The sequence below is a fragment of the Limosilactobacillus caecicola genome, assembly GCF_943192935.1.
Classification (GTDB): Bacteria; Bacillota; Bacilli; order Lactobacillales; family Lactobacillaceae; genus Limosilactobacillus; species Limosilactobacillus caecicola.
On the sequence record NZ_CALPCI010000003.1, the window covers coordinates 172,712 to 230,382 of the forward strand.

The 57,671-nt window shown below is 47.5% G+C and carries 55 protein-coding genes, 1 other RNA gene, 1 pseudogene and 1 other annotated feature (2 of these 58 running past the window's edge); of the genes and pseudogenes, 14 read left to right on the forward strand and 43 right to left on the reverse strand.

Translation table 11 applies throughout. The features are described from left to right. The 3 genes from groL to NFR43_RS06040 form a co-directional block, all read right to left on the reverse strand. A protein-coding gene (gene groL, locus NFR43_RS06030) for a chaperonin GroEL (RefSeq protein WP_251547455.1) crosses the window boundary here: on the reverse strand, positions 1-886 show its 5' portion. 749 nt of this gene lie to the left of the window's left edge; the window shows 886 of its 1,635 coding nt (coding positions 1-886); its start codon is at positions 884-886; its stop codon lies off the left edge, out of view. 46 nt (positions 887-932) lie between these two features. Then, positions 933-1,217 carry a co-chaperone GroES gene (gene groES / locus NFR43_RS06035; protein WP_251547457.1) on the reverse strand — a complete coding sequence of 95 codons (285 nt, stop codon included), beginning with the start codon at positions 1,215-1,217 and terminating at the stop codon, positions 933-935. Between the two features lie 197 nt (positions 1,218-1,414). Then, positions 1,415-2,065 (reverse strand): redox-sensing transcriptional repressor Rex, encoded by a 651-nt coding sequence (locus NFR43_RS06040; protein ID WP_251547459.1) that lies wholly within the window; start codon positions 2,063-2,065, stop codon positions 1,415-1,417. A gap of 176 nt (positions 2,066-2,241) precedes the next feature. On the opposite strand from NFR43_RS06040, the gene NFR43_RS06045 reads away from it, so the two are divergent. Continuing rightward, complete coding sequence (locus NFR43_RS06045) at positions 2,242-4,179, forward strand: ABC-F family ATP-binding cassette domain-containing protein (RefSeq protein WP_251547461.1); 1,938 nt, start codon at positions 2,242-2,244, stop codon at positions 4,177-4,179. A gap of 51 nt (positions 4,180-4,230) precedes the next feature. Here the strand turns inward: NFR43_RS06045 and NFR43_RS06050 are convergent, their stop codons facing one another. The 21 genes from NFR43_RS06050 to tadA all read right to left on the reverse strand — a co-directional run bounded on the left by NFR43_RS06050 (position 4,231) and on the right by tadA (position 24,652). After that, positions 4,231-4,992 (reverse strand): biotin--[acetyl-CoA-carboxylase] ligase, encoded by a 762-nt coding sequence (locus NFR43_RS06050; RefSeq protein WP_251547463.1) that lies wholly within the window; start codon positions 4,990-4,992, stop codon positions 4,231-4,233. Positions 4,993-5,066: 74 nt separating this feature from the next. Further along, entirely contained in the window at positions 5,067-8,504 is a 3,438-nt protein-coding gene (locus NFR43_RS06055; protein ID WP_251547465.1) for a pyruvate carboxylase, read from the reverse strand. Between the two features lie 157 nt (positions 8,505-8,661). Next, a complete protein-coding gene (gene tsaD / locus NFR43_RS06060; protein ID WP_251547467.1) occupies positions 8,662-9,690 on the reverse strand; it encodes a tRNA (adenosine(37)-N6)-threonylcarbamoyltransferase complex transferase subunit TsaD in 1,029 nt (342 codons plus the stop codon). 3 nt (positions 9,691-9,693) lie between these two features. Further along, positions 9,694-10,272, reverse strand: coding sequence for a ribosomal protein S18-alanine N-acetyltransferase (rimI, locus tag NFR43_RS06065; protein ID WP_251547469.1), 579 nt, complete (start codon positions 10,270-10,272; stop codon positions 9,694-9,696). After that, positions 10,244-10,972 (reverse strand): tRNA (adenosine(37)-N6)-threonylcarbamoyltransferase complex dimerization subunit type 1 TsaB, encoded by a 729-nt coding sequence (gene tsaB / locus NFR43_RS06070; protein WP_251547471.1) that lies wholly within the window; start codon positions 10,970-10,972, stop codon positions 10,244-10,246. The genes rimI and tsaB overlap by 29 nt, the downstream gene beginning before the upstream one ends. Before the next feature lie 84 nt (positions 10,973-11,056). Further along, positions 11,057-12,052: a UDP-glucose 4-epimerase GalE gene (galE, locus tag NFR43_RS06075; RefSeq protein ID WP_251547472.1), complete on the reverse strand. Its 996-nt coding sequence runs from the start codon at positions 12,050-12,052 to the stop codon at positions 11,057-11,059. 76 nt (positions 12,053-12,128) lie between these two features. Then, complete coding sequence (locus tag NFR43_RS06080; protein WP_251547473.1) at positions 12,129-13,070, reverse strand: Ppx/GppA family phosphatase; 942 nt, start codon at positions 13,068-13,070, stop codon at positions 12,129-12,131. A 7-nt stretch (positions 13,071-13,077) separates the two neighbouring features. Further along, positions 13,078-15,324, reverse strand: a complete 2,247-nt coding sequence (locus tag NFR43_RS06085; protein WP_251547475.1) for an RNA degradosome polyphosphate kinase — start codon at positions 15,322-15,324, stop codon at positions 13,078-13,080. Positions 15,325-15,327: 3 nt separating this feature from the next. Further along, positions 15,328-16,827 (reverse strand): exopolyphosphatase, encoded by a 1,500-nt coding sequence (locus NFR43_RS06090; RefSeq protein ID WP_251547477.1) that lies wholly within the window; start codon positions 16,825-16,827, stop codon positions 15,328-15,330. 142 nt (positions 16,828-16,969) lie between these two features. Beyond that, entirely contained in the window at positions 16,970-17,731 is a 762-nt protein-coding gene (locus NFR43_RS06095) for an acyl-[acyl-carrier-protein] thioesterase (RefSeq protein WP_251547479.1), read from the reverse strand. A gap of 9 nt (positions 17,732-17,740) precedes the next feature. Then, positions 17,741-18,604 carry a 16S rRNA (cytidine(1402)-2'-O)-methyltransferase gene (rsmI, locus tag NFR43_RS06100; protein WP_251547481.1) on the reverse strand — a complete coding sequence of 288 codons (864 nt, stop codon included), beginning with the start codon at positions 18,602-18,604 and terminating at the stop codon, positions 17,741-17,743. A 12-nt stretch (positions 18,605-18,616) separates the two neighbouring features. Continuing rightward, complete coding sequence (locus NFR43_RS06105) at positions 18,617-18,958, reverse strand: DNA replication initiation control protein YabA (RefSeq protein WP_251547482.1); 342 nt, start codon at positions 18,956-18,958, stop codon at positions 18,617-18,619. A 10-nt stretch (positions 18,959-18,968) separates the two neighbouring features. Next, positions 18,969-19,973 (reverse strand): DNA polymerase III subunit delta', encoded by a 1,005-nt coding sequence (gene holB, locus NFR43_RS06110; protein WP_251547484.1) that lies wholly within the window; start codon positions 19,971-19,973, stop codon positions 18,969-18,971. Between the two features lie 21 nt (positions 19,974-19,994). Further along, positions 19,995-20,315, reverse strand: a complete 321-nt coding sequence (locus tag NFR43_RS06115; protein WP_251547486.1) for a cyclic-di-AMP receptor — start codon at positions 20,313-20,315, stop codon at positions 19,995-19,997. Between the two features lie 14 nt (positions 20,316-20,329). After that, a complete protein-coding gene (tmk, locus tag NFR43_RS06120) occupies positions 20,330-20,968 on the reverse strand; it encodes a dTMP kinase (protein WP_251547488.1) in 639 nt (212 codons plus the stop codon). 12 nt (positions 20,969-20,980) lie between these two features. Beyond that, positions 20,981-21,229, reverse strand: a complete 249-nt coding sequence (locus NFR43_RS06125; RefSeq protein ID WP_251547490.1) for a YaaL family protein — start codon at positions 21,227-21,229, stop codon at positions 20,981-20,983. A gap of 2 nt (positions 21,230-21,231) precedes the next feature. Next, positions 21,232-21,831, reverse strand: a complete 600-nt coding sequence (recR, locus tag NFR43_RS06130; protein WP_251547492.1) for a recombination mediator RecR — start codon at positions 21,829-21,831, stop codon at positions 21,232-21,234. A gap of 3 nt (positions 21,832-21,834) precedes the next feature. Continuing rightward, positions 21,835-22,149 carry a YbaB/EbfC family nucleoid-associated protein gene (locus tag NFR43_RS06135; protein WP_251547494.1) on the reverse strand — a complete coding sequence of 105 codons (315 nt, stop codon included), beginning with the start codon at positions 22,147-22,149 and terminating at the stop codon, positions 21,835-21,837. A gap of 18 nt (positions 22,150-22,167) precedes the next feature. Beyond that, positions 22,168-23,886 carry a DNA polymerase III subunit gamma/tau gene (gene dnaX, locus NFR43_RS06140; protein ID WP_251547496.1) on the reverse strand — a complete coding sequence of 573 codons (1,719 nt, stop codon included), beginning with the start codon at positions 23,884-23,886 and terminating at the stop codon, positions 22,168-22,170. 134 nt (positions 23,887-24,020) lie between these two features. Beyond that, positions 24,021-24,107: signal recognition particle sRNA small type (ffs, locus tag NFR43_RS06145), an RNA gene on the reverse strand. A gap of 41 nt (positions 24,108-24,148) precedes the next feature. Next, on the reverse strand, positions 24,149-24,652 hold the full coding sequence (gene tadA / locus NFR43_RS06150; RefSeq protein WP_251547498.1) for a tRNA adenosine(34) deaminase TadA: 504 nt from the start codon (positions 24,650-24,652) through the stop codon (positions 24,149-24,151). A gap of 278 nt (positions 24,653-24,930) precedes the next feature. Between tadA and nrdH the strand changes: the two genes are divergently transcribed. The 5 genes from nrdH (at position 24,931) to thiD (ending at position 32,334) form a co-directional block, all read left to right on the forward strand. Then, entirely contained in the window at positions 24,931-25,152 is a 222-nt protein-coding gene (gene nrdH, locus NFR43_RS06155; protein WP_251547500.1) for a glutaredoxin-like protein NrdH, read from the forward strand. A 101-nt stretch (positions 25,153-25,253) separates the two neighbouring features. Then, the gene (nrdE, locus tag NFR43_RS06160; protein WP_251547502.1) at positions 25,254-27,425 is read left to right on the forward strand and encodes a class 1b ribonucleoside-diphosphate reductase subunit alpha; all 2,172 of its coding nucleotides are present in this window, start codon (positions 25,254-25,256) and stop codon (positions 27,423-27,425) included. Between the two features lie 55 nt (positions 27,426-27,480). Further along, the gene (nrdF, locus tag NFR43_RS06165; protein WP_251547504.1) at positions 27,481-28,482 is read left to right on the forward strand and encodes a class 1b ribonucleoside-diphosphate reductase subunit beta; all 1,002 of its coding nucleotides are present in this window, start codon (positions 27,481-27,483) and stop codon (positions 28,480-28,482) included. A gap of 290 nt (positions 28,483-28,772) precedes the next feature. Further along, positions 28,773-31,412, forward strand: a complete 2,640-nt coding sequence (gene adhE / locus NFR43_RS06170; protein ID WP_251547507.1) for a bifunctional acetaldehyde-CoA/alcohol dehydrogenase — start codon at positions 28,773-28,775, stop codon at positions 31,410-31,412. Between the two features lie 124 nt (positions 31,413-31,536). Beyond that, positions 31,537-32,334, forward strand: a complete 798-nt coding sequence (gene thiD, locus NFR43_RS06175) for a bifunctional hydroxymethylpyrimidine kinase/phosphomethylpyrimidine kinase (RefSeq protein ID WP_251547509.1) — start codon at positions 31,537-31,539, stop codon at positions 32,332-32,334. A gap of 82 nt (positions 32,335-32,416) precedes the next feature. Here thiD and thrB read toward each other — a convergent pair whose 3' ends face one another. Both thrB and NFR43_RS06185 read right to left on the reverse strand, forming a co-directional pair. Next, positions 32,417-33,280: a homoserine kinase gene (thrB, locus tag NFR43_RS06180; protein WP_251547511.1), complete on the reverse strand. Its 864-nt coding sequence runs from the start codon at positions 33,278-33,280 to the stop codon at positions 32,417-32,419. Between the two features lie 16 nt (positions 33,281-33,296). Then, positions 33,297-34,571, reverse strand: coding sequence for a homoserine dehydrogenase (locus tag NFR43_RS06185; RefSeq protein WP_251547513.1), 1,275 nt, complete (start codon positions 34,569-34,571; stop codon positions 33,297-33,299). A gap of 119 nt (positions 34,572-34,690) precedes the next feature. Here NFR43_RS06185 and thrC point away from each other — a divergent pair, with 119 nt between their 5' ends. Further along, positions 34,691-36,184 carry a threonine synthase gene (gene thrC, locus NFR43_RS06190; protein WP_251547515.1) on the forward strand — a complete coding sequence of 498 codons (1,494 nt, stop codon included), beginning with the start codon at positions 34,691-34,693 and terminating at the stop codon, positions 36,182-36,184. Positions 36,185-36,247: 63 nt separating this feature from the next. Here thrC and rplL read toward each other — a convergent pair whose 3' ends face one another. Both rplL and rplJ read right to left on the reverse strand, forming a co-directional pair. Continuing rightward, positions 36,248-36,613: a 50S ribosomal protein L7/L12 gene (rplL, locus tag NFR43_RS06195; RefSeq protein WP_251547517.1), complete on the reverse strand. Its 366-nt coding sequence runs from the start codon at positions 36,611-36,613 to the stop codon at positions 36,248-36,250. Positions 36,614-36,678: 65 nt separating this feature from the next. Then, positions 36,679-37,179, reverse strand: a complete 501-nt coding sequence (gene rplJ, locus NFR43_RS06200) for a 50S ribosomal protein L10 (RefSeq protein WP_251547518.1) — start codon at positions 37,177-37,179, stop codon at positions 36,679-36,681. A gap of 33 nt (positions 37,180-37,212) precedes the next feature. After that, positions 37,213-37,332 (reverse strand) — a sequence feature (ribosomal protein L10 leader region). A gap of 318 nt (positions 37,333-37,650) precedes the next feature. Here rplJ and NFR43_RS06205 point away from each other — a divergent pair. The 3 genes from NFR43_RS06205 to NFR43_RS06215 all read left to right on the forward strand — a co-directional run bounded on the left by NFR43_RS06205 (position 37,651) and on the right by NFR43_RS06215 (position 41,339). After that, positions 37,651-38,985, forward strand: a complete 1,335-nt coding sequence (locus tag NFR43_RS06205; protein WP_251547521.1) for an APC family permease — start codon at positions 37,651-37,653, stop codon at positions 38,983-38,985. A 115-nt stretch (positions 38,986-39,100) separates the two neighbouring features. Continuing rightward, positions 39,101-40,051, forward strand: a complete 951-nt coding sequence (hemH, locus tag NFR43_RS06210; protein WP_251547523.1) for a ferrochelatase — start codon at positions 39,101-39,103, stop codon at positions 40,049-40,051. Beyond that, the gene (locus NFR43_RS06215) at positions 40,032-41,339 is read left to right on the forward strand and encodes an Nramp family divalent metal transporter (protein ID WP_251547525.1); all 1,308 of its coding nucleotides are present in this window, start codon (positions 40,032-40,034) and stop codon (positions 41,337-41,339) included. The genes hemH and NFR43_RS06215 overlap by 20 nt, the downstream gene beginning before the upstream one ends. Before the next feature lie 53 nt (positions 41,340-41,392). Here NFR43_RS06215 and rplA read toward each other — a convergent pair whose 3' ends face one another. The 12 genes and pseudogenes from rplA to NFR43_RS06275 form a co-directional block, all read right to left on the reverse strand. Next, a complete protein-coding gene (gene rplA / locus NFR43_RS06220; protein WP_251547528.1) occupies positions 41,393-42,085 on the reverse strand; it encodes a 50S ribosomal protein L1 in 693 nt (230 codons plus the stop codon). Positions 42,086-42,176: 91 nt separating this feature from the next. Next, positions 42,177-42,602 carry a 50S ribosomal protein L11 gene (gene rplK, locus NFR43_RS06225; protein WP_251547530.1) on the reverse strand — a complete coding sequence of 142 codons (426 nt, stop codon included), beginning with the start codon at positions 42,600-42,602 and terminating at the stop codon, positions 42,177-42,179. A gap of 127 nt (positions 42,603-42,729) precedes the next feature. Next, entirely contained in the window at positions 42,730-43,278 is a 549-nt protein-coding gene (gene nusG / locus NFR43_RS06230; protein WP_251547532.1) for a transcription termination/antitermination protein NusG, read from the reverse strand. 112 nt (positions 43,279-43,390) lie between these two features. Beyond that, positions 43,391-43,570 (reverse strand): preprotein translocase subunit SecE, encoded by a 180-nt coding sequence (gene secE / locus NFR43_RS06235; protein ID WP_251547604.1) that lies wholly within the window; start codon positions 43,568-43,570, stop codon positions 43,391-43,393. 15 nt (positions 43,571-43,585) lie between these two features. Further along, the gene (gene rpmG, locus NFR43_RS06240; RefSeq protein WP_251547534.1) at positions 43,586-43,735 is read right to left on the reverse strand and encodes a 50S ribosomal protein L33; all 150 of its coding nucleotides are present in this window, start codon (positions 43,733-43,735) and stop codon (positions 43,586-43,588) included. Positions 43,736-43,839: 104 nt separating this feature from the next. After that, a pseudogene (locus NFR43_RS06245) lies at positions 43,840-44,328 on the reverse strand (sigma-70 family RNA polymerase sigma factor); the annotation flags it as partial. Positions 44,329-44,694: 366 nt separating this feature from the next. Continuing rightward, entirely contained in the window at positions 44,695-45,444 is a 750-nt protein-coding gene (rlmB, locus tag NFR43_RS06250; RefSeq protein ID WP_251547539.1) for a 23S rRNA (guanosine(2251)-2'-O)-methyltransferase RlmB, read from the reverse strand. Then, a complete protein-coding gene (locus NFR43_RS06255; protein WP_251547541.1) occupies positions 45,434-45,847 on the reverse strand; it encodes a Mini-ribonuclease 3 in 414 nt (137 codons plus the stop codon). The genes rlmB and NFR43_RS06255 overlap by 11 nt, the downstream gene beginning before the upstream one ends. 6 nt (positions 45,848-45,853) lie before the next feature. Beyond that, positions 45,854-47,263, reverse strand: coding sequence for a cysteine--tRNA ligase (gene cysS, locus NFR43_RS06260; protein ID WP_251547543.1), 1,410 nt, complete (start codon positions 47,261-47,263; stop codon positions 45,854-45,856). A 352-nt stretch (positions 47,264-47,615) separates the two neighbouring features. After that, positions 47,616-48,773, reverse strand: coding sequence for a PIN/TRAM domain-containing protein (locus NFR43_RS06265; protein WP_251547545.1), 1,158 nt, complete (start codon positions 48,771-48,773; stop codon positions 47,616-47,618). A gap of 21 nt (positions 48,774-48,794) precedes the next feature. Then, positions 48,795-50,168, reverse strand: a complete 1,374-nt coding sequence (radA, locus tag NFR43_RS06270) for a DNA repair protein RadA (RefSeq protein ID WP_251547547.1) — start codon at positions 50,166-50,168, stop codon at positions 48,795-48,797. A gap of 15 nt (positions 50,169-50,183) precedes the next feature. After that, the gene (locus tag NFR43_RS06275) at positions 50,184-50,720 is read right to left on the reverse strand and encodes a dCTP deaminase/dUTPase family protein (protein ID WP_251547549.1); all 537 of its coding nucleotides are present in this window, start codon (positions 50,718-50,720) and stop codon (positions 50,184-50,186) included. A gap of 122 nt (positions 50,721-50,842) precedes the next feature. Between NFR43_RS06275 and NFR43_RS06280 the strand changes: the two genes are divergently transcribed. The 4 genes from NFR43_RS06280 to NFR43_RS06295 all read left to right on the forward strand — a co-directional run bounded on the left by NFR43_RS06280 (position 50,843) and on the right by NFR43_RS06295 (position 53,902). Then, positions 50,843-51,136, forward strand: a complete 294-nt coding sequence (locus NFR43_RS06280) for a GNAT family N-acetyltransferase (RefSeq protein ID WP_251547551.1) — start codon at positions 50,843-50,845, stop codon at positions 51,134-51,136. 18 nt (positions 51,137-51,154) lie between these two features. After that, positions 51,155-51,838 (forward strand): ribose-5-phosphate isomerase RpiA, encoded by a 684-nt coding sequence (rpiA, locus tag NFR43_RS06285; RefSeq protein ID WP_251547553.1) that lies wholly within the window; start codon positions 51,155-51,157, stop codon positions 51,836-51,838. A 63-nt stretch (positions 51,839-51,901) separates the two neighbouring features. After that, positions 51,902-52,516, forward strand: coding sequence for a sugar O-acetyltransferase (locus tag NFR43_RS06290; protein WP_251547556.1), 615 nt, complete (start codon positions 51,902-51,904; stop codon positions 52,514-52,516). A gap of 48 nt (positions 52,517-52,564) precedes the next feature. Next, complete coding sequence (locus tag NFR43_RS06295; protein WP_251547557.1) at positions 52,565-53,902, forward strand: C1 family peptidase; 1,338 nt, start codon at positions 52,565-52,567, stop codon at positions 53,900-53,902. A gap of 61 nt (positions 53,903-53,963) precedes the next feature. Here the strand turns inward: NFR43_RS06295 and NFR43_RS06300 are convergent, their stop codons facing one another. The 3 genes in view from NFR43_RS06300 to NFR43_RS06310 are tightly spaced (at most 11 nt apart) and all read right to left on the reverse strand, a layout consistent with a single transcriptional unit that may run on beyond the window. Then, the gene (locus NFR43_RS06300; RefSeq protein WP_251547559.1) at positions 53,964-56,483 is read right to left on the reverse strand and encodes a M1 family metallopeptidase; all 2,520 of its coding nucleotides are present in this window, start codon (positions 56,481-56,483) and stop codon (positions 53,964-53,966) included. 11 nt (positions 56,484-56,494) lie between these two features. After that, entirely contained in the window at positions 56,495-57,373 is an 879-nt protein-coding gene (locus NFR43_RS06305; protein ID WP_251547561.1) for an alpha/beta hydrolase, read from the reverse strand. A 1-nt stretch (position 57,374) separates the two neighbouring features. Beyond that, positions 57,375-57,671, reverse strand: the 3' portion of a protein-coding gene (locus NFR43_RS06310; RefSeq protein WP_251547563.1) for a 2,3-bisphosphoglycerate-dependent phosphoglycerate mutase. It continues 381 nt past the right edge of the window; the window shows 297 of its 678 coding nt (coding positions 382-678); its start codon lies off the right edge, out of view; the stop codon is at positions 57,375-57,377.

Genomic DNA, 57,671 nt, shown 5'->3' on the forward strand with positions numbered 1-57,671 from the left:
CACCAGTCAAAACAGCGATGTCTTGAAGTTGGGCCTTCCGCCGGTCACCAAAGCCAGGAGCCTTAACAGAAACAACGTTAAAGGTTCCCCGAATCTTGTTCAATACAAGAGTTGGCAATGCTTCACCAGTAATATCATCGGCAATGATCAAAAGTGAACGACCTTCTTGAACAACTGATTGTAATAGCGGAAGGATATCTTGAATGTTACTGATCTTCTTGTCAGTAATCATAATGTAAGGGTTGTCCAAGTCAGCTTCCATCTTATCATTGTCGGTCACCATGTATTGTGACATGTAACCACGGTCGAAGCTCATCCCTTCAACTACGTCCACGCTGGTTTCAACACCACGGGAATCTTCAATGGTAATAACACCATCATGTCCAACCTTTTCCATGGCATCCGCAATCAACTTACCAACTTCTGGATTGGCGGCAGAAATGGAAGCGATTTGGGCAATGTCATCCTTGGTCTTAACTTCGTGGCTCATCTTGTGAAGAGCAGCAACTGCGGCCTTCGTGGCCTTTTCAATCCCACGACGAACACCAACTGGGTTGGCACCAGCCGTGACGTTCTTCATTCCTTCGTTAACGATGGCTTGAGTCAAAACAGTAGCGGTAGTTGTCCCATCACCAGCGATGTCGTTGGTCTTGGAAGCAACTTCGGCAACTAACTTTGCCCCCATGTTTTCAAAGTGATCTTCCAATTCGATGCCCTTGGCAATCGTGACACCGTCATTGGTGATCGTTGGTGAACCATAGCTTTGTTCCAAAACAACATTCCGACCCTTTGGTCCAATCGTCGTCTTAACAGTATCAGCTAACTTGTCGACACCGTTCATCATTGACTTACGAGCATCTTCACCAAATTTCAAATCTTTTGCCATATCTTATTCACCTCATTAAAAATGATAACTTTGCTTTGCCCCAAATTTAGTCCACAATCGCAACTAAATCCTTGTCATGAACAACCAGGTACTTGTCGCCTTGGTATTCAACTTCATTACCGGCATACTTATCAAAGAGTACAGTGTCACCAACTTTGACACTAACGGGAACCTTCGTCCCATTATCTAAAGTGCGACCGTCACCAACCGCGACAACTTCGCCAGTCGTTGGCTTGTCCTTGGCATTGGAAGCTAATACGATGCCCCCAACAGTTTCTTCTTTTTCTTCAGCGGCTTTCAGAACCACGCGATCTCCTAATGGTTTTAACACGTTAATCCCTCCATATATCTAAGTCTTTTACTAATTCACAAGATTGTAATTGAAGTTCATTAGCACTTGAACACCTCAAGTGCTAATCACATTATCTAGTATATCATCATGTTTGCTAATTACAACCAAAAGTTTGACCTTTTTTGACTAATTAAAAAGCGGGTTCGTGAAAACCCGCTTTACCGAACTGTTTCGGCCTATTTTTCATTTTGTTCGTTAACGTGATTACTTTCAATAAAGTAAATTAACGTTTGCAATTCATTGGTTAAATCAATGTTTTGCACCTGGACATTATCAGGAACCGATAACCGCACCGGCGAGAAGTTGAGAATCCCATGGACACCAACTTCGACGAGGTCGTCCGTCACCTTTTGTGCTTGGGAAGCCGGAACCGTTAAAATAACCACATCAATTTGTTGTTCCTTAATCTGCTTTTTCAACTCATCAGCTGGGTAAACCGGGATCCCACTCTTGATCGTATTGGCCAATGCCGGTTTCGGATCAAAAGCAGCACTAATCCGTAAATTGGTACTTTGGTGGAAGTTGTAGTTCATCAAGGCACTTCCTAAACTCCCGACCCCGACTAATGCGACGCTGGTCAACTTATCCTGATTCAAAATTCCCTTAAAAAACTTGATTAAGCTTTCAACATCATAACCGTAACCACGCTTTCCCAACTCACCAAAGTACGAGAAATCCCGTCGAATAGTGGCCGAGTCAACTTGCACAGCCTCTGATAATTCAGTCGAAGAGACCCGCCGTTTGTTAGCGTTCAACAAAGCGTTTAAATACCGGTAATAAACAGGTAAGCGTTTTGCCGTGGCCCGCGGTATTTTGCGAGTTGGCATACTTATTCCTCCATTCATTGAAAAGTTCATTTGTGAATTCATCCATCTGATATTTTAGCAATTATTTTGGACTTTGTGAACCTTTTTGCAAGAAAACTTCAATTTAGAAGTTCACACCATTTTATGCTAAAATCTCTTTAGAATATTATTACTACGCAAATAAACGAGGTTTTTCAATGCTATTATTGCAAGCCAACAACGTTGAACGCCGCTTCGGCGCCGACGTCTTATTTCACAATGTCAACATGCAAATCGATGAGCATAGTCGCACCGCCCTCGTGGGTCGCAACGGGGCTGGGAAGACGACCCTGTTAAAGATGATTGCCGGGATTACCGAACCGGACGAAGGAGTTATTTCAAAAGCTCATGGTTTAACAATCGGCTACCTAGCGCAGGACCAGGGACTTGATTCACAAAATACGATCTGGGCGGAACTAGATCGCGTTTTCGCACCACTTCACCAGATGGAACAATCGATCCACAACTTAGAAAACCAGCTGGCCACGATCGATAGTGCGTCGCCGGAGTACCAAAACGTTATTAAGCAATATGATGACCTGCAGACGACGTTCAAAGAACGTGGTGGATTTGAATATGCTTCCAAAATGCGCGGGGTGCTGACCGGTTTTGGCTTTGATGAAACCATGTATGATTTACCGATTAATTCCCTCTCCGGCGGTCAAAAAACTAAATTGGCCTTAGCCAAAATTTTATTGCAGGAACCCCAATTATTGATCCTTGACGAACCGACCAACCACCTCGATATGAACGTTTTAAGCTGGCTGGAAGATTACCTAAGGGGCTACAATGGTTCGGTCCTGGTTGTTTCACACGACCGTTATTTTCTCGACCGGATTGTCAACCAGGTTTACGACCTAGAAAACCATACTTTAACCCACTATACCGGGAATTATTCTGCATTTATGAAGGAAAAAGCGGCCCGTCTAAAAGCGGCCATGAAACACTACGACCAGCAGCAAAAAGAAATTAGTAAGCTGGAAGATTTCGTAAATAAAAACCTGGTCCGCGCATCAACGACGAAACGGGCGCAAGCACGGCGCAAACAATTGGAAAAAATGGATCGGATGGAACGCCCCACGACTGATGACCGCTCCATTCATTTCTCATTCCATTCTGATAAGGAAAGCGGCAATGAAGTGCTCGACGTTGATAGTTTAAAAGTTGGTTATGCTGAAAAGGTGCTTGCCGGCCCGCTAACCTTTCAAGAACGGAAAGGCCAACGAATTGGAATTATTGGTCCCAATGGGATTGGTAAATCAACCCTTTTGAAAACCATTTTGCATAAAATCCCCGCCATCAGTGGCGAAATTAAAATTGGCGCCAATGTCGAAATTGGTTACTACGACCAGGAGCAACAACAACTCCATCCTGACAAAACGGTGCTCGATGAAGTCTGGGATGACCATCCAGAAGTTCCCGAAACGGAAATCCGTTCACTGCTCGGTAGCTTCCTTTTCGTTGGTGACGACGTCTTTAAGACCGTCAAAGAACTGAGTGGTGGGCAAAAGGCCCGCTTAGAGTTAACCAAGTTGTCCTTCCAACCAATCAACTTCCTGATTTTGGATGAACCGACCAACCACCTGGACATTGATAGTCGAGAAGTTCTCGAAACCGCCATTAATGAGTTTTCTGGAACAGTCCTGTTTGTCTCCCACGACCGGTACTTTCTGAATCAAGTCTCCACGGATATTCTCGATATGTCTGCCACTGGGATTCACCACTATGAAGGTAACTATGATGACTTCCTTGAACAGACTGCGACCACTAGTGTCTCTGAACAAACACCAACGCAAAATTCTCCACAGTCAACAACCACTAAATCCGCAGCTCAGCAATCCTATCAAGCTAGCAAGCAAGAACAGCGGGCCCGCCGGAAATTACAACGGACAGTTGATAAATACGAACAAGAAATGGACGAATTGCAGCAACAACATGACCAAGTCGAAGAACAAATGGCAAATCCAGAAATTGCCACTGATATTGCAAAACTCAGCGACCTCCAAAAGCAGCTGGATGAATTGCAAACTCAATTGGACCAGGCCGAAGAAAATTGGACACTGGCCGCTGAAGAATTAGAAGAATTTGACCAATAAACACCAAACAGGGAAGCCCGACTCGCGGGCTTCCCTGTTTTTCATCATGCTTCAATATTGAACCTTGATCACTTCACCATCACTAAAGGCCTGGTAGTAATGGTCAGTGGTTTCTAAAACTAGCCGTCCCTGCTCATCAATGCCCCGCACCTGACCGGTAACGGCACGGTCGGCTAACTGGAGTGTGACCTCATGGTCGCGAATAATCAAGCGCTGCTTATACTCATCGATAAACTTGCCAGATTGATAATCCTGCTTTAAGCGCCACACGTTCTGAATGATATCTGCCGCCAGGCAGTTCCGGTCAATCGGCGTATGGCCAATGCTGGCAACTTGATTAGCGATCTCATCAGGAAAATCCACGGTACTCAAATTAATGCCGATTCCAACAATCCAGCTGAGCTTTGTCCCGGTCATTTGAGCTTCGACCAGAATTCCGCAAACCTTTTTATGACTAAGGTAAACGTCGTTGACCCATTTCACACCTAAATGTTTTCCCGGGTAATAATTTTCCAGCACATTAGCAATCGTATTCGCCAGGCCCGTCGTAAATAGCCCAGCCTTCGGCATTTCTGCAACCGGAATGTTAGGTAAACTAATACTCAAGTAGAGTCCCGTATATTCTGGTGAAAAGAACTTCCGCGCTCTTTTCCCATATCCAGCCGTTTGCTGTTCGGCGAGAAAAGCCGCTGGAACCGAATCATCACTTTGCTTGGCCCACTGTTGGGTTGATGGCACTGATTGGGCCACCAACACTTTTCCCGGGAAATGATCTCCTAAATATTGGGCAATTTGCCCTTGATCAAGTTTCATAATAACTCCTTATAGCAAACAGAAGGGTGACCAAGGAAGCGGCTAATCGCTTCTTGGTCACCCTCCCGGTTTTTTTATTCATCCGCCTTAAGTTGAATCAACAAGTCTTGGCTATCCATTACGGCACCCTCGCTGGCGTAGATTTTTTCAACCGTGCCATCAAACGATGCTTTAATCGTCGTTTCCATCTTCATGGCTTCGGTAACAATCAGGGCATCACCCTTCTTGACGTGTTCACCCTCCTTAACGAGGATTTCAACGACCGTCCCATTCAGCGGCATCCCAATTTGACCGGGGTCGCTTGGGTCCGCCTTTGGGACCTTGACCTTGACGTCGGCGTGTGTTTGATCTTCAACCGGTAATTCAACTTGTTCACCATCAACGGCAAAGAAGAGGTGCCGGTTGCCGTCAACATCCACATCAGAGATGGAGTCTAACCGCAAAATTTCGGTTTTACCAGGTGCCAAGTGGACGTGGACCGTTTCACCAGGACGCATGCCTTGGTAGAAGGTGTTCGTATCGAGCACACCAATCCGGCCATATTGTTGGTGACGTTTGTAGTAATCCAAGTAAACTTCTGGATACAGGACGTAGGAGATAACTTCCTCTTCACTTGGTTGGCGACCAATTGCTTGTTCAAGCTTGTCAGTTTCCTTGACAAAGTCCACCGGCGCAGCTAAGCTTCCTGGCCGGACGGTAATTGCCTTTTGGCCCTTGAGGACGACTTCTTGAAGTTGCTTTGGAAAACCACCGTATGGTTGACCCAGGTCACCAGCAAAGAAGTTAACAACAGATTCTGGGAAGTCCAGCGTCTTGCCACGTTCCAAGATGTTGTCAGCCGTCAAATTATTTTGAATCATAAAGATTGCCAGATCTCCGACAACCTTTGAACTCGGGGTTACCTTGACGATATCCCCGAGTAACTGATTAACCACCCGGTACATTGCCTTGACCTGTTCAAAGTCATCAATTCCCAGCGACTTGGCTTGTTGTTGCAGGTTTGAATACTGACCACCAGGCATTTCGGTTTGATAAAGATCGGGAAGTGGTGCATCAATCCCATTGGCAAAATCATCGTAGAGTGGCCGAATTCCCGCCCAGTATTGGTTAATCTTTTCAACGTTATCAATGTTCAGTTCTGGTTGCCGGTCATTACCTTCCAAGCTGTAGTAAAAACTACTCATGCTCGGTTGACTGGTGGTGCTAGACAAGGCACTCATGGCAACGTCAACGACGTCGACTCCCGCCCGAGTAGCTTGGTCATAGGTCGCCACACCATTGCCAGTCGTATCGTGGGTGTGTAAGTGAACTGGCAGGTCATATTTAGCCTTCAATTCACCTACTAATTCATAGGCAGCTTCCGGCTTCAATAGGCCGGCCATATCTTTAATGCCGAGAATTTGTGCACCCGCGTCAGCCAGTTGGCCAGCTAATTGCTTATAATAATCCAAGGTGTACTTGGTTTCATGAGGACTCAGTAAGTCACCCGTGTAACACATCGTTCCTTCAGCAATCTTACCGGTATCACGAACGTACTCGATACTCTTTTGCATTTGTTCAACCCAGTTTAGGCTGTCAAAGATCCGGAAGACGTCGACCCCGTCAGTGGCACTTCGGTCAATAAATTTCTTTAAAACATTGTCTGGGTAGTTCTTGTAACCAACAGCATTGGAACCCCGCAATAGCATTTGCAAGAGAGTGTGTGGCATCCGCTTCCGTAAAGCCTTTAACCGTTCCCATGGATCTTCGCCTAAGAAACGGTAAGCAACGTCAAATGTGGCTCCACCCCAAACTTCAGCAGAAAAGACGTTTGGTAACGCCCGATCATAAATGTCGGCTACCGGCAACATGTCATGAGTCCGCATCCGCGTCGCAAACAAACTTTGGTGTGCGTCACGCATGGAGGTATCGGTGAGCAAGACTAACTTTTGCTTCTTCACCCAATCCATTGCTGCGGCCGTACCTTCGCGATCCAGCACGTCCTTGGCATTCACAATTGGTAATAAGCCATCGGTCGTCAACTGCATTGGGGCCAACTTCACGTCAGCCTGGTTAACCTGATCACGCCGTTTTACGCCGTTGAATCCATTGACCGTCACGTCCCCCACGTAGTTTAACAGTTGCTGTTGGGTATCAGCTTGGTGATCAAACTTAAAGAGCGATGGGGTTTGATCAATAAAGGTTGTGTGGGCTTCCCCCTTTTGGAAAGTTGGGTTCTTCAAAACGTTGAGCATGAATGGAATATTCGTCTTGACACCCCGAATTTGAAATTCATTGAGGACCCGGATCATCTTTTCAACGGTGTTGTGGAAAGTCCGCGCGTGGACACAGGCCTTAACCAATAACGAGTCAAAGTAAGGGGTGACGACGGCTCCGGCATAGGTATTCCCACCATCTAACCGGACCCCGTTACCACCTGGTGACCGGTAGGTAAGAATCTTCCCGGTATCAGGCATGAAGTTGTTTTCCGGATCTTCGGTCGTGACCCGACATTGAATGGCGTACCCATTCATCGTCAGTTCATCTTGGGCTGGCAAATGCAGGTCCTTGTGTAAATCAGCCCCCGCCGCAATCCGAATTTGGGAACGCACAATGTCGACCCCAGTGATTAATTCCGTCACCGTGTGTTCAACCTGGATCCGTGGGTTAACTTCGATAAAGTAAAAGTTATCTTTGGTAACCAGGAATTCGACCGTCCCAGCGTTTTGGTAATGAACGCCCTTCATTAACCGCACGGCAGCGTCACAAATTTCTTTCCGGCGCTGGTCATCTAAGGCTAAACTTGGCGCAAATTCGATCACCTTTTGGTTCCGCCGTTGTACTGAACAATCCCGCTCAAACAGGTGCATCACATGCCCGTGTTCGTCCGCCAATATCTGCACTTCAATGTGCTTGGGATTCTCTAAGTATTTTTCAACATAGAGTTCATCGTCCCCAAACGACGCCTTGGCTTCACTTCGGGCCCGATCATAGGCGGTCTTCAATTCTTCATCATCCTTGACGATCCGCATTCCACGGCCACCGCCACCCATCGCAGCTTTAATCATAATTGGGTAGCCGTGTTGGTGAGCAAAATCCTGCATTTCTTGCATGGACTTCACCGGTTCATTAATCCCCGGAATCGTATGCAGACCGTTCTTTTCCGCTACTTCCTTAGCGGTAATTTTATCCCCAAAAATCTTGAGTTGTTCGACCGTGGGCCCAATAAACGTAATCCCGTTTTGGGCACACTTTTCCGCAAATTCTTCGTTTTCTGCTAAGAAACCATAACCAGGGTGAATGGCATCCGCCCCCGTTTGCTTGGCAACCCGGATAATGTCATCCATATCCAAGTAGGCGTCAATGGGCTTCTTGCCGGCCCCAATTTGGTAGGCTTCATCCGCCCGGAACCTATGGACACCGTATTCATCTTCTTTGGCGTAAACTGCAACCGTTTGGAGACCTAATTCGTGACAAGCACGAATGATCCGGATTGCAATTTCACCCCGATTGGCAATCAGTACCTTTTTCAAATTATCCACCGCCTTAAATAACGAACATATTTCCTACTTCAATGAATAATCATACCATAATCTGTCTGATGTGCGGGCTCAAAATGAGAAAATGATTAAAATTATTAACTATTACGTAATAAAATAGCGAACGACTCCTTGGCCGTTCGCTGTTTAACTATTTCTTGTTAACTGGAAATGATAAGCCTGGCACCGCATTCAGGTCATAACCCGCCCGGTCTCCATGTTGGTAAGCAACATAGCCGGCTGCGCCAATCATCGCCGCATTGTCTCCACAGTATTTGAGGGGAGCTTGCAACATGGCGACTTGTGGGAATTGCTTTTGCATATCCTCCTTTAACCGGTCGCGCAGGCCCTGGTTAGCCGCGACCCCGCCGGCCAAGATCAACTGTTTGACTGGGTATTCACCAAGCGCCCGCATCGTTTTCTCTGCTAGAACGTCTACGACACTTTGTTGGAAGCTGGCCGCTAAGTCATACTTATCCAGTTGTTCACCACGCTGGTCAGCATTATGACAGGTATTGATAAAGGCACTCTTTAATCCAGAAAAACTAAAATCGAGGTTTGCTTCCTTTTCCATGGCCCGCGGAAAATCAAAGGTGTCCTGGCCCTGGTGGGCCCACTCATCAATCGTTTTCCCCGCCGGATAATTAACGCCTAACACCCGACCAATTTTATCATAGGCCTCTCCAGCCGCGTCATCACGGGTTTCACCGATAATTTCGTATTCATGTTCATTCGGCATGTACACTAATTCGGTGTGACCACCGGAAACTAACAAGGCCATTTGGGGAAACTGAAATTTACCCACAAAACGGGCGGCATAAATATGTCCTTCCATGTGATTAATCGGGATCAACGGAAGATGGTGCGCCCACGCAACGGTTTTGGCCGCGGTCACCCCAATTAACAATGAACCAACGAGGCCTGGCCCATAGGTCACCGCCACGGCTGTCAAGTCATCGTAACTAACGCCTGCTTCGTCTAAGGCCTGGTGGATGCAACGGGTAATCCACTCAATATGGTGACGACTGGCAACTTCAGGGACCACCCCGCCAAACCGTTGGTGACTCTGGATTTGGGTAGCCACCACGTTGGACAGGATTTCCGTGCCATTTTTGACAACGGCCACACTGGTCTCATCACAACTAGATTCGAAGGCCAAAATTAATGTATCCTCTGCCATTTGCTATTTCCTTTCATGATCAAGTTTCTTTAACATCTCAAAAGCGTCCTCGCCATTATCAAGATAATAATGGTGACGGACTTGTGTCGTTATAAAGCCAAGATGGTGGTACAGCCGCTGTGCGTATTTATTGGAACGCCGGACTTCCAAGCTCAGGCTCGAAAAGTTATCGCGCACGGCTTTACGTTCAATCTCCTTGATTAAAAAAGTTCCTAAGCCATGCATCTGAAATGCCGGCAGCACCCCAATGTTAGAAATGTGAACGTCCCGGGCATAGTAATTGAAATTGGTCCCAATAAAGGCCACCATTGCTTGGGTTTCACAATCCACCAAGATTAAATACAAACTATCGGGACGCTCCATGTCAATTTCAAAAGAGGTGCGGTCCCAGGGCATGGAGCCATAGATTTCGCGTTCCATCTTTAGTAATGCATGGATATCCAAGGTCCGCCCCTGCAGGACCCGATACCGTGTGAGCCCAATGACCACGTCACGGTCTTCATAACTAACTGGTTTCCCACTGACGTCATCAAAAAAGACCGCCAGCCACCGTCTAAACTTCTTGAACATAGTTGGCGTCATCTTGTTTTCCTGGGTGGTCCTTCAACCAATTCACCTCAGCTTCGGTTAACCGCAGGTAGTTTGGCACAAAGTCATCCAGATCCGTCACCACTGGTTCTTGCCGGCCAAGCACCGCCAATTGATAGGTCGACGGTAATGCATAAGCCTCCGGTAACAATTGAACATTATCCGGAAATGTTGCAACAGCCTTCTGGAGTTTTGGAGTGTCCTGCCCGACTAACAAGACATGCTGGTCCACCTGTTGTAAAGTCGTCAGGAGTTGTTGAAAAGCAATGTGTTTCTCGTCAAGCGTTTTAACCAAGCGGCCATTTTGGTATTGGTAACCACCAGCAAAGACATTTCCCCGCCGGGCGTCCATAAATGGCACGATTAAATCATCCGTCATCGGCGGGACATTGGCCGCTAAAACTGCCAAGCTCGAAACGCCTACAAGTTCTTTCTGCAGAGTCATCGCCAGGGCTTTCGCCGTCGTAACGGCAATCCGCACCCCAGTATAGGAACCAGGTCCTTGAGCAACCACGACCCGATCAAGGTCAGCCGGTTCCCAGGACACTTGTTCAAACAGTTCATTAATGGTTGGTAATACATAAATACTATGGTTGCGGACCATATTCAATGTGGTCGTCGCCTTCAATTGATCATCTTCAACTAAGGCCACGCTCATCGGCTGATTGGAAGTATCAAGCGCAAGTATTTTCATATCGATCGTCCTTTCATCTAGTAAGTATCTTACCATACTCGTCAAATTAAAAGAGGCTGAGGAACTCCCCGGCCTCTTTAACAACTAGTTTCGATCATCATAACCCTTTGGATGGGTGGAGTGCCACTTCCAAGCGGTGGCAATAATATCATGAACGTCATCATATTGTGGCTGCCAACCCAAGACACTCCGCGCTTTATCACTAGCGGCAATCAGTGAATCTGGATCACCAGGCCGCCGGTCAGCAATTTTCGCCGGAATTTCCTTACCAGTCACTTCCCGGGCCGCTTCCAGCATTTGTTTGTTGGAGAAACCAGTCGATGAACCCAGGTTAAAGGCATTCGATTGGTTATTTTCCCGCAGATACTTCAACGCCAGAATGTGCGCATCGGCCAAGTCCATGACGTGAACATAGTCCCGAACGTTGGTCCCATCTGGAGTGTTGTAGTCATCACCAAAAATACTCAATTCATCACGCTTGCCCTGCGCCACTTGGAGAATAATTGGGACCAAGTGCGTTTCTGGACCGTGGTCTTCACCAATCGTGCCATCAGGAGCCGCACCGGCAACGTTAAAGTACCGTAAGGCAACAAACTTAATCCCATACGCCCGATCAGCCCATTCCATCATGTGTTCCATCATCAGCTTGGAAAGGCCATATGGATTAATTGGCTTTTGGGGATCCGTTTCTTTAATTGGCATGTGTTCTGGCACCCCGTAGGTAGCAGCGGTTGAACTAAAGACGATGTATTTCACACCAAAGTCGCGCATGGCTTCCAGGAGGGTAATCATGCCACCCGTGTTGTTATCGAAGTACTTTAATGGTTCGCTCATTGATTCAGGCACAATGGAAAAGGCCGCAAAGTGGACCACCGCGGTGATATCTTCGTTGATAAAAATCCGGTCCAAAAAGGTCCGATTGCGAATATCCCCTTGGTAGAACTTTGCTTTTGGATCAATCGCCTTCTTGTGGCCGGTCGAAAGGTTATCCGCCACGACGACATCTTCGCCATTTTCCACTAACCGCTTTACCATGTGGGAGCCAATGTAGCCCGCTCCCCCGCAAACCAAAATTGCCATTGAAAAATTTCCTCCATTTACATCTCAAATTTAACGTTATTAGTATTATAGTACATTCCCTACTGGACCGCGATTATTAATTCGGGGCCACTTCATGGTCTAGATATTCAAACAATAGTCCTTCCCGCAGTCCATTGTTGCTAAAGCGGACTTCGTGCATATTCAACTGCCGGAGCAAGGCCATCAGCGGCAAAAGTCCCCCGACAATCACATCAGCCCGTGAACTATTGATCCCCCGAATTTTGGCCCGGCCATTGCGGTCTGTGGACAGGAGTTCATGCATCATTTGATTGGCCTCTGCCGTTTGCATGGTCAGACCATGAACCGGTTGGACCGTTGCTGGGTCCTTCGCTAATTTCCACCGGTACATTTTGGCCAGGGCCCGGTTGCTACCACCCAAGGCCACCACCTGCGTGTGCCGGGCCCGGTTTAGCCATCGCTGGGTAGAAAGAACTTCGTCGACTTTCACGGCCGCATCATACAGATCGGCCGCATTAATCCGGTCGTTAAGGTGGTAATTCTGCGACAAAATGACTGAACCAATCGGCAGACTGACCAATTCTTCGGCTTGCCCCTGATCCACCAAAATCATTTCCATGCTGGCACCACCAGTATCGATAATCAGGCCATTTTCAATTTCTAGTGTTCGCGAAACCCCAACGTAATCGAGGTAGGCTTCCCGTTCACCCGAAATCACCCGAAAATCGATACCAACTTCTTTTTTGACTCGTTGCAAGAATTCGGCTTGGTTCACGGCCTGCCGCACTGCGGCAGTCGCCACGGCAATCAGCCGGACGTTCGGCAACCCGTCACAAATTTCTTTAAAGCGCTGGAGCGTCTCTAGTGTCCGTTCCATCGGCACCGGTTGGAGTACTTTGGCGCTCCCCATGTTTTCCGACAACCGGACGTATTCTTTTTCGTAACGGACTAATTTGGTCCGCCCATGCTCAAAAATCTCCGTAATTCGTAAGCGACACGAATTCGATCCCAAATCGATGATTGCTAAGTTGCTACTCATAAGTTCGTTACTCCTTTGGTTGATCCGCTGAATTATTCAAATGCAATCCAGTGACGTGCTTGGTTAACGTTTCAAAGACATTACTCAACCGCTTTTTATTCTTCCGTTCGTGTTTTTCCTGCTTCCGTAATGCCGTGGCTTCTTCCATAAAAAATTCTTGGGAATTGACGGCTGGCTGTTTACCAGGGGTCATTTTTTCATAATGATCACCGTTGAGCTCCCAGGCTTTGGTATTGTCATGCCACATTTTCTTAAAAATCTCGATAGCCCGTTGCTTCGTATCCGCTTCCGTGACGGGGAAGAGTTCCTCCACCCGACGGTTCAGGTTTCGGGTCATCATGTCGGCACTGGAGAGGTAAATTTCTTCGTGATCATTGCCCGCAAAGTAATAAATCCGGGAGTGCTCCAGGAAGCGGCCAACAATCGAATGGACGTGAATCCGCCCCTGTAATTCCGGCAGGTCGTTGCGCAGACAGGTAATCCCGCGCACAATCAGGTGAATTTCCACCCCAGCGGCGGCAGCTTCGTACAAATGCGCAATAATTTGCTTATCCGACAGCGAATTCATCTTCATCCCAATCAGGGCCGGGTTGCCGTCCTTAGCCAGCTGAATCTGTTGGTCGATTTTCTCATTAATGAATTCCCGAATGCCGTTTGGTGACACATGCAATTTGTGGAAATATTTCGGCCGGGCAAAGCCGGACAGCATGTTAAAGAGGTTAGTAAGGTCCGAACCCAATTCGTAGTCACAGGTTAAGAGCCCCATGTCCGTGTAGAAATGGGCAGTGACGTCATTATAGTTTCCCGTTCCCAGGTGCATGTAACGCCGTAGGCCGTCCTCATCACGGCGGATGACCAGAGCCAACTTACAATGCGTCTTAAGGCCCGCAAGACCATAAATCACGTGGCAGCCCATTTGTTCCAACCGCCGGGCCCAGCGAACGTTATTTTGTTCGTCAAACCGGGCCTTGACTTCGACTAACACCGTGACCTGCTTGCCACGTTGGGCTGCCATCCCCAAATACTTGATAATCGGCGAATTTCCCGAGACCCGGTAGAGGGTCATCTTGATCGCCAGGGTTTTATCGTCAAGCGCGGCCTGATGAATAAAGTTGACCACCGCTTGGAAATCATCATACGGGTGTTGCATCAGGTAATCCTTGTGCCGAATCGCCGCAAAGATATTGTCCGTCATCGTTAATTTCGGATTCAGGTACGGCTTAAATGGTGGGTAACGCAGGTCATCATGACCGACGACCAGCCCGGACAACTTTTTCAAAAAACTGAGGTCGACCGGTCCGGCAACCTGGTAAATGGCCTGATCACTGACGTGAAGGTTTTCCAAAAGGTGTTGTTTTAGCCACGGATCAAAGTTAGTGCCAATCTCGAGCCGCATCACGTGACCATGTTCCCGGGCCTTCAATTGGTGTTGGACCGCCCGCAAGAGGTCGGACGTATCCTCTTCGGCCACGTCCAAATCCATGTCCCGCATGACTCGGTAAGTGCCACTGGCTTCAATCTTATAGCCAGGGAACAGCACGCTCATGAATTCCTGGATCAGGTCATCAATCAAGACAAAGTGGTTCTTTTCCGGCAATTTTACCAGTCGTTGGTAAATACTCGGCACCCGGATCGTCGCAAACTTGTGTGGGTGATGTTGGCGGTCCTCATGCGGTTCGGGAGTCGAACCCGGAATTTCTTGGTCACCCTCCAAAATCGCCTTTTGATCCGGAGTTTGCTTCTTGCTGCGGCGGAGCTTGACTGCGATGTTTAATGACCCGTTGTTAATGAACGGGAAGGGTCGCGAAACGTCGTCCGCCATCGGCGTAAGTACTGGTAGTAATTCGTCATTAAAATACCGCTGCGTGTATTCATAATCCTGCTCACCTAAGTCAGCCTCGGCCAGGATTTTGATATCATAGTCCGCCAGCTTGGGTAGAACATGGTCGTTGTACACGTCGTAACGTTGTTCCACCATCCGGTGTTCTTTCTCGTTAACCGCCACTAATTGTTCTTCCGGAGTCATCCCTGAAGCGTCAGTAGTTTGCACGTTGGCGGCAGACAGCTTATGCAGCGAGGCCACCCGGACCATAAAGAATTCGTCCACGTTGCTTTGCGTAATCCCAACAAAATTAGCTTGTTCCAACAAGGGGTTGTTGGAATCTAACGCCTCGTGCAAGACCCGGCCGTTGAAGTCGATCCAGGAAAGTTCCCGGTTCACGTAATTTGCTGATTTGTAAAAGTCTTTGTACATTCGCTATTTCCTCCCCGTGATGATTAATTTCGGGTGCAGGCCATAAACTTCAGTGAATAATTGATTTTTGCGTTCAAAGGCCCATTGCTCGAGAACCAAGTCGTCCGTTGTCTTAACCCGGATCTGCAAGTCATCGTCAACCAACCGTAAGTGGACCCGCAAGATCTTTTGCAACCGTGAGTCATCCAACGAATCGGCCACTCGCAAAATCGCCGCTAATTCAGACACTGGTAGCTGAATAGCACTATCGAGTTGCATATAGTGGGGCTGGTCGACTTCCGGCGTTTCGGAACTGTGGTAACGCGAAACTTCCGCAATAATTTCATTATCCTGACTCGACAACCCAATCAGGGGGTTGGCTTCGAGAATATAGGCGGAGTGCCGATAATGGCCCTGGGGATTAATAAAGTTCCCAATGTCGTCCACCTTGCAAGCCACTTCGAGGAGTAGCCGGTAGTGGTCGCTAAGGCGGTGAATTGGCTTCAACGCATCGTAGAGCTGCAAGGCCACCTTGGTCACAAAGCGTTTGTGACTCGAATCAGCCCCGTAACGCAATGCTAGGTTGTCGGCCGCCGTTTTCACCATATTCACGACCGTGGCGGGATCACGATGGGTGGTGGCTACCCCATCGAGGATACTGGTGTCCGTGACGTAAACCTTGCGGACATTCAAGAGGTGCATGATCTGCCGCACAATCAAGTAGGTCGGCAAAACCCATTTGACACTTTGTTCGTCGACATCGTAATGGTGGATGATGTATTGGTCCGATGCGTTCAGCAGGTGCTGATAGCGTTTATGGAAGGCCTTGTGGGGAATCTTGTCCACGTGCTGGTCGGTTTTGAGGTAACGTTCCGCCAGCGTGTCGGCACCCTGAATCAGTAAGGTCGACTCCTTACTCGTCTTTAATTCGGGGACCAGGTACTCCAGCTTGGAACTAATGTAATCCAAAATAATGTCACTCGGGGTCGCCGCGGTTTGGCGAAGTTGGTCAACCAACTGGCTTAAGCGGGCCTTCCCCAGGTCGATTTCCCAGGACGTCGCATAGTTGCCATCATTAAAGTACGCCAAATTACTAGTGCTTAACCCGATGTTTAGGACGTAACCAGTCAGCTGCTCTTCTGGTGGCGTTTGCTGGTTCAGGTTGTCCTGCACTGCCGCTAACACCTGCGCCAGCGTCTGGTCCTTATTGAACCACTCAATTTGCATGCCCGTACGGACATAGATTTGGTTGGCCACGTATTTCCCCGTGACGATATCCATATCGTCGAGTGTCCCGTATAGATGGTAATTTGTGACCGCATAATCGGCTAAGAGGTTCTTAAACCCCAGCAAGTTATTAGTAATCGCCGTGATGTTTTCCGGGTAGTTCGCAATTTGGTGCTGACCAACCCGCAGCGATCCTGACCGAGCTTCGTTCACGACCTCGTGCTTAGCCAAGTCAATGATCCGCAAAGTCAACCGGTCCGGATTCAACAGTATTAATCCTAATAAGCCTTTTTCCACATCATTCACCCCGTTTTCCGTTCCAATTACTCCTTTAGAATAACATATATTTAATCAATGATGGTATTAGAAAAAGCCCCCATAAAAAAGGGTGCCAGAAGCTTGTCTGGCACCCTTTTGCGTGATGATCAATTTTTTATAGTTAACACTTCCGCCATGTAATCGTGGCGGCCGCACATTCATCCTCACCCACGAAAATTTTATGCTGGGTCACTAGCTGATGGTCGGCATTTTCCACTGGTTGAGATGAATAGCTGACCACGGTGGTTTCGGGACGGACCTCATGTTCATAGTTCATCCGGAAATCGACGATCTGGTGGTTTAACAAAAATTGGTGGTTGAGGGTATCTAACATCCAGTCAAAGTAACGGGCATTATTGACGTGGCCATTGATATCAATATCAAAGTAACGGACCCGGTACTCATGACCATTCCAATCAGCTTCCCACTCGACATGGTCCGGCCGCTGCACCTTGGGGAGCTTCAGCACGGCGTCGAGTTCATACGGCGCCATGATCTCTTCAGGAATCCGCGCCATTTTCCGTTTCTGCAAATCCATATAAATAAAGAGACCGTTGACGCTGCCGATGAGTTCACCCTGCGCGTTGCGAACGAGTAACTGACGGACCGCGAAAAATTTGTTATATCCCAACAATTTGGTCTGCAGATCAATCTGTTCCTTGTCACGTGGTAATGGTTGGTCGAAGTGGGCTTCGTAATCAATAATCACCCAGCCTCCTCCAAGACTGCGCGTGATGTCTTCATCGACCCCCAAAGTCTTGTTTTGCTTTTCCGAAGCCAAAATCATTAGGGCAATCAGTGAACTCAAGCTAATGCGTCCGCTCGGATCACATTCATAATAATTTACCTCATGCGCCATACTAAACAATTTCTGTTCCGCCATAATGTACTCCTAAAATTGATGATAGTCCTTATACAGCGCCTGCCGCTTAATCCCGAGTCGCTTGGCCACGAGTTTAATCGCCGCATTAGTATTCATCCCTCGGGCAATTTCCGCATCGACTTGCTCAATCGGTGTGCCCTGTGGTTGCTCATCTGCCGCCACTTCCGGGTGGTCATTTCCCGCAATCAAGATTACAAATTCACCGCGGATCTCATTTTGTTGGGCCCATTCGTTAGCATCTTGCAGGCTGCCCCGCAAGAATTCCTCGTACCGCTTGGTTAATTCCCGGGCCAGCACCACTTGGCGTTGCTCACCGAAGACCTCTTGCATTACTTGCAAGGTCTTCTTTAGTCGGTGGGGAGCCTCATAAAAAATTAACGTTTCCGGATGATTTTTCAATTGGTCTAATTCGGCAATTTGTTGTTGGTGTTTCCGGTCTAAAAAGCCATAAAAATAAAATGGTTGTGGCACTAAGCCGGACGCAATCAAAGCGGTCAGCCCAGCGTTCGGACCCGGTAATGGAACCACCGGAATACCGGCTTGGACACACGCGGCTACTAATTCCTTGCCAGGGTCAGAGATCGATGGCATGCCGGCGTCACTGCACTGAGCAATCGATTGCCCCTTTTTCAACCGCTGGATTAATTGGGGAATCCGTTCGGCCGTGTTGTGTTCATGAAATGAAATGGACGGGGTGTGAATGTCAAAATGATTCAACAACATTTGGGTATGCCGGGTGTCTTCCGCGGCAATCAAATCGACGTCCTTGAGGGTTTGGATCGCCCGGTAGGTCATATCATCCAGGTTCCCAATTGGGGTGGGGACCAGGTACAGCTTGCCGCCATCACTTTGGAAGCTCGAAATTTGTTGCATTGGTATTTCCTCCTAGTTATGACGACCGTAAATGGCATCGAGACAAAAAGTACACGACTCATTTTCTTCCAGCCGTTTGCCGTACATATCGTTGCAAACGTGAAAACCTTCTTGGTAGAGTTTTTGCAACATCTTACGTGATTCAGACAGATCCTCTTCTGGCTTGGCTGGCTGTTGCGCAGCGACGACTTCCTGAAGGTGCTCATTTTCAATCGTCAGCCGGGCATTTTCGGCCAGGACTTTCGTCAACTGATCTGATAATAATTCGACACTAGCGACCAAGTCTTTCGTTTGTTGGGTGAGTCGCGCAAATTCATCATAAATTTCGCTCTTATCCACCGGTTGTTGTTTCACTACGATCCACCTACCCTCTTAAAATTTGCAAAATCCGCAGCGTTTGCTGTTCAGCAACGTTTTGAAAGTTAATATTTTGCTCTAACAGTTTGTGGGCTTCCAAAGTCACCTGACTGGCCTGAATTAATTGGTTCATCGAATACTTCATAATCCCTTGACCAATAATCTGCTGCCATTGCTGAAAGTGCAGATTTTCGTTATCCGGTTGGGTCTTTAAGACCATCGCATCTCTCCAGACAAGCGCCATCAAGTCGAGCAGCAGCTGTTGGCGTTCCCGGTCCTTCGCTAATCCCTTCATCACCGTCTGGACATCAACAAAGGCCAGTGCGTCCCCATTGGTTAATTCCTTAAACCACTGGATAACACTATCGCTCGCCTTGGCTAACCAGTCATCGGCTACCCATGCGGCCGCTTGGGACGCCGAATCGGTCAGACCATGAATGACGGTCCGTAAATATTCCGGAATTTCCCGGTCATTCAATTGCTGCGTAACCACTTCCGGGGCCAGCGGTTGTAATTCCACAATCTGGGTCCGTGACTGAATTGTGGGTAGGACTGCATTCTTATTGTTGGTCAGCATGAAAATGTAAATTCCCGGACCAGGTTCCTCAATAAACTTCAGGAGGCTGTTAGCTGCGCTGACGGTCATTTTGTCGGCGTCCTCAATCAGGAAGACTTTGCGTTGCCCTTCCATCCCGGATTTGGAAAATTCGGCCTTGAGGTGACGGATTTGGTCAACCTTGATTTGGCGACCTTCCGCCTTAGCGACCACCACGTCCGGGTGGTTTCCAGAAAGGATCCGTTGACACTCCGAACAGGTTAAATCTGGTTGCCCAGCTTGCAAATGCGCGCAAAACAGGCAGAGTGCCAACCACTGGGCCAGGGCGTGTTTACCAGATCCGTTGGCACCGACAAATAAATAGGCGTGCGCGAGTTCGCCATTACTGATAATTTGTTCAAACCGGTCCACAATCGCCGGTTGCAAATCTTTCGCTGTCAAGGAATGCTGACTCACGTTATCCCTCCAAAATCTCTCCTAAAAATGAACCATCTTGTCCACTGGCAGGATGAAGATGGTGGCGCCACCAACTTGGACATGGATCGGCACGGAGTTGGCCGCATTATCAATGTAAGCCGTTGGTGTCATGTATTCTTGCCGCGTCTTGGCATTTTCCTTAATGATCTCCAAAGTTTCGTCCACCCGATCATCATCAACCACGATCATAAAGGTGGTGTTGCCCTCGTGGAGGAACCCACCGGAAGTGGCCAACTTCGTCACCCCGATCTTATTTTTAGCGAGGGCATCCCGCACCCGGTTGCTATCCTTCGGTTGCACAATTGCCATAATCATTTTCATTGGTCATCTCTCCCTTACTTTAATTGTGGTAGGCGCTTTTCAATCACCCGTTGAGTTGCTGTAATGACTTTTGCTAATGGTTGGCTCGCATCCACCGTCACGATCCGGTTCGGGTGACGCTTGGCCAAGGTCAGGTAGGCCCGCCGGACCTCCTGGTGGAAATGGAGCTGTTCCCGATCAAGGCGGTTAACCTGGTCTGAGCGGTGTTCGCTAATCCGGCGCAGACCCAGTGAGGATTCAATATCCAGATAAATCGTCAAATCCGGCAGTAACCCATGAATGGCAAATTGGTTTAATTCCCAGATGTCGTCGGCACCCAAATGCCGGCCACCACCTTGGTAGGCCACGGAGCTATCCACGTAGCGATCGCTCAACACGATTTTGCCCGCCCGTAAGGCTGGTTCGATGTCTTCGACAATGTGTTGCCGCCGGGCCGCCGCAAAGAGTAGCGCCTCAGTTCGGGGATCCATATTGGTATTTTGATCATCAAACAAGACGTCACGGATTTGTTCCGAAATCCGGTTGCCGCCCGGCTCCCGGGTTAGCAGTAACTGGTCAGCACCAACGCGGTCCTCTAACCACTGCTGAATGGCATTCATGACACTGGTTTTTCCCGCGCCATCGGGTCCTTCAAATGATATAAACGTTCCCATATTAAACCTCTTTTAATGTTGGATAACCCCATCGTTCAAGTGACCGTGGGCGTGACGCCGCCGGGCCTTTTGGTACAGGTACATATACTTGCACTCTTGCAATTTGGTTCGTTCACTCAGTTCACTATCGACGTGACTTTCGTAAACTGCCCGTTCCGTCTCCCGCGCTTGGTCCCAACTGGCTTTTGTCGCATAAATCAGTTGCATCAAGTTCTGGTTACCGATTTTTAACATCCGGTGCGGGTCTGATTTAAACAGCATCCTTACATCTCCGTTCTTCCTTGAACCGCCTTAAAGAGGGTCACTTCGTCAGTATAATCAATATCCGCCCCCGCAGATAAACCGTGGGCCAGCCGGGTAACTTTAATGCCAGCCGGCTTGAGGAGTTTGGCTAAATACTGGGCCGTCGTTTCGCCGTCCATGGAGGCATTCGTCGCGATGATCACTTCTTTGACTTCGGAGTGCTTCTTCAGCCGTTCAATTAATGACGGAATGTTGATATCCATTGGTCCCGTCCCTTCACTTGGGGAAATGGTCCCGTGAAGGACGTGGTAAAGACCATGATATTCATTCATCCGCTCCATTGCCATAATGTCCCGGGAATTTTCGACCACGATAATCGTGCTTTGGTCCCGACTCTTGTCCTGACAAATCGGACACGGGTCGTCTTCTGTGATATTGCCACAAATGGAACAATAATGAAGGTCCTTCTTCACCGCAATGAGGGCTTTGGAAAAGTCTTGGACGTCCTCATCCTCCATGCCAATGGTAAAGAAAGCTAAGCGTGTCGCCGTTTTCTCACCGATCCCCGGCAATTTCATATAGCTCGCGATTAGCTTCGCAATTGGTTCAGGATATTGCATTGCTTACATCCCTAATCCCTTAGTGTACTTGCCAAGCTTTTGTTGGGTCGCGTCATCAACCTTTTTGAGGCCATCGTTAATGGCGGCCATCACGAGGTCAGTCAGCATATCCACGTCATCGGGGTCGACTGCTTCCGGCTTGATCTTTAAGTCGACTAATTTCTTGTCACCAGTAAATTTGGCGGTCACCATGTCATCTGGTGCCGTCCCTTCAAATTCTTGGGCGGTCAGTTCTTGTTGTTCGGCCATCATTTGCTTTTGCATTTTTTGGGCCTGCTTCATCATTTGTTGCATATTCATACCGTTCATTCCACGCATTGTTTTGTTCTCCTTTAATTAATCGTCTTTAATTTCTACATCGTCCGTCCCAAACATTTTTTGGGCCTGACTAACAATTTGCTCATGTGCCTTTTCCTGCGGCTGTTTGATTGGGTCCGCCACCTTTTTGTCCTGGTGGTGGTCAAAGTAGCCCCGATCAGCTAAAAAGTCATGCCGGATTTGGGGCCACTTGGCACTCGGCACAAAGGTGACGTGCCGCTCGCTACCAGTGATCTTTTCCATTCCCTGATTGATATCATCAGCGAGGTTCCCCACCGAAGCCTTTTGCAGCAAAAAGCCGTTGTCAAATGAGACCACGACGCCATCTGGGCTGGCCGCGACCGGTTTGGATAATTCAATCAGTGACCGGTAGGCCGGATTGAGCATGTTTAAAATGTCTGGCCACATGTCTTGCAAATCCACCAGGTCTTGCTTGGTGGCATGGTCAAGAATTTGATAAACCTGTTCCAGGTTAATCCGGACCGGCGGGGTTTTACTCGTGTCCGCTTGTCGCCGTGGAGTCTTTTTAGCACTGACCGGTGCTGCTGCCGGTTGACTTTGCAGCTTTTGGATCAGCTGCTGGAGCTCTTGAACTTGCCCCCTGAGTTGGTCCATTTCCTTTTGGGAAGCCTGGTCAACCTGTGGTTGCTGGTCAGTGGCCTGGCTCAACCGAATCGTCAGAACTTCTAGATAAACGTCAGGGTGGGTGGTGAACCGCATCTCATCTTGAATTTGGTTCAAAATATCAATCATTTGATACATCAACTGGGCGCTGGCCAACTGACTGAGTTCATCAAAATCACTGGTTTGCAAACCCGTGGTTTCAACGCTCAACAACTCCGGTGATTCTTGGTATAGCAAGATATCACGGATAAATGAGATCAGGTCTTCAATAAAACGTTGGCCATCTTTACCCTGTCCCAGAATTTGGCCCATCGTTTTCAGTGCTTCCGGCCCCTGGTGTTGGACCACCTGCTTAAAGTAGGTCAGCAACAACTGTTTGGTGACACTACCGGTGACTAGCAAGGCGTCATCTAATTTGACGTTGTCATCACTAAATGACAGGACCTGGTCCAGGATACTCAGAGCATCCCGCATGCCCCCTTCGGCAGCGTTGGCGATCACCCACAAGGCCTTTTCCTCATATTGGAAACCCTTTTGGTCCAAAATATACTTCATCCGCTCAAAGGTGTCCTGAGCAGATATACGGTGAAAATCAAACCGCTGGACCCGACTCAGGATGGTCAGAGGAATCTTGTGGGGCTCGGTCGTCGCCAAAATAAAAATCACGTTGGCCGGTGGCTCCTCCAAAGTCTTCAACAGGGCATTAAACGCCCCGGTAGAGAGCATATGGACTTCATCAATGATGTAAACCTTATAATCCGCTTGGGTGGGTGCATACTTGGCTTTATCGCGAATGTCCCGGATTTCTTCGACCCCATTATTGGAAGCCGCATCGATTTCGATGACATCGTTCAGGGTGCCGGCAGTAATCGCTTTGCAGGTCTCACACTCATTGCAGGGTTCACCATCTTTTTGGTGGTGACAATTCACCGCCTTGGCAAAGATCTTCGCGGCCGAAGTTTTCCCGGTCCCCCGTGGACCAGCAAAGAGGTAGGCATGGCTAATCTGGTTCGTAATGATGGCATTTTTTAATGTCTGGGTAATGACCTCTTGACCCACAACGTCAGCAAACCGTTGCGGTCGCCACACCCGATACAATGCTTGATAGCTCATATAATTCCTCCTTGGATCCAACACATCTGCTAAACATTATACTAGGTTTTCTAAGTGCATTAAAAGCGAAAATGAGCGCTTAAAAATAATATTAAAAAAGACTGGACAACGCCAGCCTTTCAAATTGATTGCTAATAAACTTAGAGCACAAAACACATCAAACTTAGTGCTGCTTCCTTCCGGACCTGACACGGTTCGTAAGCGTGTCCTTGCTCTAAGGCCTTACGGCAAATAACATCATACACTATTTCGAAATGAAAAACTAGTCTTGGCCACGAAATCTTTTTCGTTTAGAATTTTTTCGTCGCCGGCGAATCGCCCGAAAAAAATTTTTGAGCATTTGGCTGCATTCATTTTCTAATAGCCCGGCGTGGACCACCACCTGATGGTTCAACCGGTCGTCATTTAAAAGAGTATACAAGCTATCAACCGCCCCGGCTTTAGGATCCGGGGCCGCATAGTAGACATTGGCCAGTCGGGAATTAATGATGGCCCCACTACACATAATGCACGGTTCTAACGTCACGTATAAGTCACAGTCTTCCAACCGCCAGCTATGAAGTGCGTCACACGCTTCCATAATTGCCAGAATTTCGGCGTGGTAAACGGCCTGCTGGTATTTTTCCCGCATATTATGTCCGGCCCCGATGATTTGCCCGTCTTTGACAACGACTGCCCCAATTGGCACCTCACCCAGCAATTCGGCTTGGTGGGCCTGGTCAATGGCTGCCCGCATAAATTGTTCATGTTGGTCACCAGCTAACATCTCAAATTGTTGCCTCCCTTCCACACATTGTGGTGGTCTTTTTTCTATCATAACCGAAATTTACCTCATGAACAAAAGCATGCGCAATTTTTCAGACATCAAACCTAATTTAAAAATTTTAAAATTACTTCAGAGCCGCCCCACCACTACATGTGGTAGTTTGCTGCTTAGCAAAACACAATATCTGCCGTTTTTTGAATTGATTTTTGTCCCAAAACGACTATACTAGAAAACATCAATTCAGATGAGATTGCTCATCTCACGAGGGGGAAATTAAAATGGTAACCGTCTTTTCAAAAAATAATTGTGTCCAATGCAAAATGACCAAAATGTTTCTTAAGCAACACAACGTTAGCTTTGTGGAACATAACATTGATGAACAACCAGAATTCATCGACCACTTAAAAGCGGCTGGTTTTAAAGCTACACCGGTCGTTAAATTACCAAATGGTGACGCTTTTTCCGGGTTCCGTCCTGACATGTTGAAGCAACTGGCCTAAGCAAGTTCCTTAGCATGGTGGTACGACAGGCACTTCTTTCGTTAGGTGCCTGTTTTCTTTTGCAATATAACATCTAACATTTGATAAGAAAGTGAGAAATTATGGCGCTATCAGATATCGACTTAACCAAGGTTAAATACTTTGATTACAATAATGAAATTAACATTCCGAAAGATGGTCAAATTCAACTTGATAAAGACAAGCTGGCCCTCGACGACTTCATTAAAAATAACGTGCAACCAAACACGAAACGTTTTGCTTCGGTCCAAGAACGGCTAAATTGGTTAATCGACAATGATTATATTGAAGAAGGGTTTATTCGTCAGTACAGTCCAGCATTTATCGACCGGCTCTACGATTATTTAAAATCACAAAACTTCCATTTTCATTCCTTCATGGCGGCCTACAAATTCTATGCCCAATATGCCTTGCGGACCAATGACAAGGAATCTTATTTAGAAAATTACATTGACCGGGTTGCTATGAACGCCCTGTTCCTTGCCAACGGGAACGAAGACTTAGCAATGGATCTCGCCCATGAATTAATTCACCAGCGCTACCAACCGGCCACCCCAACCTTTTTAAACGTCGGTCGGAAACGCCGGGGCGAATTTGTCTCTTGCTTTGAAATTCAAACGACCGACAACATGAACACCATTGGTCGGACTATCAATTCCGCCCTCCAACTTTCCAAGATTGGTGGTGGGGTCGGCATTAACCTGACCAACCTCCGGGAAGCCGGCGCCCCAATCAAAAAGATTAAGGGTGCAGCTAGCGGGGTAGTGCCCGTCATGAAGTTGCTGGAAGACGCCTTTTCATACTCCAACCAACTGGGCCAACGTCAAGGGGCCGGTGTGGTTTACCTGAGTGTTTTCCATCCCGACATTATCGAATTTTTGGCGGCGAAAAAGGAAAACGCCGACGAAAAGATTCGTTTAAAGACCCTTTCTTTAGGGGTGACCGTTCCCGACAAGTTTTATGAACTGGTCGAAAAGGACGAAGACATGTACCTCTTCAGTCCTTATGATGTCGAACGGGTTTACGGCGAACCATTTGCCTACGTGGACATCACCAAGGAATATGACAACATGGTGGCCAATGACGAAATCACTAAAAAGAAGATTAACGCCCGGGAACTCGAAGACGAAATCTCCAAGCTCCAGCAGGAATCTGGCTACCCATACATCGTCAATATCGATACTGAAAACCGCGCCAACCCAATTGATGGCAAAATCATCATGAGTAACCTCTGTTCAGAAATTGCCCAAGTTCAAAAGCCATCCGTGGTCAATGATGACCAATCCTACCAAGAGTTAGGAACCGACGTTTCATGTAACCTAGGTTCTACCAACATCGCCAATATGATGGAAACCCCCGATTTTGGTAAGTCGATTCGGGCAATTACCCGTGGTCTCACCCATATTTCTGATATCGAAGAATTAACGGTGGTGCCATCCATCAAACTTGGTAATGATCGTTCCCACGCCATTGGTCTGGGTGCGATGGGACTGCACGGTTACCTGGCCAAGCACCATATTCAATACGGTTCACCCGTGGCACTCGAATTCACGAGTGTTTACTTCATGCTCTTAAATTACTGGACACTAGTGGCCTCCAATGAAATCGCCACTGAACGACACGAAACCTTTGCGGACTTTGACAAGAGTGCATACGCTGACGGCAGTTACTTTGACAAGTACGTCACCAAGGACTGGGGTCCTCAATCTGAGACGGTCAAGGAACTGTTTAAGGGCATCTTTATTCCTGGCATTGAAGATTGGCAAAAGCTGAAGCAAACGGTGATGGAAAACGGCCTGTACAATGCTTACCGTCTTGCGGTCGCACCAAACGGTTCTACCTCGTACATTGGTGACTCCACTTCAAGTCTGCACCCGATCATCAATAAGATCGAAGAACGCCAGGAAAAGATGATTGGTAAGATCTACTACCCGGCCCCGTACCTCAGCAATGACACCATGCCATATTACAAATCAGCCTACGATACTGATATGCGTTCCGTCATTGACACTTACGCGGCCGCCCAGGAACATGTTGACCAATCATTATCAATGACCCTCTTTATGCGTTCCACGATCCCAGAAGGGCTCTACGAATGGAAGAATGGCCGCACCAACAAGATGACGACCCGGGACCTCAATATTCTCCGGCACTATGCTTACCAAAAGGGAATTAAGTCCATCTATTACATCCGGACATTTACTGATGATCAGGATGAAATTGGAGCCAACCAATGTGAAAGTTGCGTTATTTAGTGAAAACGGTATACTTATTAGGTATTTATACGTTTAATATATAAGGAGATCGGCAATGAAAATTAAAAATTATAAAGCAATTAATTGGAACGAAGTTTCCGATATGATTGATAAAGCAACTTGGGAAAAATTAACCGAGCAATTCTGGCTAGACACCCGGATTCCAGTATCCAATGACCTCGATGATTGGCGTGAATTGGATACTGATCACCAATGGACGGTTGGTCACGTTTTTGGTGGTTTGACTCTCTTGGATACCCTACAATCAGAAGCCGGTTTAACTGCTTTGAAGGAAGATGTGAAGACTCAACACGAAACGGCGGTTTTGAACAACATCCAGTTCATGGAATCTGTCCACGCCAAGTCTTACTCCACCATTTTCTCCACGTTAAACACGCCTGACGAAATCAGAGAAATTTTTGACTGGTCAGATAGTGAAGAATATCTCCAAAACAAAGCCGTCAAAATCGGAAATATCTACCTTGATGATACCGTTGACCCACTCAAGAAAAAGGTTGCTAACGTCTTCTTGGAAACCTTCTTGTTCTACTCTGGTTTCTACACCCCACTGTATTACCTGGGCCACAACAAGCTGAATAACGTTGCTGAAATCATTAAATTGATTCTCCGGGACGAATCAGTTCACGGGACCTACATCGGGTATAAATTCCAAGTCGGCATGCGTCAATTGAGTGAGAAGAAGCAATCCGATATGAAAGATTGGATGTACAACTTCCTCTACGAACTTTACGATAATGAAGAAAACTACACGCACCTGCTCTACGATCAAATCGGCTGGACTGATGACGTGCTCACCTTCATCCGTTACAACGCCAACAAGGCCCTCATGAACCTTGGCCAGGATCCACTGTTCCCTGATACGGCTTCAGACGTTAACCCTGTCGTCATGAACGGGATTTCCACAACCACTTCTAATCACGACTTCTTCAGCCAAGTTGGTAACGGCTACCGGCTGGGTGCTGTCGAAGCAATGAACGATAGTGACTACCACGTTAAGGATCCAAACGCCGGTAAAGACAAGGATTCTAAAGACTAGCTTCGTTCAGTCCGCAATTCAAAAAGATCACTCTGGCAACGGAGTGATCTTTTTTTGACTACAGATGTTATTGATTTCACAATTTATACCAAAATCAACTGTAAGCGCTACCATGATCGAGCTGATCGCATTTACTATTTTGACCGTTTAATATTTCGTGAAACATTGTGAGAACCCCGTCATAACAGTCTTGTATTTTTCTTCACAAAAGTCTTTACATTCCTCAATTATCTTGTATACTGTAATTGTTCAGTTATTAACAAACTTTTTTTGATAAGGGAGAATGAATTATGGCTGATTCAAAAAAGAAAGTTACTCAAGCAACTGCAACTGACCAAGCTGCAGAAGCTAAAAAGCAAATTGATGACTTGATGGATAAGAGTGAAAAAGCTTTTAACGAGCTGCGAAACTTCACTCAAGAACAAGTTGACCACATCTGTCAAGCCATGGCCCTCGCCGCCGAAGAACACCACATGGACCTGGCAATTGAAGCCGCCGAAGAAACTGGTCGTGGGGTGGCCGAAGATAAAGCAATTAAGAACATTTACGCTAGTGAATACATTTGGAACAACATTCGTCACGATAAGACCGTGGGAATTATCAAAGACGATGACGAAAACCAAACGATCACGATTGCGGATCCACTGGGAATCATTGCTGGGGTGGTACCAGTTACCAACCCAACTTCAACCATCATTTTTAAGTCAATCATTGCGCTGAAGACCCGGAACACGATTGTCTTCTCCATGCACCCACAAGCCTTAAAGTCTTCCATTCACACTGGTGAAATTTTGGAAAAGGCTGCCGAAGAAGCTGGGGCACCAAAGAACGTGATCCAATGGATTTCCAAGCCTTCTCGTGACGCAACTACCGATCTCCTGCAACACGAAAAAACGGCCACTATTTTAGCCACCGGTGGTCCAGGCTTGGTTAAGGCTGCTTACAGTTCCGGTAACCCGGCCTTAGGGGTGGGTCCTGGTAATGGCCCTGCCTACATCGAACGGACTGCGAACATCCCGCGGTCGATCTACGACATCGTCCTTTCCAAGACCTTTGATAATGGGATGATCTGTGCTTCAGAAAACTCGATCGTAGTTGACGACGAAATCTACGATGAAGTTAAAGCCGAATTAAAGAAGTGGAACTGTTACTTCATTAAGCCAGATGAAATTGATACCTTCACCAAGGGCTTCATCGATCCAAAACGTCACCAGGTTGCCGGCCCCATCGCTGGTCGTTCTGCTAACGACATCGCAGAAATGTGTGGTCTCAAGAACGTTCCTGCCAACACGAAGGTCCTGATTGCTGAATACGAAGGTGTCGGTGACGATTACCCACTTTCTGCTGAAAAGTTATCCCCAGTCTTAACCATGTACCGGGTTCACTCCCACAAGGAAGCCTTTGACAAGTGTAAGGAAATTCTCCACTACGGTGGTGAAGGTCACACCGCAGCTATCCACACCACTGATGATAGCTTAGCAACCCAATATGGTTTGGAAATGCGGGCTTCTCGGATCATCGTTAACTCACCATCCTCACTTGGTGGGATTGGGAACATCTACAACAACATGACTCCTTCCCTGACCTTAGGAACTGGTTCATACGGGAAGAACTCCGTTTCCCACAACGTTTCCGATTACGACCTCTTAAACTACAAGGTCATCGCCAAGCGGCGTGAAAACCGTCAATGGGTCAAGATCCCCCCAAAAGTTTACTTTCAACGGAACTCATTAAAGGAATTGCAAGACATTCCAAACATTAACCGGGCCTTCATCGTGACTGGTCCTGGAACCGTTAAGCGTGGTTATGCGCAACGGGTAATCGACCAACTTCGTCAACGTCCGCTGGAAGCGCACTTCCAAGTCTTTGACGAAGTTGAAGAAGATCCATCAACGGATACTGTTAATAAGGGTGTTGCTTTAATGCGCGACTTCAAGCCTGATACCATCATCGCCCTTGGTGGTGGTTCTCCAATGGACGCTGCTAAAGCAATGTGGATGTTCTATGAACACCCTGAAACCAGTTGGAACGGTGTTAAGCAAAAGTACCTGGATATCCGGAAGCGGGCCTACCAAATCGGTAAACCACACAAGGCTCAGTTTATTGGGATCCCAACGACTTCTGGAACTGGTTCTGAAATCACTTGTTTCTCAGTCATTACCGACTCTAAGACGCACGTTAAGTACCCACTTGCCGACTACGCCTTGACTCCAGACATTGCCATCGTCGATTCACAATTCGTTGAAACGGTCCCACCAAAGACGACTGCTTACACCGGACTGGACGTGCTTTGTCACGCAACTGAATCCTACGTTTCCGTAATGTCCACTGATTACACCCGTGGTTGGTCTCTCCAAGCCATCAAGGGGGTTATGGATACGTTAGCTAAATCCGTCAAGGGTGACCAAGATGCCCGGCGGCGGATGCACAACTACTCCACCATCGCCGGAATGGCCTTTGGTCAAGCCTTCTTAGGAATTAACCACTCACTGGCCCACAAGATGGGTGGTGCCTTCGACCTTCCTCACGGATTATGTATCGCCATTGCCCTGCCACAGGTCATCCGCTTCAATGCTCAGCGTCCACAAAAACTCGCGATGTGGCCACACTACGCCACTTACCACGCTACTAAGGACTACGCCGACATTGCCCGCTTCCTTGGCTTAAAGGGTGACACTGATAAAGAATTAGTCGAAGCTTACGTTCAAAAGATTATTGAATTGGCTCACGAATGTGGGGTTACCCTGAGCCTCAAGGCCAACGGGGTTAGCCGGAAGGACTTCGACAAGGCAGTTGACAAGCTAGCTGTCCTTGCCTACGAAGACCAATGTACTACTACCAACCCAGTTGAACCACTGGTTAGCCAATTAAAGGAATTGCTTGAACGGTGCTACGATGGTACTGGTGTTGAACCACAAGATGAAAAGTAACAATTAAAGCAAAAAGCCGAAAGCCTCATTAATCGTGGCTTTCGGCTTTTTGCTGGTCAATTAATTTTCCCCAAATCGTGCTATCGTTAGAAAGGGAAAAGTTTTCAGGAGGTCTCTAAAAAACATGTATCAAGCTCTTTCGATTGCCGGTTACGACTCCAACGGTAGTGCTGGCTTAACCGCCGATTTACACACCTTTTTTTCGCTGAATGTCTATGGCTTGGGCGTACTCACCAGTGCCGTTGCTGAAAATACTCAGCAGATTACTGCCGCCCACGATTTACCCGCTAGTTTTATCCACGAGGAACTAACCGATGCCGCCGAATTTCACGTGGGCGCCACGAAAACCGGCATGTTGAGTAACGTGGCTACCATTCAAACGGTGGCTCATGATTATAATCCCCATGATTTTGGCCCCCTCATAGTGGATCCGGTAATCCTCACCAAACAGGAGGACCGGCTGCTAGAACCAGCGGCCTTAGGGGCGATGAAAGAATTAATCATTCCCCAAGCAATGGTGATCACCCCAAACTATTTTGAGGCCCAGGAATTAGTTGGGAAACAGTTTGAAAACGAAGCCGATCTGCAACACGCAGCCCATGAAATACAAAGTTGGGGTGTTCCCAACATCGTCATCAAGGGACGCCACCTGACGAAACAAGCAACCACCGTCCACGATTTTGTCCTTTTAGAAAATGGCACTAGTTTTTGGCTGAGCCACCCCATCGTGAAAGCCAAACGCCTCAACGGTGCTGGAGATTCATTTGCTGCCGCGATTACCGCAAATTTGGCAAAGGGCAACAATGTGGAGCAGGCCATCCGCAGTGCCCACCAATTCGTTCAGGTCGCCATCGCCCATCCGCTCAGCATTGCTAAACACTTTGGACCGCTAAATTACTGGGCAGGACAAACCGGGGCTTAAGTAAAATTCTGGAATCACTAAAAACGGGCAATAACGTTCATGATTTTGAACGCTGTTGCCCGTTTGTTTTACTAATTTACTATTATGGAATGACCTGGACGCCCTTCGTGTCCAGGTGTAAAATCTCGACGCGGTCCGTTAAACCGGCCTGTCGAAGTTTGTTAACAAAGTCGGCCGTCGATTGATGATCAATCAAGGTCATCACCGTCGGACCAGCACCACTCAAATAGGTTGCCACGGCTGGCGTTTGCTGACTAATCGTCCGAATCCGTTTCAGTTCCGGCACCAAAGTGGCCCGGTAGTCCTCATGAAACTCGTCGGCTTCCATTAGCTGACCTGCCAGTCCGTAATCCTGCTTAAATAACGCCGCTACCAAGGTATTCGCAATCGCGCTTGCGTGGGTTGCCTGCTGGTAAGCCAGCTGATTCGGTAGGACGGCACGCGCCTTTTTAGTGGCCAGATGGTATTGCGGAATATAGGCCACCAGGTCAAATGGTGGCAATGGAGCTTCCACGGCTTCGAAATGACCATTCACACTCGTCCCGACGACTAAGCCGCCTAAAATGGCTGGCGCAACATTATCAGGGTGACCCTCAATTTGGCTCGCCATTTCTACCTTGGCAAGTGGAGATAATTTCAAGCCCGCCAACTGGTTGGCCAGTTCGATTCCCGCAATAATGGCACTGGAACTGCTCCCGAGGCCATGGGTAACCGGAATCTCACTCGTCATAGTCAAATGGTAGGGCGACAATTGTGGCGCTATCCGGAGGGCCGTTTTGATAATCAAATTATGTTCATCATGTGGCAGGGACCCAAGCTGATGATCAATTTGCCATTGTGCGCTGAGGCCAATCACTTTCACCCGTAAATACAGGGAAACCGCCATCCCAATCGAATCAAAACCGGGACCTAAGTTGGCACTCGATGCTGGTACTTGAATTTCCACAATTCAGCCCCCTCTCCTACTTCAGAACCTTATAAGCTGCTTCTAAGTTGATCGTGGCGTCATCACCGAGTAACTTTTGCAATTGCCCTAACTGTTCCTGGGTCATCTGGTGGGTGATGATCACCACGTGGGCCATGCCATCTTCTTCCAGCTGGGTAATTTGGCTAAAGCCGGCATCAATTTGAGTCATCATTTGGGTTACCTTGAGCATCTGCCCCGTGACGTCTGGCATGGTTAACGACAAGAAATAACGGTAGGCAACCTGCTGGGGGTCTGCTGGAATATATTGCCGTTGGTAATTATTAAATTGATTACCGTTCGTTTTTAAGACCAGGTTCTTGGTTACCGAGGTGATATCACTCAGCACACTGTTGGCAGTTGGTAAACCACCGGCCCCACGGCCGTAAAAGAGGGTATCGCCCACGGCTTGTCCCGTGACCATCACAGCATTATATTCGTTGTTAATTGTGGCCAAAGGATGATCATTTGGCACTAAGGTTGACGCCACTTCTACAAACACCCCTTCGCCAATCACGCGGGCAATTCCAATTAACTTAATGACATAGCCAAACTTGCTGGCTTGCTGTACATCAAACGCCGTCAAATGGTCAATTCCGGACACCACAAAATCTTCGACGTTAACATGGGTACCAAAGGCAAATTGGCTGAGAATCACCATCTTGTAAGCCGCGTCTTTCCCCATGACGTCATTCGTCGGGTCAGCTTCCGCAAAGCCTAACTCCTGCGCCTTTTTCAAGGCATGGTCATACGACCACCCCTGTTGACTCATTTGGGTCAAAATGTAATTCGTGGTCCCGTTGACAATCCCCTTGACCTCCGTAATCTTGTCGGCCGAGAAACTGCTGGTGATCGTCCGTAAAATTGGGATCCCCCCAGCGACACTAGCTTCGTACATCAAGTCACAGTGATTGTCATGGGCGAGTTTGACCAACTCCGGTCCATGCGTCGCAATCAGGTCCTTATTGGCCGTCACAACGTTTTTGTGCTGTTTTAAGGCTACCTCAATATATTCTTTGGCGGGATGAATACCACCAATTAATTCCAGCACAATTTGAATCTCCGGGTCATTGATGATCTCTGCAACGTCCGTGGTTAAATCAACTTGATCGGCGACATTCTGGTGATGATCAGGGTGCTTAACCAGCACTGTCTTAACGTTCAATGTGCGGCCGGTGACGTTGAGTACCTTATCCTCATTATTTTGGATCATTTGTAACACGCCGGAGCCAACGGTCCCTAAACCAAGCATCCCAATTTGAATCGTTTCCATTTTGCCACCTCATTTTCTGCTAATTTTCTCATAGTTTTTTCATTTTTCGATTGTAACATACCAACGTTCCAGGTTACAATACAAACAATCATTAGAAAGTATTTTGGGGAGGTAAGCTCATGCAATATCGTAGTACGCGCGGAAATCGCGGCAATTCATTAAATTCTCCACAGGCCATTATTAAGGGATTAGCGGCTGACGGCGGTCTCTACGTCCCCACCAGTTTTCCGCAGGTGAAGCTGCCCTTAGCTCAATTGCCAACGCTGACCTACCAAGCAACCGCTGAACTGGTCTTAAGTTGGTTTTTCGACGACTTTGATCAAGCCCAGTTGCAGCAAGTTGTTAACACCGCTTATGCGACCCAATGGGATGACGCTAACATCGCCCCGGTTTCTGACCGCCACGGACAAAATTACTACCTGGAACTCTTTCACGGTCCGACGTTAGCCTTTAAGGATATCGCTTTGCAGGTCTTACCACGCCTAATGACTAAGTCAGTGACGATCGAAAAAATCAACCGCGAAATTATTATTTTGACCGCCACCTCTGGTGATACCGGGACCGCCTCAATGCGCGGCTTCAGTGACCAAGCTGGCACCCAGGTAATTGTCTTTTACCCGCATGGTGGCGTCAGTCCTGTCCAATTACGTCAAATGTTAGGGCAACGCGGACAAAACCTCACCGCCATCGCTATTGAAGGAAACTTTGACGACGCCCAAACAGCCGTGAAAAAAATCTTTAACGACCAGCAATTCAACCAACGGCTATTAGCCAATGATTATCAATTTTCTTCGGCTAATTCAATGAATATTGGCCGCCTCATCCCGCAAATTGTTTATTACCTCAGTGCTTATGGCCAATTGGTCCAGCGCGGCGCAATCCGGAATGGTGACCCGATCAATTTTGTCACTCCCACTGGGAATTTTGGTGACATTCTCGCTGGCTATTATGCCAAAAAGTTAGGTTTGCCAGTCAACAAACTCATTTGTGCCTCTGACGAAAACAACGTCTTAACCGACTTCTTCCGGACCGGGACCTACGACCGGCGGCGTGACTTCTACTTAACCAATTCCCCAGCGATGGACATCTTGGTCTCAAGTAATTTGGAACGCCTGCTCTTTGATGTTTATCAAGAAGACAATCAGGCAATCCAGAAATTAATGGCTGCCCTGAACACCACTGGTCACTATACGGTCGCCAAACAAGTTCAGCAACAACTGTCGACCACGTTTGCCGCGGGTTTTGCTACCCAAGACCAAGTAATCGAGGAAATCAAGCGCATTTATGACCAAGACCATTACGTAATTGATCCCCACACCGCGGTGGCATCCTTTGTTGCCCACCAATATCAAACGAACTCGGGGGACCAGACCCCAACCGTGATCGTGTCCACCGCTAGCCCCTATAAATTCCCGGAAACGGTGCTGACGGCGCTGAATGGTCAGCAACCAACGACTACTGGTCTGGTCGCCATTAAGGAATTGCACCACCAACTGCAGACACCATTAAGTGCGAATGTGGAAAGCCTTTTTAACGAAGGACAACGCAAAGAACGAGTGATTGAACTCGCTGTCATGGAAAATACAATTGCCGAACTGCTCCACTTATCATAAGAGTATGCAAAAAAGCCCTCAGTCAAAAATGACTGAGGGCTTTTGAATTGGATCGTTAGCTGACTACTTAAGGGTAACAGTAGCACCAGCGTCTTCAAGCTTAGCCTTGATGTCGTTGGCTTCGTCTTCCTTAGCGTCTTCCTTGATAACGGAAGGTGCGTTGTCAACAAGGTCCTTAGCGTCCTTAAGGCCGGCACCTGTGATGTCCTTAACAGCCTTAATAACCTTAACCTTAGCAGAACCTGCTTCAGTTAATTCAACAGTGAAGCTGTCCTTAGCAGCAGCGTCGCCACCAGCAGCACCTGCAACTGCAACTGGAGCAGCAGCAGAAACGTCAAATTCGTCTTCGATTGCCTTAACAAGGTCGTTAAGGTCAGAGATTGATGCTTCTTTTAATGAAGCGATAATAGCATCCTTATCAAAAGCCATTTTAAATTCCTCCAATAATTATATCTTGTTTAATTGATAGTCTAAATGTAATCGATAGCCGATAATTATGCGGCTTCGTCGGCCTTGTCGGCAACGGCCTTGACGGCCCGTGCAATCTTCCGCATTGGGTCTTGCAATGCAGATGCAAGCATGGAAAGAAGATCGTCCCGGCTTGGCAAATCAGCGAATTCATTGATTTCATCAAGGGTCTTGATGTCTTTTTCAATGAAACCACCCTTAATTTCAAGAGCGTTGTGGTCTTCTGCAAACTTCTTCATGATCTTTGCAGGAGCAATTGGGTCTTCGTTAGAGAAGGCAACTGCAGTTGGGCCAACAAACGTGCTCTTCAAATCTTCGTAGTCAGTACCTTCAACGGCCCGTTCCAAGATCTTGTTCTTGATAACGACCATCTTGACACCAGCATCACGAAGTTGCTTACGTAAGTCCGTAACTTCGTCAACGGTTAAACCACGGTAGTCAACGACGATTGCTGATTCAGCATCGTTCAACAAACCATTAGCAACCTTAACGGCTTCAGCCTTTTTAGCAATAGCTGCTTCACTCATGAAATTACACCTCCTATATTGTTATTTTGGTACGGATTTATAAAAAAATCCCTATGACCGGCAGACATAGAGAAGGAACATTTCATTTCTTCCTCGGCAGGCATTCATTAAGGCTTGCGCCACCTGAGTCTTAGGCAGAGTCATATTTAACCACCCAAATAGTATAACTAACTTCCTCGCTTTTTGCAAGCCCGAAAATCATCCTGAAAAAATTTCTTGCACATCCGTTTTTCTAATGGTATTCTAATGATAATCGAAATCAAAAGGAGGAGAACATCATGTTATTATCAACCAATCATTTTAACTTGTCCTCTTCCTCAACCTCATCATCTCTGATCGTGGTTGAGTGATTTTGGTATTCATTAATAATGATTAAGTCATCAATGAGCCGACTCTTTCAACCACACAGCATTCTGGCTATCGGTTGTGAAGGGTCGTTTTTTGTTGCCTTGAAAGAATGGAGGAATTTTTATGCAAAATCAACAGCCAAAGGAAGATCTGAAAAGGTCGTTAGGGTTTGGTTCTGCCATTTCAATTGTGGTTGGGACCATTATCGGTTCCGGAATCTTCTTCAAACAAGGCTCTGTCCTTGAAAGTGCTGGTTCCTCCACCATGGCCATTCTCGCGTGGGTCTTTGGTGGTGTTATTACCCTGACCGGTGGGCTAACCGTTGCCGAAATTGGGGCGCAAATGCCCTATACCGGTGGATTATATGTCTATATTGAAAATATCTACGGACGCATCCTCGGTTTTTTAGCCGGCTGGATGCAAATCATTGTTTATGGGCCCGCCATTATCGCTTCAGTCGCTGGGTTCATGAGCATTATGATGGCCAACTTCTTTGGTTTGAGTAGTGCTTGGCGAATTCCGCTCGCCATTATTACAGTTGGTTTAATTGGGCTCTTGAACCTGTTAGAAAATAAAGTTGGCGCCATTTTCTCTGTCATTACCACCCTGGGTAAATTAATCCCGATTGCGGCCATTATTATTTTTGGTCTCTTCTGGGGACACGAAAATGCCTTTGGTCAAACCATCCAACAAGTGCACCAAAGTTCTGGTGGCTTTGGTGTCGCTGTTTTGGCCACCCTCTTCGGGTATGATGGTTGGATTTTGATTGCCAACCTCGGTGGTGAAATGAAGAATCCCCAAAAGTTGCTCCCAAAAGCCATTATCTTTGGCATCACGGCTGTTTTGATTATTTACACATTGATTACGGTCGGCATCCTGCGCTTTTTACCAGCGCAAACGATCCAACGGCTGGGTGAAAATGCCACTAGTTATCTCGCCACAAAGGCCTTTGGTCAAATTGGTGGAAAGTTGCTCTCCGCCGGAATCATCATCTCGATGATGGGAACATTAAACGGGAAAATGCTCACCTTCCCACGAATTGTCTTTGCCATGGCCGAACGGAAGGATTTACCATTCTCGAACTTCTTGGCCTACCTCAGTCCCAAGGGAAAGTCACCGGTAACCGCCACGATTTTTATCGTGGCCCTGGCCTTCATTATGATGCTCTTCTTTGATCCTGACCACTTGTCGGACCTGTGCGTGTTCACCGTTTACTGCTTCTACATGTTAGCCTTCTTTGGTGTTTTTATACTCCGGAAGCGTAATCAAGGACAACCGCGGCCGTTCTCGACCCCGCTTTACCCAATCGTTCCCCTAATTGCGATTGCCGGTGGGCTCTTCGTCCTGATCAGTGAACTAATGAATGATCCAGCAGGCGTCGTCCTCTTCGTTGGTATCGTCGTGGTTGGTCTCCCCATCCTCTACTTAGTGAAAAAATATTACCAAAAGCACGCTTAAGTTAACTATCTCGCCAAGCGGGTTAAGCAAAGTTTGTGAAGACTTTGTTTAACCCGTTGTTTGTTTAGATCTTGTAGTACAATTGAACTATCTTAGTTTAAGGAGTTCATTTTGCATGAAAGAACACGGCTTATTACTCGTCAACTTAGGGTCTCCAGCAACCCCTACAACCCCAGACGTCAAAAAATATTTACGGCAATTTTTAGGTGACCAGAATGTGGTCACCCTGCCACGTTGGTTTTGGCAGCCATTACTGAATGGCATGATCTTACCAATGCGGGCCTGGCGCTCCGCTACCTTTTACCAAGATATTTGGCTGCAGGAAGGCTCGCCACTGATTGTCCATACTAAGCGGCTAACCGAGCGCGTCCAGGCGCTCTTGCCAGACTGGGACGTTGAAATGGCAATGACGTACGGTCAGCCAAGTATCGCTGAGACCTTGCGAAAAATGCAGACCAGATGCCAAAACATTATCGTCCTGTCGCTGTTTCCACATTATACCCAAAGTACCACTGCTTCAATTGTTGATGAGGTGCACGCCGTCGACCCCTCTATCCCAGTGATTGACCGGTTTGCCGATCAACCAACGTATTTGGACCTCCTGGCTGCGCGAATTAACGCCGCTTGGCAAGAAGATGACTATGACCGGCTCTTTATTTCGTACCACGGCATCCCGGTTTCAATGGTCAAGGCCGGGGACCCCTACCAGGACGAGACTGAACGCACCACTGCACAATTGCGTCAGCGACTCAATATTCCTGACGAGCAGGTGACTATGGTCTACCAATCAAAGTTCGGTCCCATGCCCTGGCTAAAACCCTATTTGAAAAACAGCCTGCTCAAACAAGCGCAGTTAGGCGACCGCAACGTCTTAGTGGTTTCCCCTTCGTTTGTGACCGACTGTTTAGAAACTTTAGAAGAAAATGGCGTGCAAAACTACCAAGCCTTTCGGGCGAGTGGTGGTGAAAATCTGACAATGATGCCCGCATTCAATGATGACTCGCAATTTGCCAAATTTATCGCTAACCTGGCAAAGGAGTCCATCAATGCGGAAAAAGAGTCTTGATGAAATCAACGGTAGCGTAAAAGTCCCGACGGTCTATGAGGCCGCCTTTTGGCAAAAATTTTTGGCCTACAGCGGTCCTGGGGCCCTCGTCGCTGTCGGTTATATGGATCCCGGCAATTGGTTAACTTCCCTGGCTGGCGGTGGCCAATACCGCTATTCCCTGTTGATTGTCCTCTTCGTCTCCATCCTGGTCGCGATGATGATGCAATCACTCTCGATTAAATTAGGAGTCGTCACGCGGCGCGACCTCGCCCAGGCGATTGCCGAACGGGTCTCCAAACCACTCCGGATTTTTCTCTGGTTGTTAAATGAGATTGCCATGATGGCCACCGATTTGACGGGGGTTGTTGGCACGTCAGTGGCCCTCTACCTTCTATTTCATTTGCCGTTAATTGTGGGGATTTTCCTCACGGTCGCCGATGTTTTAATCGTCTTAATCTTTCTGCAATTTGGGATTAGGCGAATTGAGTTTATCGTGCTGACAACCATCTTAGTAGTTGGTGTCATCTTTGCGATTGAAGTTTGTCGCGCCCATCCCGCGTGGTCAGCCATTTTAAATGGATTTGTCCCGTCCACTAGCATTTTAGCAAACCATTCAGAACTGCTCTTGAGCTTGGGGATCATCGGGGCAACCATCATGCCCCACAACATTTACCTGCATTCTGCCCTCGCCCAGAGCCGCCGCTACGATGAACACGATCCAGCGCAAGTGACTGAAACCCTGAAGTTTGCTAATTGGGACTCCATCATTCACCTGATCGCGGCATTGATTGTCAATACCCTGTTGGTCATCCTCGGCGGGACCCTTTTCTTTCACCAACACATTGTGTTAAATAGCTTGGCCGATGTCTTTTACGGTCTCAAAAATCCCGCCGTCGTTGGGCAGCTAGCCAGTTCCCTCATGAGCTGGCTATTCGGTTTTGCCCTCTTGATTACCGGCTTAATCTCCTCAATTACGAGTACCCTCGCCGGTCAGATCGTCATGGAAGGTTATATCAATATCCGCCTCCCGCTCTGGAAGCGCCGGCTCCTAACCCGTTTCATTACCTTAATTCCCATTGTCATCATTGGTACGCTGATTAATTTTAACGAACAGGAATTTGAACAATTAATCATCTACGCCCAAATTGTACTCAGCATTGCCCTTCCATTTACCCTCTACCCGCTGATTGCCATCACTAGTGACCGGCAATTCATGGGGAACCATGTCAATAAACGTTGGCAAATGGTCTTGGGCTATACTTTGGTCACTATGCTGACCTTGCTAAACATCATTGGCATTATTTAGGCCATAAAAAAAGCTTCAGGAAAAATCCTGAAGCTTTTTTGATTTGAATCGGCTTAGAAACTAGCCAAGTCAACCGTAACACTTGGGCCGAAAGTTGAGGCAACTGAGACGTGTTGAACGTAAGTCCCACGAACTGAAGCAGGACGAGCCTTTACAATCACATCTTCGATCGTCTTCAAGTTTTCAACCAACTTGTCAGTGTCGAATGAAGCCTTACCGAATGGTACGGCAACGTTACCGTCACGGTCAGTCCGGTAAGTAACCTTACCAGCCTTTGATTCTTCAACGGCCTTTGCAACATCCATCGTCACAGTACCAGTCTTTGGGTTTGGCATTAAGCCCTTTGGACCTAAGACCCGACCTAAACGACCAACTTGTGGCATCATGTCAGGAGTAGCGATTGCAACGTCAAAGTCTAACCAACCGTCTTGGATTTTTTCTACTAAGTCTTGGTCACCAACAAAGTCGGCACCTGCGTCCTTAGCAGCTTGAGCGTTGTCACCCTTAGCAAAAACAATAACAGTTTGGTCTTTACCAGTACCGTTTGGTAATACAACGGCACCCCGTAATTGTTGATCAGCTTGCTTAGTGTCAACGTTTAATTTAAATGCAACTTCAACAGTGGAGTCAAAGTTTGCAAAATCAATATCTTTTACTAATTGAACCGCATCGTTAACAGCGTATTCTTTTTTGCTGTCAACCTTCTTGAGCGCTTCAAGGTACTTCTTACCGTGTTTTTTAGCCATCTTGTGTTTTCCTCCTTGCAAATGTGGTCTAACGGGTTGACCTCCCACTTGAGAACCACCACTTTAATGATAGTTCCGGTCTGCGGGGTGCTTAGTCTTCAACAGTGAAGCCCATGCTCCGTGCAGTACCTTCAATCATGCGCATAGCTGCTTCAACATCAGCTGCGTTTAGATCTTGCATCTTAGTTTCGGCGATTTCCTTAACTTGATCCTTGGTTACCTTAGCAACCTTCTTCGTGTTAGGTTCACCGGAACCATGTTCAACACCAGCGGCCTTCTTGAGTAACACAGCAGCAGGTGGGGTCTTAGTAATGAAGTCGAATGAACGATCTTCATAAACGGTAATTACAACTGGGATCAGCATACCCTTTTGGTCTGCAGTCCGGGCGTTGAATTCCTTAGTAAAGCCCATAATGTTAATCCCTGCTTGACCTAAAGCAGGACCTACTGGCGGAGCTGGTGATGCAGCACCCGCGGGAATTTGCAACTTAACAACGCTAGCTACTTTTTTTGCCACGAGACAAAACCTCCTTAGTCCGTGTTGTGGTAATGATGAGGCAGTAAATTTTTACCTCTCCCACAGTATGATTAAACATACTAGGGTACCATACCATAAATTCAGAAAAATTTCAAGAGCGGAATGACTAGTTGTTCATCGTATCAATCTGGTCAAAGCCCACTTCTGCACTGGTTTGGCGACCAAACATTTCAATATCAACATTCACCTTCATCTTATCGTGGTCAACCGCCGTAACTTTACCGGTCAAATCCGCAAAGGCTCCCGCAATGATCTTGATGTTATCACCAACGTTGACGTCAATGTCAGTTCTGGCCACGTCTTCACCCATCCGCTTCATAATCCGGTCAACTTCTTCGGGAAGCAGTGGCGTTGGCTTTGATCCACCACCGTGAGAACCCAAGAACCCGGTTACTCCAGGGGTGTTCCGGGCGATGTACCAGGCTTGGTCAGTCATGACCATTTCAACCAGCACATAACCAGGGAACGTCTTTTCTTCAGTTTCCTTGGCTTGGCCATCCTTAACGGTCCGCACCGTTTCTTCAGGAACGACTACCCGGAAAATGTAATCTTGCATTCCCATTGATTGGGCCCGGGATTCCAAATTACTCTTCACCCGGTTTTCATAACCAGAGTACGTGTGTAAGACATACCAACGTTTTTCATGTGATTCCATGATTGATCTCCTTTTGATTCATTTTTTACCAAAATAAAAAAACCTCGCTCACCACGAAGTTTTGCTCACCAGGCATTATAACAAAAAAAGTGGTCATTGACCACCTTTATCTTTACTTGACGAAAGCCAACAGGCCGGCTTGAATGACCCAATCAACTAACGCAAAGAACAACACGAAGAAGATGGTTAAGGAAATAACCACGGACGTGTCACGACGATTTTCTTTCCAGGTTGGCCAAACAACCTTGTGCATTTCTTGACCAACACTCTTTAAAAAGCGAAATAAATGCATCATTACCCTCCACTACTATCTTGTTTCGCGGTGGATTGTATATTCACCACAGTGTTTACAAAACTTTTTTAATTCGAGACGCTCAGCGCGGGCGGCGTTAACAGTAACGGTGTAGTTGCGTGCTCCACACTTACTACATTCTAAGCCAACTTTCTTTTGGGCCATTACCATCACTCCTTATCCATATAAGAGTATCATTTTACAGAATTGAAAACAACTCCCATCCGTGAATTGGATGGGAGTCAATCAGTACAAACAAGTTTGCAGAATCAATCAAAAATTTGCTTTAGAAACTTTTGTCGAGCCCGTTCAAAAGCGCTCCGAATGGACATTGGTGAGCAGCTCAGCTGGTTGGCAATGGCCTCCAGTTGTTCACCAGCATTAATCGCCAGAAAAACCTTCTTCTCTAATCCGGAACAATCTTTTAAAAATTGTTGATAGACTAACCGAAACTGACTAATCTCATCTGGACGAAACGCAACGTCCACCAAATGTTGATCAATATGCAAATCTGTGATTGGTTCCATATTTTCAAACGGGACCCGTTTTTGTGCACTCTGCTGACGGTAAAGATCACGAATCTTATTCAGGAGTGCCTGGCGATAATACCAACAAAAACGAACCTGTTTATCTTGATAGGAACACGCGCTGCGGTACAACACCATCGCAGCTTCCTGTTTCCAATCATCCAATGGAACATCATCCAAATGGTACTGGTACCAAATCTTACAGATTAATGGCATGTATTGATCATATAACCGTGTAAAACTGTCGGATCAATGTTCGGCAACTTGCTTGATTAATTCACCCTCTGGGGTTGTTTGCATCATCCGATTCCGCATGAAAAGCAACCTCAATCTTTCACTAACAATTAGCGGGCCCGCTTGAAAACCTCTGCTAGAAGTCATCTCACCGTCACAGCGCTTTGACGGGGGAATAGAACTACCTCTCACAATAATCCTATGACGGCTTTTCTCCTACGTGATTAGGGCGCTGACGTAGGATTTGACCGTCCCATTAATTGTCCCCGATAATTTACCATAATTTTTCAGGGCTGACAATACCCAATTTTAATTTCACAAAAAAGGCCCGAACACGCGTTGTTGTCGGGTCAAAGTTATAAATTATTTTAATGGATGCCGAGAATTAAAGCCTTGATAGATCAACAGGCTGGCGGCCACACTCGCGTTCAGGCTCTGAACGTGCCCAATCATTGGAATGGTCAGCATTTCATCGCACGTTTTTTTTAATAATTGGGAAATACCTTTCCCTTCATTACCAATCACTAACGCCACCGGTCCTTGAGCGTCCCAATGCCGGTAATCGGTACCTTGCATATCGGTACCGAATAACCAGACGCCGCGTCCCTTCAGTTCATTCGCCGTCTGCACCAGGTTGGTGACCCGGGCGACTGGAACATGTTCGATCGCTCCGGTCGAGGTTTTCGCAACTACCGACGTTAACCCAACGGCCCGACGCTTCGGAATGATGATTCCGTGCACACCAGCTGCATCCGCGGTTCGCAAAATTGATCCCAGGTTGTGCGGGTCAGCCAGTTCGTCCAAAATTAAGAAGAACGGGGCCTCGTCGTGCTGAGCGGCATTCTCAAACAGGTCATCAACCGTTGCATAATGATAAGCTGCAACCGCCAAAGCGACCCCCTGGTGGTTTTGGTGGTCGACCATTTGGTCCAGCTTGGTCTTCGGCACGTTGGAAATTACTAGGCGCCGGTCCTTAGCGAGCTTGATAATTTGTGAAATGGCGTCCGTTTTGAGGCCCTTTTGAATAAAAACCTTATTGATTTCCTGATCGGATTTTAAAGCCGCAACCGCCGGATGGCGGCCAATAATAAATTCAGGTTGCTCATTGTTCATATTGAACCCTCCCTAGGTCAACTTGTTTAATGCACCACCGACACAATTCATCGAGCCGCTCTGTTTGTTCAGAGAGCTTCAGGTAGCCCATTAATGCCTCAAACCCGGTTGAAATCCGGTAAGTCAAAACTGAAGTGTGCTTGGCATGCGTATAACTGGTGGCGTTCCGGCCGCGCTTAAAAAAGGACCACTCTTCATCAGTCAGCAAGCCTTGCTCTTCCATCAATTGAATCAATCCCGCCTGCGCCTTCGCTGAAACATAGGACGTAGCCTTTTTCTGTAGTCGATTGGGCTTCGACATTCCTAAATCGAGGAGGTGCTCCCGCACGTACACTTCATACACTGCGTCGCCAAGGTAGGCGAGGGCAATGCCATTCAATTGTCGATAATCCGCTTTTGCCATGCCATACTATTCCTTTCTGTACCGGGTTCCCTGAGGAGTATCTTCAATAATGATTCCTTTGGTCTTCAAATCATCCCGAATCTTGTCACTCAGGGCAAAGTCCTTATTCTTACGTGCTTCGTCCCGTTGCTGAATTAGTTTTTGAATTGCTTCGTCGTCAATTTGGCCGGTCACGGTTAATTCCACACCAAAAATGCTGACTAATTGTTTGAGCAATGCTTGATATTGGTTGAGGGTGTCTAAGGCCACCGTGGTTTGTTCAGCGTAAACATTGGCCGACTTCGTCAGTTCATAAACCACGGCGATCCCGTTTTGGACATTGATATCGTCGTCCATTGCAGTAATGAAGCGTTGCTTAAAATCAGCTAGTTGCTTCTCAACCGCCGCATCACCACCAGCTACCGCATCTTGTTTTCGGTATTCCAAATTGTTGAAAGCCGTTTGCAGGTGTTGGAGGTTGTTTTGGGCATCCGTCAGATTATCCTCACTGTATTGGATTGGCCGCCGGTATTGGGTCGTGGCCATAAAGAACCGCAAGACTTGTGGATCCACTTCTTTGATGATATCGTGCACGGTAATAAAATTGTGCAGGGACTTGCTCATCTTTTCGTCGTCCTTGCCAATCGTCACAAAGCCATTGTGCATCCAATATTTCACAAACTTTTGGCCAGTAGCGGCCTCCGATTGGGCAATTTCATTTTCGTGGTGCGGAAATTCCAGGTCTTGTCCACCAGCGTGAATATCAATCGTCTTTCCGAGGTACTTAGTAGACATTACCGAGCATTCGATGTGCCAGCCGGGCCGTCCCTTGCCCCATGGTGAATCCCAGCTAATTTCACCGGGTTTGGCAGGTTTCCACAAGGCAAAATCAAGCGGGTCCTCTTTTTTATTCACTTCATCAGCACTAACGTGTTCACTGGCCCCCACTTCGAGGTCGTCGAGGGATTGGCCGGATAATTCGCCATAATCCTTAAACTTACGGGCCCGGTAATAAACGTCACCGTCCACTGCATACGCATAGCCCTTATCAATCAAGGTCGACACGAATTGAATGATCTCGGGAATATTTTCCGTTGCCCGGGGGTGCTTCGTCGCCGGTTCAATATTGATCGCAGCGGTGTCCTCGTTAAAGGCTTGGATATACTTGTCCGCAAGTTCTGGCACCGTAATGCCTTGCTCATGGGCCGCCTTAATCATTTTGTCATCGACATCGGTGAAATTAGAAACGTAATTAACCTGATAACCAATAAATTCTAAATAACGGCGGACCGTGTCAAAGGCGATCGCACTCCGCGCGTTCCCAATGTGGATATAGTTGTATACCGTCGGCCCACAGACATACATATTAACTACCCCTGGATGAATTGGCTGAAATTCTTCTTTTTTCCGCGTTAACGTATTATAGATTTTTAGCATAAGCAAAACTCCTTTGTGGGCCAAATTTGATAATTTAATAGTAACACAATCGCTTTGGAAGCTCACTGGTCTGCCGAAAAATTTAATCACTAAGATTTATTTACTTTTTGGTCACACTTTCTTCACAATCTATTGCTAGTATATAAATCGTAGTAGAAAACAACTACTACAGATTAACCGAAACCGATTATTTTTCAATTACTCCTCCCAATAGTAACCGAAAAATACTCCTTTACGAAATCTTCCCCAAAGATATTCGTAACGAAAGTCGTGGTCCTCCCAAGCCACGGCTTTTTCTTTTGCTTTTGTTGATAGTTAAAGGCCCGCAACCGTTTGGTTACGGGCCTTCTTGCTATTTCTTGGACTTTTCTTTGCCGTCAGACTTTGCATGGTGATCATTTTTTTCACCATCAATTCCCTTTGCAGAATGGAGTGGGCGGGCAAAAATCATCCGCCCTGCATCCGTCTGCAGAGCACTCGTGACTTCCACCTCAATCTGTTCGTTCATGTAGTAGCGGCCATCTTCGACCACCACCATCGTCCCATCGTCGAGGTAGGCCACCCCTTGTTGCCGTTCCGTCCCCTTCTTGACAACGGTCACTTGCATGCGTTCACCAGGGATAACCCGTGGCCGGAGTGACTTCGCCAGGTTATTGATGTTTAAGACTTCCACGTTTTGGAACTGAATCACCTTGTTCAAATTCCAGTCGTTAGTAACAATGACCCCGTCAACCTTCTTGGCCAATGCAATCAGCTTACTATCAACCTCTGGAATATCTTCAAAGTCACCATCATACATTTCAACCGGCACGATTTTTTCTTCCCGTAATTTATTCAAAATATCTAAACCACGGCGTCCCCGCACTCGTTTGATACTTTCACCAGAATCGGCAATGTATTGTAATTCGTAGAGGACAAAGTTTGGTACCAGCAGAGTCCCTTCCAAGAAACCCGTTTTGACCAGATCATAAATCCGCCCATCAATTAAAATGTTGGTATCCAAAATCTTGTAGTGGTGGTAATTAGCATCTTGTTGTTTAATGACATCGCCAGATTTACCAGGTTCTTCCTTAGTTCCCCGCTTCGGGCTTAAAATATTTTTCCAATCATCTAACCGCGTCGTCCCAATACGAAAACCAAAGTAACTAAAAATAATCATCAGCAGAATTGGAATGATATTGTTAACAACCGGAATGTGGGTCCGCCACAACGGAATTGAAATTAAAATTGCTAACACTAAGCCGATGATCGTTAATAAGGCCCCGAAGAAGAGGTACAGGGGGCTCTTTTGGGTCAGGTAATCTTCCACCCGTTGGACAACTTGCATCACCCACCGGAGGGTCGCCAGGGACAGTAACCAAAAAATCACGCCCCCGATAAAAATATCTACAATGACCATTAAGATGGAATTATATTGGACCCCAATGGTTGGCCACAGTGGCGGTAAGTAGTAATACCCGATTGCGGCCCCAAAAATGGTAAATAATAATCGAACAATTCCTTTACGCATCAAATTCCTCCTTTCACTGAGTTATGCTAATGCTAATTTTAAGGTTTCGCTAATGGTCGTCACCCCAATGATTTGAATATTCTTGGGTGGCTCCCAATTTTGCAAGTTATTTTTCGGGATAAACACCCGCTTAAAGCCTAATTTGGCGGCTTCTGCGACCCGTTGTTCAATCCGGTTGACCCGCCGAATTTCACCAGTTAAACCAACTTCACCGATAAAGGCATCCGTCGGCCGGGTCCCCTTATCGCGGTACGAAGAGGCGATCGCCACCGCAATCGCTAAGTCAATCGCGGGTTCATCCAATTTCACCCCACCAGCAGCCTTCAAATAGGCATCCTGATTTTGTAACAACAGATTAGCCCGCTTCTCCAGCACCGCCATGATCAGTGAGACCCGGTTCCGGTTTAAACCGGTGGCGGTCCGTTGGGCATTACCAAAGACCGACGGGGTGATCAACGCTTGAATTTCGACCAGGATTGGACGAGTTCCCTCTAAAGAAACCACGACAGCCGAACCAGTTGCGTCCTTGAGGCGTTCTTCCAAGAAGATCTCCGACGGGTTGGCAACCTCCTTCAGCCCGGTACTATTCATCTCAAAAATGCCCAGCTCGTTGGTGGAACCAAACCGATTTTTCACAGAACGGAGGATCCGGTAGGTGTGGTGGAGGTCCCCTTCAAAATAGAGAACCGTATCCACCATGTGTTCCAAAATCTTGGGGCCGGCTAAGACCCCGCCCTTTGTCACGTGACCGACAACAAAGACGGTGATGTTCTTGCCCTTAGCAATCTGCATCAGTTGAGCAGTCACCGCCCGAATCTGGGAAACGCTCCCGATGGCGGAGGTAACGTCAGTTGCCTGCATCGTCTGCACCGAATCAATCACGACATATTCCGGATTCATCTCGTCGATGGTTGCCCGAATACTGTCCATATTGGTTTCTGGATAAATGTAAAAGTCATCACCCGAAACGTTCAGGCGCTGGGCGCGCATTTTAATCTGGTTGGCACTTTCTTCTCCAGAAACGTAGAGGACTGAATGTCCTTCCTGGCTTAGCTGACCGGAAACCTGGAGTAACAAGGTTGATTTCCCGATTCCGGGGTCACCACCGATGAGAACCAGTGAACCGGGAACAATGCCGCCACCCAGGACGCGGTTTAATTCCGCCAGTTTGGTTTTCACCCGGGGGGTCTTTTGGGTATCAATCTCATTGATTCGTTGCGGTTTGGCAACGATCCCCGTTAAAGTAGTGGTCGTGGTGTTCGGCTGTTTAATCGTGGATTGATCCACTTCCTCCACTAACGTATTCCACTGACCACAATTCGGGCAGCGTCCCAGAAACCGTGGTGAAATATAACCACAATTTTGGCAAACAAAGTGTGTTTTGGCCTTTGCCATTCTTCAATTCCCTCTTTATTTCTTGGTTGAGCCGAAGCCACCGGCGCGGTCAGCCTGGGGTGTTTGTTCATCATCGGCTGTCAGATAAGGCACAAAGATCCCTTGAGCAATGCGCTCCCCTTTTTTAATGTGGTAATCGGTTAAACCGTAATTAATTAGCTGAACAAAAATTTCGCCCTCGTTAGCCGGGTTATCGTAATAATCAGCATCGATAATTCCGACCCCGTTTGGCAGGATCAAGCGGCGCTTTAACGGCCCGCTGGAGCGGTTAAACAGCATCAACACTTCATCCGGTTGCATATACGCCTTGATTCCCGTCGGCACCAAGTATGGCTTCAAGCTTGCGTCACCCTGAGTAATATCATCCGCGGTGAGTGTGTCCTGGTGATGAAGTTTCCATAAAGTTTTCAGAAAATTTCCTTTCCAAATGGAAGGCAAGACAAAATCCTCTGAAGCGGCAAAATCATATCCCGCTGCTTGTTTCGTTTGGCGTTGTGGTAATTGTAAGCCATCATGCGCCTTTGCTGAAACGATTTTAAAGCCCCGTTTCATTATTTTCACCTCGTTTAAAGTATTATCTTTAATTGTAACATGAAGTCCGCTTGACTTTTATTACTAAAACGGTAACAATTTACTTTGCAAAAGAGTTATTCAGAAGGGAGGATGGCGGCGCAATGCAGTTTACTATCAAAGGCAACCAAATCGTTGCCACCACTGATGATGGTCAGTGGGCCGGTGACGTCACTTTTCCATTTGTCGACCAGGCTAACCAGCGCGTCGTTGTCGAACGCGTTTTTGTGGTGCCTGAATTCCGGAATCACGGCCTCGCCGCTCAATTAATGGACCAGTTCGTGCAATTGGCGGAGCGCAAGCATTGGGTAGTTAAAATCATGTGTCCCTATGCCAAGCGCTACTTTAAACTGCATTCTGAGGCGCAAACCGTCCTTTTGCCGGAAGATCGTTTTTAATAAAGGAGATTATCAGATATGGATCAAAATAAATTAAAGGCCCAAGTTGGCCAAGAAGCCGTCAAGTACATCGAGGACGGCATGATTGTCGGTTTGGGAACCGGTTCAACCGTTCGTTACATGGTCGATGCCCTTGGCGAACGGGTCAAAAATGAAGGGTTAAACATCGTTGGGGTAACGACTTCTAACCGGACAACCGAACAAGCCGAAAGCCTGGGCATCACCATCAAAAACATTGATGATGTCGACCACATCGACCTCACCATTGATGGTGCCGATGAAGTCGATGACGATTTTAACGGAATCAAAGGGGGCGGTGGCGCCCTGCTTTGGGAAAAGATCGTCAACAATGCTTCCACCAAAAACATATGGATCGTGGACCAATCCAAGTTGGTTCCCCGGATTGGTGACTTTGGGGTGCCTGTCGAAGTGATTCCGTTTGGTGCCCAACACGTCTTCAATGCCTTTGAAAAGAAGGGTTACAACCCACAATGGCGGATGGATGGTGACCAAAAGTACCGGACCGATGAAAAGAACTTTATCATCGACTTGAAAGTCGGCCAAATCAAGGACCCCCACGCCTTAGCGGAAGACCTGATTCACACCGTTGGGGTGGTTGAACACGGGCTCTTCTTAAACCGGGTTGATGAAGTCATCGTTGGTCGTGACAACGGTCCGGAAGTTTTACACGCTCATCATTAATTAAGATTGGATCGCCAGTGACCGCTGGCGATTTTTTGATAGAACCACTTTGGAGGAATCGCGATGGAAGAAAATACGCACAAAATGTTAGCTGGTCAGCCCTACGATCCAGAGACAACGGAATTATCACAGTTCCAACACCTTGCTCACGGGTTATGCTTAAAATATAATCAAATTCCCGATACCGAAGGAACAAAACGGCAGGAAATCCTAGACCAGTTGTTTCCTAATCATGGGCAATCGCCCTATATTCAGGGGCCCCTGCAGGTTGACTATGGTCGGTTCACGACCCTCGGTAACAATTTCTACGCGAACTTCAACCTCACAATTTTGGATACCTGTCCCGTCACCATTGGTGACAACGTGATGTTTGGCCCCAACGTGAGTTTGATCACCGCCACTCACCCACTCCGTTGGCAACAACGCAACCCACACCAGGAAACGGACGGGTCATTCAGTAGTCTCGAACTTGGCAAACCGATCCAGATTGGGAATAATTGCTGGTTTGGTAGTAACGTCACCATTTGTCCAGGAGTGACCATCGGTGATGGTTGTGTCATCGGGGCCGGTGCCGTCGTGACCAAGGACATGCCAGCTGATTCGCTAGTTCTCGGTGTGCCCGCCAAGGCGGTCCGCAAAATTACGGAAGCGGATCATTTGTCTTCCTACCCCTACTAGTTAAATACGGTATAATAGTGATTAATCATTTTTGAAGGAGTGACTTTGATGAGTTTTAAAATTACCACAGCTGATTTAAACGACTTCGCACACGACTATGAGCAGCACCCCGCCGCCAGCGTGATTGAAAACGCGGTGACCACCAATGGGGTGCGCAACGCCAGCTTTAATTGGCACGCCATCGCAGATGACAATCCCGTTTTCTCAATTGACCTGGCCACCGGTGATGTTGCTGACCAAAAGCAATCCGGGCGTTGCTGGATGTTCGCTGCTTTAAACACCATGCGACATGAAATGCAACAAAAGTTTAACTTACCGGATAATTTCGAACTATCCCAATCCTACGCCTTTTTCTGGGACAAGTTTGAAAAGGCCAACTGGTTCTACGAAAACGTGATTAAGACCGCTGACCTCGACATTGATGACCGGAAAGTGGCCTGGTTAATGGAGACGCCACAACAAGACGGTGGGCAATGGGACATGCTCTGCGCTCTGATTGAAAAATATGGGGTTGTGCCAAAGGCGGCCATGCCCGAATCTTACAATTCCAGCCGGTCCAACGAAATTAATGCCGTGTTAAATAACCAGTTACGCCATGACGCCGTAATTTTGCGGAAGTTGGTTCAAGAAAACGCCAGCGAAGACGAACTGAATAGTAAACGTAAGGAAATGTTGAACACCGTCTACCGGATGCTCTCCTACGCCTTTGGTCAACCGATCACCAAATTTGATTTTGAATACCGAACCAAAAAAGAGAAAGAATACCACCGCGATGCGGACCTGACTCCACAAGAATTCTTTAAGAAGTACGTCGGCTGGAACCTGGATGATTACATTTCCATCATTCAGGCCCCAACTGCGGATAAGGAATACGGCAAAACCTACACGATCGACATGTTAGGCAATGTTGTGGGCGGTCGCCAGGTTAAGCATCTGAACCTCTCCATGGCTGATTTCAAGCAACTCGCTATTGACCAACTCAAGGGTGGTGAAAGTGTCTGGTTTGGCTCCGACGTAGTGAAATACTCCAACACCAAGCACGGTTTAATGGCCTTGAACACCTATGATTATGAAAAGTTATTCGATACTGACTTGGAGATGACCAAGGCTGAAGCATTAGACTACGGTGAAAGTATGATGGACCATGCCATGGTCTTAACCGGGGTTGACCTGGTGGATGGTCAACCAACCAAGTGGAAGGTCGAAAACTCCTGGGGACCAAAAGTCGGTACCAAGGGCTACTTTGTAATGAGCGATGCCTGGATGGATAAATATTGTTACCAAGTAGTGATTAACAAGAAGTACTTAAGCGCTGACCTGCAAAAGGCCGCTGCCCAAGAACCAATTGTGCTCAAGCCATGGGATCCAATGGGAACCTTGGCTTAAGTTAAACGCAAGAATTATAAAAAGAAGAGGCTGAGTTTTGTGGCTCAGCCTCTTCTTTACTTTAAATGGCTTTTTCAACAGCAGTATTCACTGCCTGCCGTTCCTGTTTAACCAGTTCGACCCGACTAGCGATCATCTTCGTATCCATCTTGATTTCCCGAGTTAGTCCTGGAGTATTGACTTTCGGTGCAAAGAAATCTTTAAATTCTGCTAACCGGTCTGCCGTATGGAAAACTCCGGCAGTCACCGTGATAAAGGTGGCAAATTCCATGTCACCACCCACCGTTGCTTCCAGCCAGCTCCACTGGTCCCGAAGCCAATCCCAGGCCAATTGTTGACCCGCATCATTAGCGAGAACCCCACGGTACCAGGCACGCAAGTCTTGGGGCTTGATGAAATCGGCATTTTCAAACCCTTGAATCAATTTCGTAAGCAATTCTGGATCCGTGGTCTTCGTCACGGCCGCGCAGAGGTCCTGTTTGAGGCTTGGATCAGTCGTTTCACGATAGGTGGTCGTTAACTGTTCAAACAAGTCCGCGTTACCGTAATTGGCAACTTCATTTTGCAAAATGGCGGGACGCACAGCGGCCGGTAATTCCGCCAAACTCTTGGCTTGTTGGAACAATTCGTGGGCCTTGGTCAATGCCGCCTCATTCTTGGCGTACAATGCGGCATTGACCACGATTGGCCGTGTCAGTTGGTCGTCATTGCTTTCCCCAGCGACTGGTTGCCACCCCAACCGGGCCACTTGGTCACGGCTCAATTGGTCAAAGAACTGCCGCAAATTGGTTTCCAAGCCGGTCCCAGGGGTGACGAATTTCTTCAGTGAATTGGCAATCTGGTACAAAGCCGTATTCACAATCGCGGAATGGCTGTCCTTAAAACGTTGCAACAGCGGTACCAATGCTGCATAACTTATTTGGCGACCTTCGGCCAGGAGCCGCAGGTCTTGCAAGATTTGCAATTGACTGATGTGATCCAGTAATGCGCCATGGTCCAGAATATCGTTCAGCAGTGTTTCATCATACTTCACAATGAAGTGTGAGTTATTGCCAACGTTTAAGCGGAATGGAACCCCATTTTGGGCACGCAATTGTTGGTAATCACCAAGGTCTAAATCAGCGGTTTTCATAATTTGCGGAGCAGCATAGTTGGCGTTCAACGGAATTTGCCAGAGCCGCCCTTGATCCTGCCCTTCACCAATAAAGAATTGTTGTTGGTGCAACTTGAGGTGACCATCAACAACGCTTGCTGAGACAACTGGGTAACCAGGTTGGTTCAACCAAGAGTGCATAATCTCGCCAATGGCCATGCCGGAGGCCTTTCCCAGGGCATCCCATAAATCATCACCCCGGGCGTTGCCATATTGATGGTCAGCAAAGTACTGCTTTAATCCCTGCCGCAACGCTTCGTCGCCCAGGAGGGAGCGAACCATTACTAACATCCGGGAACCCTTCGCGTAGACAATCGCGCTATCGAAAATCGAGTCAATTTCGGCCGGACTTTCGACCGCCACGTGGACTGGTTGGACACCATCTGTCGCATCACGTTGCAGTGCCATCGGAACTTCTGAAGTCTGGAACATTTCCCAAACCTTCCATTCTGGATGAATCGCATCAACTGACAGGTATTCCATCATGTTGGCAAAACTTTCGTTTAACCAGAGGTCATCCCACCAGTTCATTGTAACCAGGTCACCAAACCATTGGTGGGCCAATTCGTGGGTAATCACGGTTGCCACTAATTCTTTATTATCCAGGGTGGTGTTATCAGGATCTAATAGCAAATAGGCTTCCCGGTAAGTTACTAGTCCCCAATTTTCCATCGCCCCAGCCGAAAAGTCAGGCAACGCTAATTGCCAAGAGTGTTCAAGTGGGTATGGGGTTTGGTAGAAGTCTTCGTAAAATTCAATGGCCCGTTTAGCAATTGCCAACGCAAAATCAAGTTCCTTTGGCTGGTGGGCCTTGGTGGCAAAGACGCCAATCTGAACACCACTCTTCGTGGTGGTCAGTTTCTTTTGAAGGTCACCAAAGGCAAAGGCGATCAAATAAGTTGACATCTTGACCGTTCGCTTGAAGTAGTGAACGCCAGCTTCACACTTTTCTTCCGGCATGTTGGCAATGATCGTTTCCCCCGGTTGTTCGTCATATTTAATGGCGAGGTCGAAGGTCGCCTTGGCGGCCGGTTCGTCCACACACGGGAAGGCTTGCCGGGCTGCCGTGGTTTCAAATTGGGTCCCGATCAATTCCTTCTTCTGCCCAGCCACCTGATAATATGATGGGTAAATGCCCATCATACTATCGGTCAGCGCTGTATGATAGGTGATTTTAACATCCGTTACCCCTGTTTCAGGAACCGTAATGGTGATGGTTTCTTGATCGTCATCGACCGTAAATGGGACATCCTGATCAGCGACCTGGACTTTATCAACTTGCAAATACTTTTGGTTGACCATGATCTGGGGTTGCTTCGCGTCACCCGTAATGGTGCTGACTCCCTTGATCGTCTTTTGTTGACGATTAATGTCTAAAAATACCTGATAATTGCTTGGTGCAAAAGTTTCTACTAACCGTTTTGCCATTTTGCCATCTCCTATTCTGCCGTCGTCGGCTGTTCGATTGGTGCTAAGAATTCTTTGGCAATGTCATAGATTTTTTGGCTCCAAAAATCACGTTCGTGGTTGGCGCCCTTCACCCGGTAAGCCGTCACTTGAGCACCTTGTTTTTGTAATGCCTCGTACATTTCCACCATTTGTTGGTACGGAACGACTTGGTCAGCGTCACCATGCATCAGTAAAAATGGTGGATACGTTTGGTCAGGCTTGATTTGGTACAGCGGGCTCATTTGCCGTTTCAATTCGTCCCATTTCTTGGGGTCGTGACCAAACAAGCAGTATTGTAAAACGTCTGAGCCAGGAACCTTGGCGGCGTGTTTAAACGTCGCAATGACGTCCGTTGGTGCAAAGCAGCTGATCACCGCGTTCACACTATCGGATTGGTCATGATATTCGTCAGTTTGGTACCGGGGGTCATCACCAGTTAATGCAACCAGTAAAGCCGCGTTGGCTCCGGAAGAGGTGCCCCAAATGGCCACCCGGTCAGGATCAATATCGTATTTTGCTGCGTTCGTACGAAGAAAGCGGATCGCCGTCTTGACGTCCTGCAAGAATGCGGGGAACGGATGACCATCTAAGGAATTCCGGTGTTGGACGGTAGCGACTACGTAACCAGCCTTCACAAATTGAACCAATTGTGGGATTTTTTCTCCCATCGTTGGGCGCCGCCAGGAACTTCCCTGCACAAAGACGATCAGTGGGTGGGGCTGACTAGGCACATCCGCATACCGTTGTGACCACGGTGCCAGGATGTCCATCTTTAGGCCTTCACCATCCACGGCCGAATAGACCACGTTTTCGATTAGCCGGACCTGGCCCTTCATTGTGGGATTGTTGTTAATTTCATGAATTGGCATCTTAATTCTCCTTCAGTATTTCTTTATCTAATAAGTGGAGGCGGTGATCAAAACGATACACGATCGGCTGCCCGTTCGGCACCTCTACCTGGTCAATTTGGTCATCCGGAATTTTTTCGAGGTACTTGACCAGTGCCCGCAAAGAACTCCCGTGGGCCACGATTAATTGATTGTGGCCATCTAATAAGCGGGGCGCCACTTGATCTTGCCAGTATGGCAAAATGCGCTGTAAGGTCATCTGCAAGCTTTCACTCAGTGGCTCTCGAACCCCCAAGCGATCGTAACGGCGTTCATGCTC

Bases quoted from the DNA above. Each gene is read 5' to 3' on its own strand.
- NFR43_RS06085 (WP_251547475.1), bottom strand. From the start codon at position 15,324: ATGTACAAAGACTTTTACAAATCAGCAAATTACGTGAACCGGGAACTT.
- NFR43_RS06295 (WP_251547557.1), top strand. From the start codon at position 52,565: ATGAGTTTTAAAATTACCACAGCTGATTTAAACGACTTCGCACACGAC.
- galE (WP_251547472.1), bottom strand. From the start codon at position 12,052: ATGGCAATTTTGGTTTGCGGGGGAGCGGGCTACATTGGCTCCCACATG.
- NFR43_RS06255 (WP_251547541.1), bottom strand. From the start codon at position 45,847: ATGGCAAAAGCGGATTATCGACAATTGAATGGCATTGCCCTCGCCTAC.
- NFR43_RS06215 (WP_251547525.1), top strand. From the start codon at position 40,032: ATGCGGAAAAAGAGTCTTGATGAAATCAACGGTAGCGTAAAAGTCCCG.
- NFR43_RS06040 (WP_251547459.1), bottom strand. From the start codon at position 2,065: ATGCCAACTCGCAAAATACCGCGGGCCACGGCAAAACGCTTACCTGTT.
- nrdF (WP_251547504.1), top strand. From the start codon at position 27,481: ATGAAAATTAAAAATTATAAAGCAATTAATTGGAACGAAGTTTCCGAT.
- rpiA (WP_251547553.1), top strand. From the start codon at position 51,155: ATGGATCAAAATAAATTAAAGGCCCAAGTTGGCCAAGAAGCCGTCAAG.
- NFR43_RS06045 (WP_251547461.1), top strand. From the start codon at position 2,242: ATGCTATTATTGCAAGCCAACAACGTTGAACGCCGCTTCGGCGCCGAC.
- NFR43_RS06050 (WP_251547463.1), bottom strand. From the start codon at position 4,992: ATGAAACTTGATCAAGGGCAAATTGCCCAATATTTAGGAGATCATTTC.
- nusG (WP_251547532.1), bottom strand. From the start codon at position 43,278: ATGGAATCACATGAAAAACGTTGGTATGTCTTACACACGTACTCTGGT.
- rlmB (WP_251547539.1), bottom strand. From the start codon at position 45,444: ATGAACAATGAGCAACCTGAATTTATTATTGGCCGCCATCCGGCGGTT.
- NFR43_RS06300 (WP_251547559.1), bottom strand. From the start codon at position 56,483: ATGGCAAAACGGTTAGTAGAAACTTTTGCACCAAGCAATTATCAGGTA.
- NFR43_RS06115 (WP_251547486.1), bottom strand. From the start codon at position 20,315: ATGAAAATGATTATGGCAATTGTGCAACCGAAGGATAGCAACCGGGTG.
- tadA (WP_251547498.1), bottom strand. From the start codon at position 24,652: ATGTTAGCTGGTGACCAACATGAACAATTTATGCGGGCAGCCATTGAC.
- radA (WP_251547547.1), bottom strand. From the start codon at position 50,168: ATGGCAAAGGCCAAAACACACTTTGTTTGCCAAAATTGTGGTTATATT.
- thrC (WP_251547515.1), top strand. From the start codon at position 34,691: ATGCAATATCGTAGTACGCGCGGAAATCGCGGCAATTCATTAAATTCT.
- tmk (WP_251547488.1), bottom strand. From the start codon at position 20,968: ATGGGAACGTTTATATCATTTGAAGGACCCGATGGCGCGGGAAAAACC.
- secE (WP_251547604.1), bottom strand. From the start codon at position 43,570: ATGCATTTATTTCGCTTTTTAAAGAGTGTTGGTCAAGAAATGCACAAG.
- NFR43_RS06205 (WP_251547521.1), top strand. From the start codon at position 37,651: ATGCAAAATCAACAGCCAAAGGAAGATCTGAAAAGGTCGTTAGGGTTT.
- rplJ (WP_251547518.1), bottom strand. From the start codon at position 37,179: ATGAGTGAAGCAGCTATTGCTAAAAAGGCTGAAGCCGTTAAGGTTGCT.
- nrdH (WP_251547500.1), top strand. From the start codon at position 24,931: ATGGTAACCGTCTTTTCAAAAAATAATTGTGTCCAATGCAAAATGACC.
- dnaX (WP_251547496.1), bottom strand. From the start codon at position 23,886: ATGAGCTATCAAGCATTGTATCGGGTGTGGCGACCGCAACGGTTTGCT.
- NFR43_RS06290 (WP_251547556.1), top strand. From the start codon at position 51,902: ATGGAAGAAAATACGCACAAAATGTTAGCTGGTCAGCCCTACGATCCA.
- tsaD (WP_251547467.1), bottom strand. From the start codon at position 9,690: ATGGCAGAGGATACATTAATTTTGGCCTTCGAATCTAGTTGTGATGAG.
- NFR43_RS06305 (WP_251547561.1), bottom strand. From the start codon at position 57,373: ATGCCAATTCATGAAATTAACAACAATCCCACAATGAAGGGCCAGGTC.
- tsaB (WP_251547471.1), bottom strand. From the start codon at position 10,972: ATGAAAATACTTGCGCTTGATACTTCCAATCAGCCGATGAGCGTGGCC.
- NFR43_RS06265 (WP_251547545.1), bottom strand. From the start codon at position 48,773: ATGCGTAAAGGAATTGTTCGATTATTATTTACCATTTTTGGGGCCGCA.
- rimI (WP_251547469.1), bottom strand. From the start codon at position 10,272: ATGACGCCAACTATGTTCAAGAAGTTTAGACGGTGGCTGGCGGTCTTT.
- nrdE (WP_251547502.1), top strand. From the start codon at position 25,254: ATGGCGCTATCAGATATCGACTTAACCAAGGTTAAATACTTTGATTAC.
- NFR43_RS06125 (WP_251547490.1), bottom strand. From the start codon at position 21,229: ATGCTGTTTAAATCAGACCCGCACCGGATGTTAAAAATCGGTAACCAG.
- rsmI (WP_251547481.1), bottom strand. From the start codon at position 18,604: ATGCAACAAATTTCGAGCTTCCAAAGTGATGGCGGCAAGCTGTACCTG.
- NFR43_RS06095 (WP_251547479.1), bottom strand. From the start codon at position 17,731: ATGGCGGAACAGAAATTGTTTAGTATGGCGCATGAGGTAAATTATTAT.
- NFR43_RS06080 (WP_251547473.1), bottom strand. From the start codon at position 13,070: ATGAGTAGCAACTTAGCAATCATCGATTTGGGATCGAATTCGTGTCGC.
- rplA (WP_251547528.1), bottom strand. From the start codon at position 42,085: ATGGCTAAAAAACACGGTAAGAAGTACCTTGAAGCGCTCAAGAAGGTT.
- recR (WP_251547492.1), bottom strand. From the start codon at position 21,831: ATGCAATATCCTGAACCAATTGCGAAGCTAATCGCGAGCTATATGAAA.
- rplL (WP_251547517.1), bottom strand. From the start codon at position 36,613: ATGGCTTTTGATAAGGATGCTATTATCGCTTCATTAAAAGAAGCATCA.
- NFR43_RS06280 (WP_251547551.1), top strand. From the start codon at position 50,843: ATGCAGTTTACTATCAAAGGCAACCAAATCGTTGCCACCACTGATGAT.
- cysS (WP_251547543.1), bottom strand. From the start codon at position 47,263: ATGCTAAAAATCTATAATACGTTAACGCGGAAAAAAGAAGAATTTCAG.
- NFR43_RS06275 (WP_251547549.1), bottom strand. From the start codon at position 50,720: ATGAAACGGGGCTTTAAAATCGTTTCAGCAAAGGCGCATGATGGCTTA.
- adhE (WP_251547507.1), top strand. From the start codon at position 28,773: ATGGCTGATTCAAAAAAGAAAGTTACTCAAGCAACTGCAACTGACCAA.
- NFR43_RS06135 (WP_251547494.1), bottom strand. From the start codon at position 22,149: ATGCGTGGAATGAACGGTATGAATATGCAACAAATGATGAAGCAGGCC.
- hemH (WP_251547523.1), top strand. From the start codon at position 39,101: ATGAAAGAACACGGCTTATTACTCGTCAACTTAGGGTCTCCAGCAACC.
- NFR43_RS06185 (WP_251547513.1), bottom strand. From the start codon at position 34,571: ATGGAAACGATTCAAATTGGGATGCTTGGTTTAGGGACCGTTGGCTCC.
- rpmG (WP_251547534.1), bottom strand. From the start codon at position 43,735: ATGGCCCAAAAGAAAGTTGGCTTAGAATGTAGTAAGTGTGGAGCACGC.
- thiD (WP_251547509.1), top strand. From the start codon at position 31,537: ATGTATCAAGCTCTTTCGATTGCCGGTTACGACTCCAACGGTAGTGCT.